This is a genomic window from Streptosporangiales bacterium (assembly GCA_009379955.1).
In the GTDB taxonomy this organism is placed as follows: Bacteria; Actinomycetota; Actinomycetes; order Streptosporangiales; family WHST01; genus WHST01.
On record WHST01000040.1, the window covers coordinates 1 to 45916 of the forward strand.

44 protein-coding genes are annotated in these 45916 nt (G+C 71.8%); 26 read left to right on the forward strand and 18 right to left on the reverse strand.

The genetic code is table 11. The annotated features are described in order from the left end of the window. Nucleotides 1-192: 192 nt before the first annotated feature. Complete coding sequence (locus GEV10_13915) at nt 193-873, reverse strand: cyclic nucleotide-binding domain-containing protein (GenBank protein ID MQA79550.1); 681 nt, start codon at nt 871-873, stop codon at nt 193-195. An 80-nt stretch (nt 874-953) separates the two neighbouring features. Between GEV10_13915 and nth the strand changes: the two genes are divergently transcribed. Genes nth through GEV10_13935 form a run of 4 tightly spaced genes read left to right on the forward strand, consistent with a single transcriptional unit; the run spans nt 954 to nt 4243 of the window. Next, entirely contained in the window at nt 954-1706 is a 753-nt protein-coding gene (gene nth, locus GEV10_13920) for an endonuclease III (GenBank protein MQA79551.1), read from the forward strand. After that, nucleotides 1703-2335 carry a redoxin family protein gene (locus GEV10_13925; GenBank protein ID MQA79552.1) on the forward strand — a complete coding sequence of 211 codons (633 nt, stop codon included), beginning with the start codon at nt 1703-1705 and terminating at the stop codon, nt 2333-2335. Before nth ends, GEV10_13925 begins: the two co-directional genes overlap by 4 nt. After that, a complete protein-coding gene (locus GEV10_13930; GenBank protein MQA79553.1) occupies nt 2332-3006 on the forward strand; it encodes an NUDIX domain-containing protein in 675 nt (224 codons plus the stop codon). The genes GEV10_13925 and GEV10_13930 overlap by 4 nt, the downstream gene beginning before the upstream one ends. 49 nt (nt 3007-3055) lie before the next feature. After that, nucleotides 3056-4243: a MarP family serine protease gene (locus GEV10_13935; GenBank protein MQA79554.1), complete on the forward strand. Its 1188-nt coding sequence runs from the start codon at nt 3056-3058 to the stop codon at nt 4241-4243. A 4-nt stretch (nt 4244-4247) separates the two neighbouring features. Here GEV10_13935 and GEV10_13940 read toward each other — a convergent pair whose 3' ends face one another. From GEV10_13940 to nhaA, 3 genes are read right to left on the reverse strand one after another with little or no spacing between them, the layout of a single operon-like run. Then, nucleotides 4248-5174 (reverse strand): alpha/beta fold hydrolase, encoded by a 927-nt coding sequence (locus GEV10_13940; protein ID MQA79555.1) that lies wholly within the window; start codon nt 5172-5174, stop codon nt 4248-4250. Nucleotide 5175: 1 nt separating this feature from the next. Next, nucleotides 5176-5646, reverse strand: coding sequence for a phage holin family protein (locus tag GEV10_13945; protein MQA79556.1), 471 nt, complete (start codon nt 5644-5646; stop codon nt 5176-5178). A 43-nt stretch (nt 5647-5689) separates the two neighbouring features. Then, entirely contained in the window at nt 5690-6892 is a 1203-nt protein-coding gene (gene nhaA / locus GEV10_13950) for a Na+/H+ antiporter NhaA (protein MQA79557.1), read from the reverse strand. 131 nt (nt 6893-7023) lie between these two features. On the opposite strand from nhaA, the gene gndA reads away from it, so the two are divergent. Next, on the forward strand, nt 7024-8457 hold the full coding sequence (gndA, locus tag GEV10_13955) for an NADP-dependent phosphogluconate dehydrogenase (protein MQA79558.1): 1434 nt from the start codon (nt 7024-7026) through the stop codon (nt 8455-8457). 14 nt (nt 8458-8471) lie between these two features. On the opposite strand, the gene GEV10_13960 is transcribed toward gndA, so the two are convergent. After that, nucleotides 8472-8948: a transcriptional regulator gene (locus GEV10_13960; GenBank protein MQA79559.1), complete on the reverse strand. Its 477-nt coding sequence runs from the start codon at nt 8946-8948 to the stop codon at nt 8472-8474. A 97-nt stretch (nt 8949-9045) separates the two neighbouring features. On the opposite strand from GEV10_13960, the gene GEV10_13965 reads away from it, so the two are divergent. Continuing rightward, complete coding sequence (locus GEV10_13965; GenBank protein MQA79560.1) at nt 9046-9522, forward strand: Tautomerase enzyme; 477 nt, start codon at nt 9046-9048, stop codon at nt 9520-9522. A gap of 21 nt (nt 9523-9543) precedes the next feature. Here the strand turns inward: GEV10_13965 and GEV10_13970 are convergent, their stop codons facing one another. The 3 genes from GEV10_13970 to GEV10_13980 form a co-directional block, all read right to left on the reverse strand. Continuing rightward, entirely contained in the window at nt 9544-10263 is a 720-nt protein-coding gene (locus tag GEV10_13970) for a TSUP family transporter (protein ID MQA79561.1), read from the reverse strand. Between the two features lie 104 nt (nt 10264-10367). After that, nucleotides 10368-11300 (reverse strand): LLM class flavin-dependent oxidoreductase, encoded by a 933-nt coding sequence (locus GEV10_13975; GenBank protein ID MQA79562.1) that lies wholly within the window; start codon nt 11298-11300, stop codon nt 10368-10370. 226 nt (nt 11301-11526) lie between these two features. Further along, a complete protein-coding gene (locus GEV10_13980) occupies nt 11527-12828 on the reverse strand; it encodes an FAD-binding protein (GenBank protein ID MQA79563.1) in 1302 nt (433 codons plus the stop codon). A gap of 72 nt (nt 12829-12900) precedes the next feature. On the opposite strand from GEV10_13980, the gene GEV10_13985 reads away from it, so the two are divergent. Next, complete coding sequence (locus GEV10_13985; protein ID MQA79564.1) at nt 12901-14127, forward strand: amino acid deaminase/aldolase; 1227 nt, start codon at nt 12901-12903, stop codon at nt 14125-14127. A gap of 118 nt (nt 14128-14245) precedes the next feature. On the opposite strand, the gene GEV10_13990 is transcribed toward GEV10_13985, so the two are convergent. The 5 genes from GEV10_13990 to GEV10_14010 form a co-directional block, all read right to left on the reverse strand. Next, on the reverse strand, nt 14246-14881 hold the full coding sequence (locus GEV10_13990) for an FCD domain-containing protein (GenBank protein MQA79565.1): 636 nt from the start codon (nt 14879-14881) through the stop codon (nt 14246-14248). Nucleotides 14882-14885: 4 nt separating this feature from the next. After that, nucleotides 14886-16493: a thiamine pyrophosphate-binding protein gene (locus GEV10_13995; GenBank protein MQA79566.1), complete on the reverse strand. Its 1608-nt coding sequence runs from the start codon at nt 16491-16493 to the stop codon at nt 14886-14888. Between the two features lie 271 nt (nt 16494-16764). Further along, the gene (locus GEV10_14000; protein ID MQA79567.1) at nt 16765-17199 is read right to left on the reverse strand and encodes a hypothetical protein; all 435 of its coding nucleotides are present in this window, start codon (nt 17197-17199) and stop codon (nt 16765-16767) included. A gap of 117 nt (nt 17200-17316) precedes the next feature. Then, entirely contained in the window at nt 17317-17577 is a 261-nt protein-coding gene (locus GEV10_14005) for a hypothetical protein (GenBank protein ID MQA79568.1), read from the reverse strand. Between the two features lie 384 nt (nt 17578-17961). Then, entirely contained in the window at nt 17962-18180 is a 219-nt protein-coding gene (locus GEV10_14010; protein MQA79569.1) for a hypothetical protein, read from the reverse strand. A 126-nt stretch (nt 18181-18306) separates the two neighbouring features. Between GEV10_14010 and GEV10_14015 the strand changes: the two genes are divergently transcribed. The 5 genes from GEV10_14015 to GEV10_14035 all read left to right on the forward strand — a co-directional run bounded on the left by GEV10_14015 (nt 18307) and on the right by GEV10_14035 (nt 22910). Next, entirely contained in the window at nt 18307-19527 is a 1221-nt protein-coding gene (locus GEV10_14015) for a hypothetical protein (GenBank protein MQA79570.1), read from the forward strand. Continuing rightward, entirely contained in the window at nt 19524-20030 is a 507-nt protein-coding gene (locus tag GEV10_14020; protein MQA79571.1) for an NUDIX domain-containing protein, read from the forward strand. The genes GEV10_14015 and GEV10_14020 overlap by 4 nt, the downstream gene beginning before the upstream one ends. A gap of 172 nt (nt 20031-20202) precedes the next feature. Beyond that, nucleotides 20203-21003: an MFS transporter gene (locus GEV10_14025; GenBank protein ID MQA79572.1), complete on the forward strand. Its 801-nt coding sequence runs from the start codon at nt 20203-20205 to the stop codon at nt 21001-21003. Nucleotides 21004-21021: 18 nt separating this feature from the next. Then, nucleotides 21022-21753, forward strand: a complete 732-nt coding sequence (locus tag GEV10_14030) for an aspartate/glutamate racemase family protein (GenBank protein MQA79573.1) — start codon at nt 21022-21024, stop codon at nt 21751-21753. Beyond that, nucleotides 21753-22910 (forward strand): FAD-dependent oxidoreductase, encoded by a 1158-nt coding sequence (locus GEV10_14035; protein ID MQA79574.1) that lies wholly within the window; start codon nt 21753-21755, stop codon nt 22908-22910. The genes GEV10_14030 and GEV10_14035 overlap by 1 nt, the downstream gene beginning before the upstream one ends. Before the next feature lie 13 nt (nt 22911-22923). On the opposite strand, the gene GEV10_14040 is transcribed toward GEV10_14035, so the two are convergent. After that, complete coding sequence (locus GEV10_14040) at nt 22924-23862, reverse strand: LysR family transcriptional regulator (protein MQA79575.1); 939 nt, start codon at nt 23860-23862, stop codon at nt 22924-22926. Nucleotides 23863-24010: 148 nt separating this feature from the next. On the opposite strand from GEV10_14040, the gene GEV10_14045 reads away from it, so the two are divergent. From GEV10_14045 to GEV10_14075, 7 genes are all read left to right on the forward strand, one after another. After that, a complete protein-coding gene (locus GEV10_14045; protein MQA79576.1) occupies nt 24011-24898 on the forward strand; it encodes a xanthine dehydrogenase family protein subunit M in 888 nt (295 codons plus the stop codon). Nucleotide 24899: 1 nt separating this feature from the next. Further along, nucleotides 24900-25400, forward strand: coding sequence for a 2Fe-2S iron-sulfur cluster binding domain-containing protein (locus tag GEV10_14050; protein ID MQA79577.1), 501 nt, complete (start codon nt 24900-24902; stop codon nt 25398-25400). Further along, nucleotides 25400-27775 carry a carbon-monoxide dehydrogenase large subunit gene (locus GEV10_14055; protein MQA79578.1) on the forward strand — a complete coding sequence of 792 codons (2376 nt, stop codon included), beginning with the start codon at nt 25400-25402 and terminating at the stop codon, nt 27773-27775. Before GEV10_14050 ends, GEV10_14055 begins: the two co-directional genes overlap by 1 nt. Before the next feature lie 16 nt (nt 27776-27791). Further along, complete coding sequence (locus GEV10_14060) at nt 27792-28724, forward strand: YHS domain-containing protein (protein ID MQA79579.1); 933 nt, start codon at nt 27792-27794, stop codon at nt 28722-28724. Between the two features lie 106 nt (nt 28725-28830). Further along, nucleotides 28831-29736, forward strand: a complete 906-nt coding sequence (locus GEV10_14065; GenBank protein ID MQA79580.1) for an AAA domain-containing protein — start codon at nt 28831-28833, stop codon at nt 29734-29736. Continuing rightward, on the forward strand, nt 29733-30941 hold the full coding sequence (locus GEV10_14070; protein MQA79581.1) for a VWA domain-containing protein: 1209 nt from the start codon (nt 29733-29735) through the stop codon (nt 30939-30941). The genes GEV10_14065 and GEV10_14070 overlap by 4 nt, the downstream gene beginning before the upstream one ends. 1 nt (nt 30942) lies before the next feature. Continuing rightward, nucleotides 30943-31533, forward strand: a complete 591-nt coding sequence (locus GEV10_14075; protein MQA79582.1) for a hypothetical protein — start codon at nt 30943-30945, stop codon at nt 31531-31533. Between the two features lie 67 nt (nt 31534-31600). Here the strand turns inward: GEV10_14075 and acs are convergent, their stop codons facing one another. From acs to GEV10_14090, 3 genes are all read right to left on the reverse strand, one after another. Continuing rightward, the gene (acs, locus tag GEV10_14080) at nt 31601-33607 is read right to left on the reverse strand and encodes an acetate--CoA ligase (GenBank protein MQA79583.1); all 2007 of its coding nucleotides are present in this window, start codon (nt 33605-33607) and stop codon (nt 31601-31603) included. A gap of 68 nt (nt 33608-33675) precedes the next feature. Next, nucleotides 33676-34845: a hypothetical protein gene (locus tag GEV10_14085; GenBank protein ID MQA79584.1), complete on the reverse strand. Its 1170-nt coding sequence runs from the start codon at nt 34843-34845 to the stop codon at nt 33676-33678. A 192-nt stretch (nt 34846-35037) separates the two neighbouring features. Next, a complete protein-coding gene (locus GEV10_14090; protein ID MQA79585.1) occupies nt 35038-36438 on the reverse strand; it encodes an MFS transporter in 1401 nt (466 codons plus the stop codon). On the opposite strand from GEV10_14090, the gene GEV10_14095 reads away from it, so the two are divergent. Both GEV10_14095 and actP read left to right on the forward strand, forming a co-directional pair. Further along, the gene (locus GEV10_14095) at nt 36437-37444 is read left to right on the forward strand and encodes a helix-turn-helix domain-containing protein (protein ID MQA79586.1); all 1008 of its coding nucleotides are present in this window, start codon (nt 36437-36439) and stop codon (nt 37442-37444) included. The genes GEV10_14090 and GEV10_14095 overlap by 2 nt on opposite strands. A 149-nt stretch (nt 37445-37593) precedes the next feature. Further along, nucleotides 37594-39609, forward strand: a complete 2016-nt coding sequence (gene actP, locus GEV10_14100) for a cation/acetate symporter ActP (GenBank protein MQA79587.1) — start codon at nt 37594-37596, stop codon at nt 39607-39609. A gap of 73 nt (nt 39610-39682) precedes the next feature. Here actP and GEV10_14105 read toward each other — a convergent pair whose 3' ends face one another. Further along, nucleotides 39683-41092: a hypothetical protein gene (locus tag GEV10_14105; protein MQA79588.1), complete on the reverse strand. Its 1410-nt coding sequence runs from the start codon at nt 41090-41092 to the stop codon at nt 39683-39685. 240 nt (nt 41093-41332) lie between these two features. Here GEV10_14105 and GEV10_14110 point away from each other — a divergent pair, with 240 nt between their 5' ends. The 5 genes from GEV10_14110 to GEV10_14130 all read left to right on the forward strand — a co-directional run. Further along, the gene (locus GEV10_14110) at nt 41333-42520 is read left to right on the forward strand and encodes a sensor histidine kinase (GenBank protein MQA79589.1); all 1188 of its coding nucleotides are present in this window, start codon (nt 41333-41335) and stop codon (nt 42518-42520) included. A 25-nt stretch (nt 42521-42545) separates the two neighbouring features. Next, on the forward strand, nt 42546-43310 hold the full coding sequence (locus GEV10_14115; protein ID MQA79590.1) for a response regulator: 765 nt from the start codon (nt 42546-42548) through the stop codon (nt 43308-43310). Further along, nucleotides 43307-43687 (forward strand): hypothetical protein, encoded by a 381-nt coding sequence (locus GEV10_14120; protein ID MQA79591.1) that lies wholly within the window; start codon nt 43307-43309, stop codon nt 43685-43687. Before GEV10_14115 ends, GEV10_14120 begins: the two co-directional genes overlap by 4 nt. Before the next feature lie 82 nt (nt 43688-43769). Then, on the forward strand, nt 43770-45434 hold the full coding sequence (locus GEV10_14125) for a cation acetate symporter (GenBank protein ID MQA79592.1): 1665 nt from the start codon (nt 43770-43772) through the stop codon (nt 45432-45434). Continuing rightward, nucleotides 45431-45916: oxidoreductase (locus tag GEV10_14130; protein MQA79593.1), on the forward strand; the 486-nt coding region annotated here is incomplete at its 3' end. The genes GEV10_14125 and GEV10_14130, both read left to right, overlap by 4 nt.

Consider the following 45916-nt stretch of genomic DNA (forward strand, 5'->3'; position numbering starts at 1 on the left):
ACGGGTGCGCTGCGAGGGTCGTCGGTGGAGCTTCACCTCACCGACGTGGACTTCACCTCGTCCCGGCACGAGGTGAAGTCCACGTTGATCACGTGCACGTGATCAAACGGTGCGGGCGGCGAGCCTATTGACGATTCAGTGCCAGGCGTGGCTATGACGACGCCTGCCACTGACAAGTCGAGAAGGACCGGCTCAGATGCGGGCGCGGCGGCCCAGACGGTCGTCGTCGAGGAGGACGACGGCACGGGGCTCGATGCGCAGCCAGCCGCGGTTGGCGAAGTCGGCGAGCGCCTTGTTCACGGTCTCGCGGGACGCCCCGACGAGCTGGGCGAGCTCCTCCTGGGTGAGGTCGTGCTCGACGTGGATGCCCTCGGCGGAGGTGCGGCCGAACTTCCGCGACAGCACGAGCAGCTGCCGGGCGACGCGGCCGGGGACGTCGGTGAACACGAGGTCGGCCATCAGCTCATTGGTGCGGCGCAGGCGCTGGGCGAGCGCGCGCAGTAGTTGCATGGCGACGTCGGGGTGGGCGCTGATCCAGGGCCGGAGCTCCTTGTGGGCCAGCGCGGCGAGCTCGCTGTCGGAGACGGCGACGGCCGAGGACGTGCGGGGGATGGGGTCGAAGAGCGACAGCTCGCCGAACATCTCGCCGGGTCCGATGACGGCCAGCAGGTTCTCGCGGCCGTCGGCGGAGGCCTTGACGAGCTTCATCTTGCCGGTGAGGACGACGTAGACCTTGTCGCCCTCGGTACCCTCGCGAAACAGGGTTTCCCCGCGATGAACACGCACCGAGCTGAGCTTGTCCTGCAGCTCAGCTGCGCTCTCCTCGCCCAGACCGGCGAAAAGCGGAGCGCGACGCAGCGTCTCGATGTCCACCCTGACTCCTCACCTCGGCCCGATTACGACTCCACAGTGTCCCACCTCGGGTCGTCGGTGCAGAAACGTAGGGTGTCGGTGTGCCCACGACGTCCACTCCCCGTGCCCGGCGCGCGCGGTTCGAGCGCGAGACCAGGCTGGGTCTCGTCCGCCGCGCCCGCCGCATCAACCGCGAGCTCGCCGAGACCTACCCCGATGCGCACTGCGAGCTCGACTTCGAGTCGCCGCTGCAGCTGCTCGTCGCCACCGTCCTGTCGGCGCAGACCACCGACAAGAAGGTCAACGAGGTCACGCCGGTGCTGTTCGCGCGCTACCACACGGCCGACGACTACGCCGCGGCCGACCCGGCCGAGATGGAAGTGATCATCAAGCAGACCGGGTTCTTCCGGGCGAAGACGAAGTCGGTGATGGGCCTCGGCGCCGCGCTGGTCGAGCGGCACGGCGGGGAGGTGCCGCGCACCATGGACGAGCTCGTGAAGCTGCCGGGCGTCGGCCGCAAGACCGCCAACGTCGTCCTCGGCAACGCGTTCGACGTCCCTGGGCTCACCGTCGACACCCACTTCTCCCGGCTGACCCGCCGCTTCGGCTGGACCACCGAGACCGACCCGGTGAAGATCGAGTACGAGGTCGCCGAGCTCATCCCCCGCAAGGAGTGGACGATGCTGTCGCACCGGCTCATCTGGCACGGGCGTCGCGCCTGCCACTCCCGCCGTCCCGCGTGCGGTGCCTGCGTCCTCGCCGCCCTGTGCCCCTCGTACGGTGAGGGCGAGCTCGACCCGGAGAAGGCCCGCCTGATGCTCAAGTCGCCGAGCCAGGTGGTGGCCACGCCGTGAGACCGGCGGCGGGCAGGCGGACGGGTGCGGCAGCAGCGGCGCTCGTCCTGCTGGCCGGCTGCGGTCCGGTGTCCGGTGGCGGCGCAGCCCCGACGACGTCCGCGTCGTCACGACCGGTCGCCTCGTCCGCGTCCGCCTCGGTCCGTGCGGCGGCGAAGCTCGAGCGCTGCCCCGCCGTCCGGGCGGCGCCGCCCGGCACGAAGGGGCCGTCGCTGCCCGCGGTACGCCTGCCGTGTCTCGACACCGGCCCCACCGTGCCGCTCGGCGGCCTCCGTGGCCCCCTCGTGGTCAACCTGTGGGCCACCTGGTGCGACCCCTGCCTGGAGGAGATGCCGCTGTTCCAGCGCCTCCACGCGGCGGCGGGGGAGCGGGTCCGTGTGCTCGGTGTCGCGACGAAGGACCGCAGTCCCGACGCCGCCCTGCAGTTCGCCGGCGAGGTCGACCTGCGTTATCCGTCGGTCTACGACCGCGACGGTGCGGTCCTGCGAACGGCAAGGGCGGGCACCGGCCTGCCCGTCACCCTGTTCGTCGACCGGGCGGGCCGGGTCGTCCACCGCAAGATCGGCCCGTACACCGCGTACGACCAGCTGACCACCGACGTCCGCGACCACCTGGGGGTACGTCCATGAGCGCGCCGGACTGGTTGCAGCCGCTCGTCGACGCGTCGCGCGACGTCCTGCCCGAGGAGCTCAGCCGTTACCGCCCGACCGGCGACGGCGGACGCAAGGCCGCGGTGCTGATCCTGTTCGGGGAGGGCCAAGACGGACCCGACGTCCTGCTCGTCCAGCGCAGCGACGGCCTGCGGGCGCACGCGGGTCAGCCCGCGTTCCCCGGCGGCGCCGAGGAGCAGGGCGACGGCGGGCCGGTCGGGGCGGCGTTGCGGGAGGCCCAGGAGGAGACCGGGCTCGACCCGGGAGGTGTCGAGGTCCTCGCCGAGCTGCCGACGCTGGCCCTGCCGGTGAGCGCGTTCGTCGTCACGCCGGTCATCGGGTGGTGGCGCGAGCCGACCGAGGTCCGGGCGGTCGATCATGGCGAGATCGCCGCGGTCGCACGGGTGCCGGTGGCCGAGCTCGTCGACCCGGCCAACCGGTTGCGGATCCGGCATCCCGCGGGTCACATCGGCCCGGCGTTCCGCGTCCGCGACATGCTGGTCTGGGGTTTCACCGGCGGCCTGCTCGACCGCGTGCTCGAGCTCGGCGGCTTCGCGCGGCCGTGGCTCGACGAGGCGCGCGTCGAGGACCTCCCCGAGGACCGGCTCGCGCTGTCGTTGCGCACCGCGCCGCCGGACTACGACCTGTAAGGGCCGGAGCTTTCGCCGTCTTTTCACCTGCCTCGGGTACGGTGCCGAGGTGAGCGGTGACCTCCTCGACCTGGTGCTGGGCTTCCTCGCCGTGGTCTTCGCCGTCTCCGGGTTCCGGCAGGGAGTGGTCGCGGGCTTCCTCAGCCTCCTCGGGTTCTTCGGCGGCGGCGTCCTGGGCGCGCAGGTCTCGCCCGCCGTGTCGTCCGCACTCGCCGAACCAGGCACCGGCCAGTCCATGGTGGCCGTCGCCTGCGTGTTCGTCGCGGCGGCGCTCGGTCAGCTCCTCGCGTCCGCGATCGGCTACGCCCTGCGCGAGCGCATCCGCTGGCAGTCCGCCCGCGCCGTCGACTCCGCCTGCGGTTCGCTGCTCTCGGTGGTCGCGTTGCTGCTCGTGGCCTGGCTGGTCGGCACGGCCGTGGTGCAGGCGCCGTTCCCGACCCTCTCCCACCAGGTCAAGCACTCCGCGATCCTGCGCATGGTCGACGGGATCATCCCCGACGTCGCGCGCAGCTGGTTCAGCGAGTTCCGCCGCGCGGTCGGGCAGTCCGCGTTCCCGCAGGTGTTCGGCGGGCTCGGGCCCGACCGGACGGTCGAGGTGAGCCCGCCCGACCCGGAGGTGGCCGACAACCCGGGCGTGAAGCGCGCGCTCCGCAGCGTCGTCAAGGTCGAGGGCGTGGCGCCGCAGTGCTCGCGCACGATCGACGGCTCTGGGTTCATCTACGCGCCGCAGCATGTGATGACCAACGCGCACGTCGTCGCCGGCGTCCGCGGCGGACCAGAGGTGATGGTCGGCGGCGAGTCGCACCGCGCCAGGGTCGTGCTCTTCGACGAGCGCCGCGACGTCGCCGTCCTGTACGTCCCCGGCCTCCGCCGCGCGTCGCTGCCGTTCGACGGCGAGGCACGCCAGGGTGGCAACGCCGTCGTCGCCGGGCACCCGGGCGGCGGTCCGCTGACCGTCGGCGGCGCGCGCATCAGGTCGAAGGAGAACGCGCGCGGCCCCGACATCTACCAGCACACCGAGACGATCCGCGAGGTGTACTCCATCCGCGCGACCGTCCGGCCCGGCAACTCGGGCGGGCCGCTGCTCACGCCGAGCGGCCAGGTCTACGGCGTGGTGTTCGCGGCCGCCGTCGACGACCCGCAGACCGGCTACGTGCTGACGGCCGACGAGGTGAGCTCGTCCGCCCGCAGGGCCCGCAACGCGACGGAGCCGGTCAGCACCAAGACCTGCGACTGACCGGTCAGCGATCGGGCTCGGCGTCGCCGAGCCAGGTGAGGATCGCGTCGGTCACCGCCTGGGGGCTCTCCTCGTGGGGGAAGTGGCCCGCGCCGTCGATCAGCCGCCAGCGGTACGGCGCCTCGACATGCTGGGCGGACGACGCGGCGGCGCCCGGGTGGACGAGCGGGTCGCGGGCGCCGTGCAGCACCAGGGTCGGGACGCGGACGGGGAGACGTCGCAGGCGCTGTCCGAAGCGCACGCCGTCGGGTCGTACGGTCGAACGGCCGAGCCACCGGTGGTACTCCAGGGCGCTGTGCGCGACGTGCGGCACCCGCATCGCCTCGGCGTAACGCCGCGCGACCTCGGGCTCGGGCCAGTCACCGCTCGACCAGTCGCGCAGGAGCGCCCGGACCAGGCTGCCGTCGTGCGCCGTGAGCCGGCGTTCGCCCAGCCACGGCACCTGGAACTCCAGCTCGTGCCGGACGGCGCGGACGCTGTGTGGCACGCGGCTCACGGCCGCCTTGAACCGCAGCGGGTGCGGCGCGGCGACCGCGACGAGGCGGTTCACCACCTTGGCGTGCAGCGCGGCAGCCGTCCAGGCGCCCAGGCCGCCCCAGCCGTGCCCGACGAACACGGCGTTGGCCTCGCCGAGGGCGCGGACGAGCCCCGACATGTCGTCGGCGAGCGTCGGCAGGTCGTACCCGCGCGGCGGCTTGTCGCTGGCGCCGTAGCCGCGCAGGTCAGGGGCGGCGACCCGGTACCCGGCCGCGGCGAACGCCGGCAGCTGGTGCCGCCAGGTCCACCAGAACTCGGGGAACCCGTGGAGCAGTACGACGAGCGGGCCGTCGCCGGCCTCGGCGAGGTGGAAGCGGGTGCCGTTGGCGCTGACCGTGCGGTGCCTCCACGGACCGGGCACCAGGACGCTCCGCTCGTCCGGCGTGCCCGCCATCTCAGTGGTCGGGCGGGCCCACGGCGGGACGGGTGCTCGCCGGACCCACCTCCTGGCGCCGCGGCGGCGAGCCGATCTCGTCCTTGAGCGCCTTGGCCCAGGTGACGTCGTCCTGCAGCGTCTGCTTGGTGCGTGCGATCTTCGTCATCTTGTCGAGGCGCGACTTGCCGAGCAGGGCGAGGATCGCCGCGCCGAGCAGGTAGACGCCGCCGACGATGAGGAACGACCAGCCGAGCGTGATGCCCAGCGCGTGGATGCCGAATGCGCTCGCGACGGAGAGGAAGATCAGCGCGAAGTAGCCGAGGAACGCGGCACCGCCGAACATCCCGGCGCCGAGACCGGCCTGCTTGGCGTCGTTCTTGAGCTCCGCCTTGGCGAGCTCGATCTCCGCCTTGACGAGGACCTGCACCTGAGCGGTCGCCTCGGCGACGAGCTCGCCGAGACTCTTCTCGCTCTGCCGTGCCTGCGTCATCGGTACCTCCCAGCGTGGAGTCTTGCCCATCGAGACGACGATGTCATGCCGCCGCGCGTCTTTGCCTCCGGGTCAGTACCCGTAGCAGTATCGCCGCCAGCACCGAGGCCGCGAACGAGGCGAGCAGCACCGACGCCTTGACCAGGTCGATCCGCTCCGTCCCGCCGTACGCGAGCTCGCCGATCAGCAGGGACACCGTGAAGCCGATTCCCGCCAGCAGCGAGACCGCGGCGAGGTGCCCCCAGTTCAGGTCGGCGCCGAGCCGGGCGAGGCCGAGGCGTACCGACAGCCAGGCACCGCCGAGCACGCCGACGATCTTGCCCACGAGGAGACCGGCGACCACCCCCAGCGCCACCCGGTCGGCGGCGAGGTCGGCGAACATCCCCGCCGAGAGCGGCACCCCGGCCGCCAGGAGCGCGAACGCGGGGACGGCGAACCCGGCGGAGACCGGCCGGAGCCGGTGCTCGAGCCGGTCCGCGGGCGATTCCGCCTCACCAGGGTCGACACGCACCCGGGTCAGCAGGCCGACGGCGACGCCGGCCACCGTCGCGTGGACGCCGCTCTCGTGGACGAGCGCCCACGCCACGACGGCGATCGGCACGTACACGAACCACGCCGTCACCCGGTACCGCTGCAGCAGGCCGTACGCCGCGAGCAGGACGGCGGCGCCGAGCAGCGGCACGAGGTTCAGCTGCTCGGTGTAGAAGACCGCGATGACGGCGATCGCGCCGAGGTCGTCCACCACCGCGAGGGTGAGCAGGAAGACCCGCAGGGCGACGGGGAGACGACTGCCGGTCACGGCGAGCACCGCCAGCGCGAACGCGATGTCGGTGGCCATCGGGATCGCCCACCCCTCGCCGGCACCCGGCGTGCCCGCGCTCACCGCGAGGAAGACGAGCGCGGGCACCGCCATGCCCGCGACGGCCGAGATGACCGGCAGGGCAGCGGACGCCGGATGCCGGAGCTCGCCGACGACCAGCTCACGCTTCACCTCGAGCCCCGCGACCGCGAAGAAGATCGCCAGCAGGCCGTCGGCCGCCCACTGGTGCAGGGTGAGGTCGAGGTGGACCGCGCTCGGGCCTACCGTCGCCGACGTGAGCGCGGCGTACGACGCGGCCCACGGGGAGTTCGCCCAGACCAGCGCCGTGACCGTCGCGACGAGCATGATGGTGCCGCCCACGGTCTCGGTGCGGAGCGCCTCGGCGAGATGGCGCGCCGCCGTGGCCGACTGGCGGGCGGGGAACATCGCTACGGCACGCTTGCGCACGGTCTCCTCTGTCGGTGGACGTCACGTCGTCGTTGCCGACCAGGCTTCCCGGCGCTCCAGTTCTAGCCTATCGATAGGGTCCCGAGAGACAGCACACGAGGAGGCCTGGAATGGCAGAGCAAGCGGTCGTCGGCGTGACCGGCCTGGCGGTCATGGGTCGCAACCTCGCCAGGAACCTCGCGAGGAACGGCTTCTCGGTCGCGGTGCACAACCGCACGTCGTCACGCACGACGGAGCTCGTCGAGCGGTTCGGGCACGAGGGCACGTTCGTGCCATCCGCCACGATCGAGGAGTTCGTCACCTCGCTGGAACGGCCGCGCAAGGTCCTCGTCATGGTCAAGGCGGGCGCGCCGACCGATGCGGTCATCGACGAGCTCGTCCCGCTGCTCGACGCGGGCGACATCGTCATCGACGGCGGCAACGCGTGGTTCGAGGACACCCGCAGGCGCGAGAGTGCCCTGCGCGCGCACGGCCTCCACTTCGTCGGCGCGGGCGTGTCGGGCGGTGAGGAGGGCGCGCTCAACGGCCCGAGCATCATGCCGGGCGGCTCGGCCGAGTCGTACGAGTCACTCGGGCCGCTGTTCGAGAAGATCGCCGCGCAGGTCGACGGCACGCCGTGCTGCACGCACGTCGGCGCCGACGGCGCCGGGCACTTCGTCAAGATGGTGCACAACGGCATCGAGTACGCCGACATGCAGCTCATCGCCGAGGCCTACGATCTGCTCCGCTCCGGCCTCGGCATGGCACCCGACGAGCTCGCCGGGGTGTTCCGCGACTGGAACGAGGGCGACCTCGAGTCGTTCCTCATCGAGATCACCGCTGAGGTGCTCGGCCACGTCGACGCCGCGACCGGGTCGCCGTTCGTCGACGTCGTCGTCGACCAGGCGGAGGAGAAGGGCACCGGACGCTGGACTGTGCAGAACGCGCTCGAGCTCGGCGTGCCCGTCACGGGAATCGCCGAAGCGGTGTTCGCGCGGTCGCTGTCAGGTCACCCGGAGCAGCGCGAGGCCGCGCGCGGCGTGCTGCCCGGTCCGAAGACGGAGACGTTGGTCGACCGCAACGGGTTCGTCGACGACGTGCGCAAGGCCCTGTACGCGTCGAAGGTCGTGGCGTACGCGCAGGGGTTCGACCAGATCCAGGCTGGGTCCGACGCGTTCGGCTGGACGGTCGACCGCGGGGCGATGGCGACGATCTGGCGCGGCGGCTGCATCATCAGGGCGCGCTTCCTCGACCGCATCCGCGAGGCGTACGACGAGAACGGCGCGCTGTCGTCGCTGCTCGTGGCGCCGTACTTCCGCGACGCCCTCGCCGAGGGTCAGGAAGCGTGGCGCCGGGTCGTCGCCGACGCCGCCAGGCTGGGTGTTCCCGTGCCCGGGTTCTCGTCAGCGCTGAGCTACTACGACGCGCTGCGCCGCGACCGGCTGCCCGCGTCGCTGCTCCAGGGCCTGCGCGACTTCTTCGGGGCGCACACGTACCGCCGCGTCGACCGCGCGGGCACGTTCCACACCGACTGGCCCAACGACCGTGCGGAGTCGGAGCAGTAGCGGAGTCTCGTGGGTCAGACCACGTCTTCCAGCACCGCGCCGGGTCCTGGGCGGGGCTCGGTGTCCCGTGCGCTCAGGCCGCCGTGTCCCGCCTCGCAGGTCAGCTCGGCGCTCACGACCGCACCGCAGTCCTGGTGCGTGACGACGACGGCGGGCCCGCTGTCGTCGGCCAGGTATCGGTCGCCCCACTGCATCAGCGCGACCAGCGCAGGGAACAGGTCGCGCCCCTTCTCGGTGAGCCGGTACTCGAAGCGCTCGCGGTGCCCTGTCTTCCGGTACGGGTGCCGCACGAGTAGGTCATGCTCGACCAGGGTCTGCAGCCGGACCGCGAGGACGTTGCGGGCCACGCCGAGGTTGCGCTGCAGGTCCTCGAAACGCCGGACGCCGTAGAACGCCTCCCGCAGGATGAGCAGCGTCCAGCGTTCACCGACGACGGTCAGGGTGCGCCCGATGGAGCAGTTGTCGCTGCGGTAGCGAGATCTCTGATGCATGGGCTCACCGGATGGTCTGGGTTGACAGTCGAGACTCAGCCTACCTACGGTACAGCTGAGTTGCATTCAGCAACTCAGTGCGACCAGGAGGCCCGGCATGCCGATGCTCGACGCGTACATCCCCGAGGGCGCACTCTCCGCCGAAGCGGAACGGAATCTGCTCACCGAGCTCACGACGATCCTGTTGACCTGGGAAGGCGCCGATCCGCGGAACGCGGCGGCGCGGTCGATCGCATGGGTCTTCCTGCACCGGCCCACGGCGGTCCTCGTCGGCGGCGAGGCGACCGGCGAACCGCGGTACAAGATCGTCGCCACGGTGCCGGAAGGACAACTCGACGACGAGCGGCGAGGGGGCATGGTCGCGGCCGTCACCGACGCGGTCCTGAAGGCCGAGGGTGCCACGCGGAAGCGCGACGCCCTGCGCGTCTGGGTCTTCACCCAGGAGGTCCCGGACGGCAGCTGGGGCGCCGGCGGTCGGATCCAACGGCTTGCCGACATCGCGGGTTTCGTCCTGGGCGACGAAGCGGCCGGCGAGGCACACGCCAGGGCGCAGCTGAGCGCCGCGCGCTCCTGACGGGGCACACCGCGCCGGGCCTCAGCCGAGGATCGCGCGGACGAGCAGGGCGACGCTCGCCAGGCCCGAGATCACGAGCACGGCGACGCGGGTGCGTCGCGGGTCGAGCACCCGGACGGCCCAGCGCGACGCGAGGGCGCCGACCGCGATGCCGGGGAGCAGCAGCGCGGCGGTACGCACCTCGGCGGTGCCGATCTGCCCGGTCACGGCGAGCCCGGCCACCGAGAGCGCTGTGCCGGCGAAGAAGAACGTGGAGAGGTTCGCGCGCAGCCCTTCGCCGTGCCACGACTGCATGAGCCATGCCACCGGCGCCGCGCCCGTCGAGACGGCGGTGCCCATCACGCCGGAGACCGCGCCGGCCCCGATCAGCGTGGGACGGGAGATCACCGGGCGCAGGCCGAGCACTGACAGCAGGACGGCGACGAGCACGGTGACGCCGAAGAACGCCTCCAGGCCGCGGGTCGGCAGGACGATCAGGATGGTGACGCCGAGCACCGTGCCGGGTACCCGGCTGACCATCGCCCAGCCGAGCTCGCGGAACTCCAGCGACCGGCGGCCGGCGAACGCGAGCACGCTCGTCAGCACGACGGCGATGAGGAGCAGCGGGCCGGGGACGAGGTCGGGGTCGAGCAGCGCCAGCAGGGGGGCGCAGAGCAGGCCGAGTCCGAAGCCGAGGCTGCACTGCAGGCAGGAGCCGGCGGCGAGGGCGAGGGAGGCGAGGAGGTAAGGCGTCAGCTCCATCTACTGCCGGCCCGACGCCACGTAAGAACCTCCTACGCAGACATGCTAGGTCGGCGGTTCGCGGGCCGCCGTAAGACGTGGCGAACCGCACAGGGGGCGTACGGTCAGCGATGCGCGAGCCGGATGACGTCGTCGAGGTCGTCGCGGGCCGCCGCCGGATCGGGTCCTGGCCACAGGCCGACGCTGTGCACGCCCGCCTCCTCGAGCGCCGCGATGTGCGCCACGGCGTCGTCGAGCGTGCCGATCGGCCCGATCTCCTGCCACCAGTCGGACGGGATCGCGGCGAGGACGTCCTTGCCGCGGTCGGCGTACAACGCGGCGAGGTCGTCGTAGAACGGCAGTGCCCGCAGCTCGGTGTTGGGGTCGTCGAGCAGCATGGCCAGCCACGGGACCATGTCGCGGTACGCGTCGGCGCGGTCGTGCTTGACGCACATCGCGGAGAACGCCGCGACGTGGAAGCCGTCCGGGTGTCCGGCCTGCTCCAGTGCCCTGCGTACGTGGGTCGGGCTGGCCGGCTCGGCGAGCACGACCCCGCCGGCGACCCGGCCGGCGAGCGCGAGCGACTTCGGGCCGCGCACCCCGGCGAGCAGCGGGGGCACGGTCGTCGGTGGTCGTTCGAGTCGTACCTGGTCGAGCGTGACGTACCGGCCGTCGACGGTCACCGTCTCCCCGGCGAGCAGCCGGCGGACGGCCGTCATCACCTCGTCGAGCGCGGTCAGCGGCGACGCCGGACGCGCGCCCATCTGGCCCATCCACGCCTGCACGCCGTGCCCGATGCCGGGGAGCACACGACCCGGCGCCAGCTCGCACAGGGTGGCGATCTCCATCGCCGTGACGGCGGCGTTGCGCGACACCGCGGGCAGGACACCGATCCCGACGGTGAGCCGTTCGGACACCGCGAGCGCCGCCGCCGCGAGGCTCACGCCCGCGGTGTAGAAGACGTCCTCGATGACCCACAGCTCGTCGGCGCCGCCGTCGTCGAGCAGTCGTGCGAAGTCGTGCACGAGCGCGGGCGGGAAGGTGCGGGGGAAGCACATCCCCACCGCGGCACGGTTGTCGGTCATCGGATACCCCGTCTCGTCGGCCCGGCAGGACACACCGAGCATGCCACCAGCCGCCGACACGTGCCGATTTCCCCGTCTCCGCTTGGGGTCCCCGGTCGTGGTGCTGGCACCTGCTGGGGTCCCCGGTGGTGGTGCTGGCACCTGCCGGGGTCCCCAGCGGTGGTGTCGGCACCTGCGCAGGGTGCGGCCGCGGTCGACCTCAGACGTCGAGGACCGTGCGGAGGTACGGGTTGTCGAAGGAGCGACCGGGGTCGAGCTCGTCACGCAGCGCCGTGAAGTCGCCGAAGCGCGGATAGAGGTCGCGCAGCCGTGCTGCGTCGAGGCCGTGCAGCTTTCCCCAGTGCGGCCGTCCGTCGACGGCGGCGACGATGTCCTCGACGGCGGCGAAGTAGCGCTCGTGCGGAAGTCGCGGGTACTGGTGCACTGCGATGTACGCGGTGTCGCGTCCGTACGCCGTCGACAGCCAGACGTCGTCGGCGGCCGCGAACCGCACCTCGACGGGGAACGGGATCCGTTCACCGCTCGTGTCGATCCACTGCCTGATCCCGAGGAGGACGTCGGTGATCGCGGCGCGAGGGACGGCGTACTCCATCTCGAGGAAGCGCACGCGCCTCGGTGAGGTGAACACCCGGTACGACGTGTCGGCGTACTCCCGCGCGGACAAAGCACGTGCGCTGACGGTGTTGATCGCGGGCGTCAGGCGCGGGGCGGCGGCGCAGAGCCGGTTGACGAGGCCGAAGACCGTGTTGGAGAGCAGCTCGTCGTCGAGCCAGCCGCGGAACGCGGGCACCGGACGGCGTGGCGCGTCGCCCGGGAGTCGGGTGTTGCGCTTGGTCAGCGCCACGCCGGTATGCGGGAACCAGTAGAACTCGAAGTGGTCGGTGCCCTCGACCAGCGCGTCGAGGTCCGCGAGCACACGGTCGAAGGACATCGGCGCCTCGACGGCGCTCAGGACGAAGGCCGGCTCGCACCCGAGCGTGACGGTGGTGATCACGCCGAGCGCGCCGAGGCCGATGCGGGCGGCGGCGAACAGGTCGGGACGCTCGTCCGCCGAGCAACGCACGACCGAGCCGTCGGCGAGGACGAGCTCGAGCCCTCGCAGCTGCGTCGCGAGGCCGCCGTACGCGCGGCCGGTGCCGTGCGTCCCGGTCGACACCGCTCCGGAGATCGTCTGACTGTCGATGTCGCCGAGGTTGGTCATCGCGAGGCCCATCTCCCCGAGCAGCGGACCGAGCCGGTGCAACGGCATGCCCGCCTGCACGGTCACCTCGCCGGTGGCGGCGTCGGCGCGGACGAGCCGGTCGAGCCGGTCCATCCGCAGCAGGCATCCGTCGGTGACCGCGATGCCGGTGAACGAGTGGCCCGAGCCCACCGCCTTCACCGTGAGCCCGTCGCGTACGGCGGCGGTGACGGCGTCCGCGACGCTGCCGGTATCCGCGGGCGTGACGACCCGCGCGGGACGCGCCGACTGGTTGCCCGCCCAGTTGCGCCAGCCCTCCACCCGCACCTCCTCCGTCGCCCGCGCCGCGCCGGGCAAACCGAAGCGTCGCACCGGCCGGGCACGGCTGCAAGGATGTCCGCCATGCCGAACAGCTGGGCCCCGGCCGACCAGCGGTACGCGCGGCTGCCGACGCTCGAACGGGCGACCTCGGAGCTCGACCCGCCGTTCGCCGTGGTCGATCTCGCGGCCCTGCGCGCGAACGCCGGCGACCTCGTCCGCCGCTCGGCCGGCACGACGCTGCGGCTCGCGACCAAGTCCGTGCGGTGCCGCGACGTGACGAGGCGGGTGCTCGCGGAGCCCGGCTGGTCGGGCGTGCTCGCCTACACGCTGCCCGAGGCGCTCTGGCTCGCGGGCGAGCTCGACGACGTGGTGGTCGGCTACCCGACCGTCGACCGCGGCGCGCTCCGCACGCTCGCCGCCGACGAGCGGCTCGCCGCGCGGGTGACGCTGATGGTCGACTCCGTCGAGCAGCTCGACGTCGTCGACTCGATCCTCGGCCGCCGGCGTCCCGAGCTGCGGGTGTGCCTGGAGGTCGACGCGTCGTTGCGGATGCTCGGCGGACGCGTGCACGTCGGCGCGCGCCGGTCACCCGTGCACGCGCCGGCCGAGGCCGGGGCCACGGCGCGCGCGATCGCGCTGCGGCCGGGGTTCCGGCTGGTGGGCGTGATGGCATACGAGGGTCAGATCGCGGGCGTCGGCGACGACGCGCCCGGCTCGCCGGTGCGCCGCGCGCTCGTCCGAGCCATGCAGCGCCGCTCGGCCGCCGAGCTCGCCGACCGCCGCGCCGCGGCCGTCGCCGCCGTACGCGCGGTGGCGCCGCTGGAGTTCGTGAACGGCGGCGGCACCGGCAGCGTCGACCGTACCGCCGCGGAGGCCGCGGTCACCGAGGTCGCAGCCGGGTCCGGCCTGTACGGGCCGACGCTGTTCGACGCCTACCGCGCCTTCCGTCCCCGCCCGGCCGCGTACTTCGTGCTGCCCGTCGTGCGCCGGCCGTCGCCGGCGATCGCCACCGTGCTCGGTGGCGGCTGGATCGCGTCGGGGCCGCCCGGCGCGGACCGCCAGCCGCGCGCGGCGTGGCCGCCGGGCATGCGGCTGCTTCCCGCGGAGGGCGCCGGCGAGGTGCAGACCCCGTTGCGCGGCGGTGCCGCCGCGCGGCTGCGCCCGGGGGACCGGGTGTGGTTCCGCCACGCCAAGGCCGGCGAGCTGTGCGAACACGTCAACGTCCTGCACCTCGTCGACGGCGACCGCGTCGTCGCGACCGTCCCGACCTACCGCGGCGAGGGCATGGCCTTCCTCTGACGGCCGCCCCGGCCCACCGCCGCCCGCCCAACCCGTGAGGGGCACCCCCACCGGACCCTGGCACGGTGAGGGTGCCCCTCACGGGTCGGCTGCTGGACGTAACGGCGGGGGTGAGGGGTCAGTAGAGCTTGCGGAGGATCAGGGTGAGTGCGTCGGTCACATGGGCGCGCACGATCTGTTCGGCGCGGTCGCTGTCGCGGGCGGTCACGGCATCGATGAGGTCGAGGTGCTGGCGCGACGACGTCGCGAGGTCGTCGGCGCTGTAGAGCGCCGCGAGCCGCTGGTTGAAGTGGTACAGCCGGGTGCGCTCGATCAGCTCGCTGAGCCGCCGGTTTCCCGCGGCGTCGTTGACGAGCGCGTGGAACGCATCGTTGTTCGCCACGCGTTCCGCGGGCTCGGTGATCGCGGTGGCGAGCTCCTTCGCGCCGGCGATCGCGGCGACCTGCTCGTCGGTCGCGCGGTCGCAGGCGAGCCGCGCGGCGTAGCCTTCGTGGCAGGCACGCACCTCGTACAGCTCGCGCACCTCGTCGGCCGTGTGCTCGTAGACCTGCCACCGGCGGCGATGCAGGACGATGAGGCCGTCGGCCGCGAGACGTTGCAGGCTCTCGCGTACGGGAGTGCGGCTGACCTCGAGTCGCGCGGCGAGCTCGGCCTCGAAGAGCACCTCGTTGGGGCGGAGCACGCCGTGCACGATGCCCCAGCGCAGCTGGTCGTAGACCCTGCCGGCCCGGTTGACCTTCGCGTCGTCTGCCACGCCGTCAGTACACCGGTCTCGTGGTGTCGCCGTCGAGCGCGCGGTGCCACGAAGGGACAGGTGGGACGTCGTCGATCAGGTGCGGCACCTCGACGTCGACGTACGTCGGGCGCCCGGTCGCGAACGCCTCGCGTACGGTGCCGCGCAGCTCGTCGAGGTCGGTGACGCGGACGGCCGCGAGGCCGCACGCCCTGGCGACGCCGACCGCGTCGATCGGCCCGGGGTCGACGCCGAAGTAGCGGCGGTCCGTGTAGAGGTGCTGCAGCATCTTGATCCAGCCGAGACTGTGGTTGGTGAACTGGACGAAGACGATCGGCAGCTCGAACCTGGCGACGGTCTCGAGCTCGCCGCAGGCCATGGCGAAGCTGCCGTCGGCGGTGAAGGCGAGCACCGGACGGCCGGGCCTGGCGAACGCCGCCCCGACGGCGCCCGGGATCGCGTACCCCATCGGTCCGTGCCCGCGCGGCACCACCGTCGTACGCCCCGGCTGCCGCACCGTCCAGTGACTCGCGAGGTTCGGGGTAGGAGTGCCGGGGTCGGCGACCACCACGGTGTCGTCGCCTGCGACGTCGCGCAGAGCGAGGACGACGTCCCTGGCGAGCAGCTGCCCCGCCGCGGGGGTGACTCCAGGGTCGGTGCGCCGGTCGTCGCGTGCGTGCGCGATCGCCGCGACCCGCCGCTCGCGTTCGTCGGAGCCGATCGCGGAGAGGACGCCGGCGAGCGCTCCGAGCACGGTCGCGGCGTCGCCCACCAGCCGGTGCGCGCCGGGGTAGTTGCGCCCGGCGCGGTCGGGGTCGATGTCGATCGCGATGACGGTCGCCGTGCGCGGGGGCGAGGCGAAGCTGTCGGTGTCGGTGGCGTTGGCACGCGTGCCGACCAGCAGGACGACGTCGGCGCCGGCGAGGAACGCGTTGACGCCCCGGCCGCCGCCGTTGTTGCCCGCGATGCCGAGCGCACACGGATGCGTCTCGGCGATCGCGCCCTTGCCGTGGATCGTCGTGGCGACGCCGGCGCCGAGCGCCTCGGCCACGTCGGCGAGCTGCCGGTACGCGGCGGACGTGTGCACCCCGCCGCCGGCGAGGATCGCGGGACCGCGCGCGCCCACGAGGATCTCGCCCGCACGGCGAACGGCGTCATCGTCCGCCGCGGGTCGGTGCGACGGCACCGCGGTGGTGTCGTCGTGTACGTCCGCGGGCAGGTCGGCCGCGGACTCGACCACGTACTGCGCCTTGGTGGCGGCGCTGAACAGTGCCCGCTGGTCGATCTCGGTCAACGCCCCGGTGCCGCGAGAGTCGCGGTGGATGTCGGTGACCAGCACGAGCAGCGGCACGCTCGAGGCGTACGCCTCGCCGAGTCCGCCGACCACGTACGTCGTGCCGCCTCCGGACGACACCTCGACGACGCCCACCCGGTTGGTGAGCCGCGCGTACGCGTCCGCCATCGCCGCGGCGTGCCGCTCGTCGCGGGCGAGCACGTGCCTGAGGTCGCCGGTGCGGTCGTACCGGGCGTCGTACAGCACCACGCCGGTGTCGCCCGGCACGCGTCCGTCGGGCAGGCAGAGGTAGACCGCATGACGTGACGGCAGGCGATGCTCGACGAACGATGTCGGCACCGGCCATGGGCGCGACGATGACGGCTGTCCCGAGGCGCCACATCATCCGCCATCGATCGGCCATACGTTCGATCAGGAGATGACGCAATGCGCGGGGGCTACCTAGCTGCGGCGGTCGTCGACCGGGCGATGCTCGGGCGCGTACTCACCCTTGGGCGGCTTGCCGTCAGCCGGTATCTCGACGGCGCGGTGCTTGGTGTGCTCGACACCGGCACGACAGTCGGGGCAGTACTTGCCCGTGTGCCGGAACTCGACGGGAAAGTTCATCGACCTACTCATCGGGCACGACCTCGCATCGCAGTATCCATCGATCGTCTTCACGGTACACGCGCTGCACGAGGTAGCTCGTACCACGCGCGAGCAGGATCTCTCGCTCGGCGGCGAACTCCGAGCCGAACGAATCGAGGCGAGCCGCCCGCGTACCGGTGGGCAGGTGCATCCGCAACACGATCGGCTTGCTCCTGAATCCACCACGCGGCTCGGCGTGGGCCGACGTTGACATGAACCCGAGGTCATCGAGGATGTCCGTCTCGAGGGCCGTCAGGTCGTTATCGGTGACGAAGGGGAACGCGTCATAGTCGACGGCACGAACGACGTCTACCGGCTCTGACAGACGTTCACTGGTGAGCTGATCGAGCGGTCCGATCACTGTGTCCCACATCGGATCATCACCCTCCAAGGTGCCTTGGCGCAGCGCGCAGTTCATCACCGGTCCCGAGATGCTGTAGTCACCTACAGCCTCCGCGACCTCATCTGGCGTGTATCGAGTAGACGCGCCTGGTGTGATTGATGGAGTTGCTGGCGGTCCTGCGGGGCGCGGCAGTCACCCGCCGCCCTGCAGGGCGACCGCGCGCTGCAGCAGCCCGTCGAGCGCGTCCTTAGCAGCGGCGAGCGCTCCCGCCTGCTCGTCGACATCGCTGCGCAGCGCGTCGACCTCGGCGACGTCCTGCTCGCGGCCGAACGCGGTCGCCGCCTGCACTGCCTCGCCGGCCGCGCTCGCCGCCTGCGCGACATCGTTCTGCGTCGACTCCGCGGCGGTCACCGCAGCCTGCAGGGCTTGCACAAGATCATCGAGTGCGGACATCTGCTCCCCCGTCGTGTCAGTGGATCGGATGGTGCTCGGTCCTGTCTTGCGTGGTCAAGAGGGGCGGCGACCCGGTCGGGCAGCGCCGGGTCGCCGGCGCTATCTCGACGGCGCACCGAGGGGTCCTGGATGCGCCCCGGTGGGTGGGTTGACGTGAACTACCCGCGCCGCCGAGAACACGGAAGCGGCGAGACGCGCTCGCTCGGGGTTCGAGCGTCGTCTCGCCGCCGGTCTCCTAGGGAACGTCGTCCCAAATGATGTCGACCATGCTCCGTGTGCGTCCTTTCCTTGGAGGGATAAGGCGTGACGGTCGGCCGCCGGGGCTTAATCCGAAGCCGGCCAACCGCCACGCTGTATCCGCCGACAGCGAACTGCCGCCGGAGCTCAATCGCCCGCCGCACGTCGTCCCGCGAGGGTGATCCGCTTCAACGCACCCGGCACGTGCCCGTCACGGATCATCTGCTCAATGACGGCCGCTTCGTCCTCGATAACCTTCGCGGCGCGAACGGCGTTTGCGAGCCGATCCATCGCGGTTACCTGCCGGGCAGTCAGGTCGTCGACCTTGTGCCACGGCATCCCCGGCGGCTTATCGGGCAAGTTCATGGCTCTACGGTCAGTCACCGCACCCGCGGTCGAGAACCGTGATTCGCCGATCACGTACCCCGTGATTAGCCCCGTGATTTGACGGTGATACGACCAAACGGTGTGCCTGGCGTACCCTTTACACCGATGGCACAGCAGGGCCGGCACCCTAACGAGCTGCTGCGTCGAGCTCGGGGCACGAGGTCGCAAGCGACGCTTGCCGACCTCGCGAACGCCGAAATCGAGCGACGCACCGGCCGGCCCGGCGCGCTCACCGACAAGGCCATCTCGGAGCTAGAGCGCGGTCGGTACACGTGGCCCGCTCGACCGACCCGCGACGCTCTCTGCGCCGTGCTCGGCGTGAGCGACCCTGCCGAGCTCGGCTTCGTGTCACGCCGCAGTGCGCACGCAGCCTCGCTACCGCCATGGGCGCCGCCCCTGATCGACGACGGACGACCGGCCGACCTGCCCGCCATCCGCGCCGTATCAGCGTCCCTGCAGGCCGCTGACCGACAGCTCGGCGGCGGGCACCTGTACCCGTCGGTGGTCGCCTACCTGCGCACAGAGATCGCGCCACAGCTCGCCGAGCCCGGCGGCACTGACCTATTCGCGGCGGCCGCGTCGTTTTCCGAGATCGCCGGATGGATGTCTCACGACGGAGGGCTCGACGAGCGCGCCGAGCGTCACTTCGGGCAGGCGCGCCGGCTCGCTCGCGCGTCCGAGGACAGGGGCGTCACCGGGAACGTGCAAGCGAGCATGAGCCACCTCGCGTCTCATCTCGCCCGACACGACACCGCCGTGCAGCTCGCCGACGACGGCATTCGGATCGCCGACGGAGCGCGCACGCACAGGCTGCTGCTCGCTCGACTGCACGCCATGCGTGCGCGCGGCTTCGCCGGCCGAGGCGACGCATCGCAGTGCCGCGCCGCCCTGACCGCCGCCGAGCGTGCCCTCGACCGGGGGCAGAACCTCGCCGCTGACGGGTGGGTGAGTCACTTCGACGCGGCATCGCTCGCAAGTGAGATCACGTGGTGCTTGCACCGGCTCGACGACTATCCTGCCGCGCAGCGCTACGCGCAGGCCGCGATCGACCTGCGCCCCGGTGACCGGGTCCGAAGCCGCACGTTCGCGCAGCTCGCGCTCGCCCGTGTCCTGATCGCCGGTCGCGAGGTCGACCGGGCAGCGATGCTCGGCGACACGGTGCGCGCGACCGCGTACGCGCTCACGTCAGCGCGAGTACGGACGCAGCTCGTCGACCTCGCGAGCGACCTCGTGCCGCACCGCGGCAATGCTGCCGTCGCGCGCTTCCTCGCCTCGATGGGGAACGTCCCCGCCGGACCGACGCTCATAGAAGAGTCGGCGACGTGACCGACGATGCCCGCCGACGCTATCTCGCCGAAGGGAACGCACGGCAGGCTCGCAAACGTGTCGCCGCTGACGCCGTCATCCGCGACGAGCAGGGACGCGTGCTACTCGTCGACCCCGGCTACAAGCCGGATTGGGACCTGCCCGGCGGCATGGCCGAAGCCAACGAGCCTCCCATCGACACCGTGCGGCGTGAGCTGCGCGAAGAGCTCGGGCTAGAGCTGACCGTCGGGCCGCTGCTGCATCTCGTGTGGGTGCCCCCGCGTGACCCGTGGGACGATCAGCTCGTCTTCCTCTTCGACGGCGGGACGCTGACCGACGCGCAGACGAGCGAACTCCGGCTCGTCGACGGCGAGCTGCGCGCGTGGGACTTCGTCACCGTCGACGACGCCAAGAGCCGGCTTCGACCGTACGTCTACGAGCGGCTGCTCGCCGCGCTCGACAGCCTCGCAGCCGGCAGAGCGAGCTCGTATCGCGAAGCCCGACGGCAGGCTCCCCGACAGTAGGCGAGTCTCTGTCAGCGGACTGCCACCGTGCGTCCGTGCTTCGCAAACACCCGGCGACGGCCGCTCGCGGTGCTTACTCTGACGGCCCGGCGTTCCCCAAACGATGAAGGATGAGCGATGCCCGACGAGACCACCGAGGCTGTAAAGATCCTCGACACTGCCTACGGCACGGATGGCTACTTCCGCTCGCTCGCCGACATCATGGAGTCGGACACGAGCGAGGACCTGTACCCCGAGCTCGAAAATCTCTTCAAGAGCCTCGACGTGCACCCTGGTGAGGACGGCGCGACGTTCACATGCCTCGCCTGCGGCGACGAGGTCCCGATCGCGTTCCGCGCTTGGTATGGCGTGTGGAATGAGGAACACGAGAGCCCCGATCAGCTCTCGTCGCTCTGCGAGGGCTGCAAGAGTCGATGGCAGGCCGACGACTAGGCGCAGTCCCCGCGGGTTGTCACCGGAGCGACCATGGCGGGCTACCGTCGAGTACCTCGACCTGCCGCGGTCGTGGGCGCTGACCGGCGTGCTCGCCGGCGCCGGCATCGAGATCCTCACCCAGCCGTTCTTCGCGTGGCTGTCCGACCGGGTCGGGCGCAGGCCGGTCTACGCGTTCGGCACCGCGTTCCTCGTGCTCTACGCGTTCCCGTTCTTCTGGCTGCTCGACTCGGGCAACAGGGTCCTCGTGATGGCGGCGGTGGTGATCGGTCTCGCGATCGGGCACTCGGCGACCGGGGCGCTGCACGGCCCGCTGTACTCCGAGCAGTACCCGACCAGGCTGCGTTACTCGGGCTCGTCGCTCGCGTACCAGATGTCGAGCGTCGTGGCGGGCGCGCCTGCGGCCTTCGTCGCGACCTGGTTGGTGCAGACGACGGACAGCGGCAAGGCCGTGTCGATCTACGTGATCGTCGCGGGCCTGATCTCGTTGCTGTGCGTGTGGCTGATGAAGGAAGGCCGCGACATCGACATGAGCAAGTAACGAGAGGGTGAGACGCGGGTGACACGACCGGTGCGTGCGGGCAGGCGGTTCTACGGTGTCGACGTCGGCATCGTGCTGCTCGACAACGACCTGCCGAGGCCGCTGGGCGACGTCGGCAACGCGCGGACGTTCGACTACCCGGTCGCGTACGCCACCGGGCACGGCGCCGACACCGTGCGGGTCGTGGAGAACGGCGCGACCGGCTTGTACGAGAGCATCGCCGACGCCGCGGACGCGCTGGTCGCGTCGGGCGTGCGCGCGGTGACCACGTGCTGCGGGTTCCTCGCGGTCTTCCAGCGTGAGCTCGCCGGACGTACCGGTGTCCCCACCGCCACGTCGAGCCTGCTGCAGGTGCCGGTCGTCCTGCGGCTGCTCGCACCCGACCGTACGGTGTGCGTCCTGAGCGTCAACGCGAGCACGCTGTCGGACGCCCACCTCGCCGCCGTCGGCGTCGACGAGACCGACCGCAAGCGCGTGCATCTCGTCGGGCTCGAGGACACCGAGCACTTCTACCGGGTCATCGTCACCGGCGAGCACCGCGAGCTCGACGTCGACCGGGCCGGCACCGAGGTCGTCGCAGCCGCTCGCGCGGCGGTCGCCGACGCACCCGACATCGGTGCGTTCGTCTTCGAGTGCACCAACCTGCCGCCGTACGCGCCGGCCGTCAGGCAGGCGACGGGACTGCCGGTCTGGGACGCGGTCACACTGATCGACTGGCTGCGCGCCGGCGTGGCCGAGGACGCCACCTGATGCGCCCGGTGCTGAACGGCGGCCGCGTCGTCGTGGTCGGCGGTGGCGTCGTCGGCGTCTCGCTCGCGTACCACCTCGCCGCGTTCGGCTACCGCGACGTCGTGGTCGTCGAGCGCGGTCTGCTCGGCGAGGGGTCGACCGCGAAGGCGACCGGTGGGATCAGGACACAGTTCTCCAGCCCGCTCAATGCACGACTCGCCCACGCAGCCGTCGACTACTTCGCCCACTTCGAGGAGCGCGTCGGCGAGCCGCTGGAGTTCCGCCAGCACGGCTACCTGTTCGTCCTCGACGACGAGAGGCAGCTCGCCGTCTTCCGTGCGAGTGCGGAGATGCAGCGGTCACTTGGCGTCGAGGTCGAGCTGCTCGAGCCCGACGCGATCCCCTCGCTCGTGCCCGGCATCGTCACCGGTGACGTGGTCGGCGCCGCGTACACGCCGAACGACGGCTCGGCCTCACCGGCCGACGTCGTGCAGGCGTTCGCACGGCAGGCCCGCCGCGGGGGTGTGACCTTCCGGCAGGAGACCGAGGTCGTCGGCTTCGTCCGCGACGGCGCGGGCGCGGTGACCGGCGTCGAGACGACCGGGGGGCGTCTCGACGCCGAGCTGGTCGTCGTCGCGGCGGGACCGTGGGCGGCCGACGTCGGTCGGCTGGCGGGCGTCACGCTGCCGGTCGAGCCGCACTCGCGGCAGGCGTTCGGCATCGACGCGCTCCCCGAGCTGACCGCCGACATGCCGCTCACGGTCGACCTCGGCAGCGGCGCGTACGTCCATCCCGAGCGCAGCGGCGGCATCATCGGCGGCAACGACCGTGACACCCCGATCGCGCTCGAGCCCCGCGTCGACTGGGACCTCACCGGCCAGCTCATCGAGTCGCTCGTCCGCCGCGTGCCCTGGCTCGTGGGTGCGCGGATCACGTCCGGTTGGGCGGGGTTGCGCGAGATGAGCCCCGACGACCACGGCATCGTCGGGGCCGTCCCCGAGGTGCCCGGCCTGTGGGTGGCGGTGGGGTTCTCGGGGCACGGCTTCATGCAGGCGCCGATCGTCGGCACCGAGCTCGCCCGCACCCTGCTCGGCCTGGAGACGACGATCGACCTCACGCCGCTGCGCCCCACCAGGTTCGCCGAAGGCGCCCTCGTCGAGGAGTCCGCGGTGTTCTAGGGGTGCGGGGCGGTCAGCTCCAGATCGTCACGTAGACCGGGGGGCGGAATCTCGACGGGGGGACGCCGGAGCCGGGGAAGCGCATGAGCTGCATGGCCTCCGGGGTGCCGAGGAAGCGCCGCAGCGAGCTGGCGGCGATGCTGCGGCGGTCGCGGGACAGGGTGGTGGCGTACCAGCTGGTCTCCAGCGGCGTCGCCGGCGTCTCGACCACGACGAGCTCGCCCCTGGCGACCTGCCGGGCGACGAGGTGGGCGTACGCGGGGGCGATGCCGTCGCCGTTGGCGACCGCGGCCCAGGCGGCGGTCTGGTTGGGGTACACCTGGACCCGCGACTCCGCGATGCCGAGCCGGCGGGTCAGCCGGCCGACGTCGCCGCCGGTCTCCGCGCCCGCCGGGTCGACGAGCCAGGGTGGCGGGCCGTGCCGCTTCCGCGCCTTGGCCGACGCGACCACGACGAGCTGGCCGCGGAAGATCGGGTCGCTCTCCAGCCCGAGCTCCACGTCGCCGCTCGGCGGGCCGAGGGCGATGTCGGCGAGCCGGTTCGCGATCAGCACCGGGATCTCGTCGCCACTGGCGAGCCCGGACGACACGTCGACCGCCTGGCCCGCCCGGCGGGCGAACGCGTCGGCGAGCGGTGCGGCCACGAACTCGGCGATCGTGCTGGTCGCGACGACCCTGAGCAGCTCCGGTGCCCCCTGACCTGCGCGGACGGCCGCCTCGGCGTCGGCGCCCGCGGCGACCATCTGCGCGGCGATCGGCAGCAGGCGCTTCCCGCCCGGGGTCAGCGCCATGCCCTGGGTGCCGCGGACGACGAGCGGGTCGTCGAAGTGCTTGCGCAGTGCCGCGAGTGCCTGCGACACCGCGGGCTCGCTGACGTCCAGCGCGATGGCGGCGGACTTCACCGAGCCGAGCCGCGAGACGAGGACGAACGCGCTGAGCTGCGTCAGCGTCATGGTGCGTCGCCCCCTTCCCACGCCGACCGGAGTCCGCGCTCAGCTAAGCCCCTAAGCAATCACTTATCAAGAGTTTGTCGGCGAGGTCCCGCGGGGACATCATCACCTCAGACGTCCACGACGACGTGCGTCGAGTCCTGGAGGACCCATGCAGGTTCCCGCGCAGTTCGAGTACGACAGGGCCACCACCGTCGACGAGGCGGTCACCTTGCTGTCGCGGGCGGGACCCGACGCCCGGGTGGTCGCCGGCGGGCACAGCCTGATCCCGATGATGAAGCTCAGGCTCGCGCAGCCGGAACGCCTCATCGACATCAACGACGTCACCGAGCTCGCGGGCATCTCCCTCGAGGGCGACGAGCTGCGCATCGGCGCCCTGGCCAGGCACGCCGAGCTGCTCGAGTCGCCGGTCGCCGCCGAGCACTTCCCGATCATGCGCGACGCCGAGCGGGTCATCGCCGACCCGATCGTCCGCAACCGCGGCACGATCGGCGGCTCGGTGTGCCAGGCCGACCCCTCCGAGGACTTGTCCGCCGTCTTCTCCGCCATCCGCGCGACGGGCGTGATCCGCGGGCCCGGTGGCGAGCGCACCGTCGCGATGCGCGAGTTCCACGTCGGTCCTTACGAGACCGTCGTCGCCGACGGCGAGCTGCTCACCGAGCTGCGCGTGCCGATCCGTCCCGGCGGGGGGAGCGCGTACGAGAAGGTCGAGCGGCGCGTGGGCGACTGGGCCGTCGCCGCCGCCGGGGCGATCATCTGGCTCGACGGTTCCGGCGACGACGTCACCGTGGCCGACGTCGGCATCGGTCTCACCGCGGTCGGCGCCGACCACTTCGTCTCCGCCGAGGCGGAGGACTTCCTGCGCGGCAGGCCGGCCACCGAGGAGAACCTCAGGCAGGCCGGCCAGGTGGCGGCGGAGCACTGCAACCCGATCGTCGACCAGCGCGGACCTGCCGACTACAAGCGGCACCTCGCGGCCGAGCTCACCACGCGAGCGTTGCGCCGGGCGATGGCCAGGGCGACCGGGCAGGAGGCCTGACATGCAGATCAACGTGACGGTCAACGACGAGACGTACACCGAGGAGATCGAGCCGCGGCTGCTGCTCGTCCACTTCCTGCGCGACCAGCTGAGCCTCACCGGCACCCACTGGGGGTGCGACACCTCCAACTGCGGCGCCTGCGTCGTCTGGCTCGACGGCACACCGGTGAAGTCGTGCACCGTGCTCGCCGTCATGGCGCACGGCAAGGAGGTCCGCACGGTCGAAGGGCTGGCGACGGCCGACGGGCTCGACCCGGTGCAGGAGGGCTTCCGGCAGTGCCACGGCCTGCAGTGCGGCTTCTGCACCCCCGGCATGTTGATGACCTCGCGGTGGCTGCTCGACCATGAGCCCGACCCGTCCGAGGGGGAGATCCGCGAGGCGATCTCCGGCCAGATCTGCCGGTGCACCGGCTACGAGAACATCGTCCGCTCCGTGCGCTGGGCCGCGGAGCACGCCGCGTCGTCCACCGACGACACGTCCACCGAGGAGGCGACGGTCTGATGACGACCATCGAGGAGGCCCCGCCGATCGGTTACGGAAGGGTCCACCGCAAGGAGGACGCGAAGTTCGTCCGCGGCCGCGGCACGTATCTCGACGACATCCAGCTGAAGGGCATGTTGCACGGCGCGATCCTGCGCAGCCCGTACGCCCACGCCACGGTCGTGTCGGTCGACACGAGCGCCGCCGAGGCGCACCCGCGGGTACGCGCGGTCATCACTGGCGAGACCCTCGCCGGCCTGGGGCTCGCGTGGATGCCCACGCTCTCCCACGACGTCCAGTCGGTGCTCGCGACCGACAAGGTCCGCTTCCAGGGACAGGAGGTCGCGTTCGTCGTCGCCGACGACAGGTACGCCGCGCGCGACGCGCTCGAGCTCATCGACGTCGAGTACGAGCCGCTGCCCGCGGTCGCCGACGCCAAGCGCGCACTCGAGCCCGGTGCCCCGGTCATCCGCGACGACATCGAGGGCAAGACCGACAACCACATCTTCGACTGGGAGTCGGGCGACCGCGAGGCGACGGCCGCGGTCTTCGACAGCTCCGAGGTCGTGGTGATCGAGGACATCCTCTACCCGCGCGTGCACCCGGCGCCGCTCGAGAACTGCGGCACGATCGCCGACATGGACGCGGTCACCGGCCAGCTGAACGTCTGGACGACGACCCAGGCGCCGCACGCGCACCGTACGGTCTACGCGCTCGTCGCCGGGCTGCCCGAGCACAAGATCCGCATCCGCTGCCCCGACATCGGCGGCGGCTTCGGCAACAAGGTCGGCATCTACCCGGGCTACGTCTGCGCCGTCGTCGGCTCCATCGTCACCGGCCGGCCGGTGAAGTGGGTGGAGGACCGCTCGGAGAACCTCATGAGCACGTCGTTCGCCCGCGACTACCACATGCGCGGCGAGATCGCGGCCACCAAGGACGGCAAGATCCGCGCCGTCCGGGTCAAGGTGCTCGCCGACCACGGCGCGTTCAACGGCACGGCGCAGCCGACGAAGTTCCCCGCCGGGTTCTTCCACGTCTTCACCGGCTCGTACGACCTGGAGGCCGCGCACTGCGACGTCACCGGCGTCTACACCAACAAGGCGCCTGGCGGTGTCGCGTACGCCTGCTCGTTCCGCATCACCGAGGCCGTCTACCTCGTCGAACGCATGGTCGACGTGCTCGCCTACGAGCTGAAGATGGACCCCGCCGAGCTGCGGATGAAGAACCTCTTGCGTCCCGAGCAGTTCCCCTACACCTGCCCCACCGGGTGGGAGTACGACTCAGGCGACTACCCGCGCACGCTGAGCCTGGCGCTGGAGATGGCCGGGTACGACGAGCTGCGCCGCGAGCAGGCGGAGAAGCGCGACCGGGGCGAGCTGATGGGCATCGGGGTCTCGTTCTTCACCGAGGCGGTGGGTGCGGGACCGCGCAAGCACATGGACATCCTCGGCCTCGGCATGGCCGACGGCGCGGAGCTCCGCGTCCACCCGACCGGCAAGGCCGTGCTCCGGCTGTCGTGCCAGTCGCAGGGGCAGGGGCACGCGACGACGTTCGCGCAGATCGTCGCCGAGGAGCTCGGCATCCCGCAGGACGACATCGACGTCGTGCAGGGCGACACCGACCAGACGCCGTTCGGTCTCGGCACGTACGGCTCGCGCTCGACCCCGGTGTCCGGCGCCGCGGCGGCCGTGGTCGCGCGCAAGGTACGGGAACGCGCGCGCATCGTCGCGTCGGCGATGCTCGAGGTCTCGCCCGACGACCTGGAGTGGGAGAAGGGACGCTTCTACGTCCGCGGCGACGAGGAGCAGTCGAAGACGATGGTCGAGATCGCGATGGCCGCGCACTCGAGTCTCGAGCTGCCCGAGGGCGTCGAGGGCCACCTCGACGCCACATGCGTCTACAACCCGCCCAACCTCACGTTTCCGTTCGGCGCGTACATCTGCGTGGTCGACGTGGACCCCGGCACCGGTCGGGTCAAGGTGCGCCGCTTCATCGCGGTCGACGACTGTGGCATCAGGATCAACCCGATGATCGTCGAGGGCCAGGTGCACGGCGGGCTCGCCGACGGCGTGGGCATGGCGCTGATGGAGGGCATCGCGTTCGACGAGGACGGCAACTGCCTCGGCGGGTCGTTCATGGACTACCTGCTGCCGACGTCCATGGAGTGCCCGTCCTGGGAGCTCGGCGAGACGGTCACGCCGTCGCCGCACCACCCGATCGGCGCGAAGGGCGTGGGCGAGTCGGCGACGGTCGGCTCTCCCGCGGCGATCGTCAACGCGGTGCTCGACGCGCTGAAGCCGTACGGGGTGAGGCATGCCGACATGCCGCTCACCCCTGCCCACGTGTGGCGGGCGATGCAGGGACGTCCGCTGCGCACCGACATGGCGATCAGCTGACTTCGGAGGACGGCTCATGACGTCCCTGGATCTGGCGCACCGCACCGAGGACCTGCGTGCCCGGCGTACGCCGTTCGTGCTGGCGACCGTCGTCCGCGTCGAGGCGCCGACCAGTGCCAAGCCGGGTGACTCCGCGGTGGTGCTGCCCGACGGCACCCTCGAGGGTTTCGTCGGCGGGACCTGTGCGGAGTCGACGGTACGGCTCCTCGGCCTGCGGTCGCTGCGGTCGGGGGAGTCCACGCTGCTGCGCATCATGCCGGGTCCTGACGAGGTCGAGTCCGGCACTGCGACAGCCAGCGACACAGCCGGCCTCGTGACGGTGGCCAATCCGTGCCTGTCCGGCGGCACGATGGACATCTTCCTCGAGGTCAACGCGCCGCCGACGCTGCTATACGTCTTCGGCGACGCGCCGGTCGCCAGGGCACTCGTCCGGCTCGGCGAGCAGCTGGGCTACGCCGTGACGGCGACGACCGACCGCGACATCGCGATGGCACCCGACACCTCCGCTGTCGTGGTCGCCTCGCACGGTCGTGACGAGGAACCCGTCCTCGTCGCGGCTCTCCGGGCCGGCGTCCCGTACGTCGGGCTGGTGGCGAGCAGGAAGCGAGGCGCGGCCGTGGTCGCGTCGCTCGACGTCGACGCGTCGGAGCGGGCGCGCGTCCACACGCCCGCCGGGCTCGACATCGGCGCGCGCACGCCGGGGGAGATCGCGCTGTCCGTCCTCGCCCAGGTGGTCGAGGGTCGTCCCAGGGTCGACCCGCCGGTCGAGGCCGAGTCCGCGCCGGCGGACCAGGCGACCGAGGCGGTCGACCCGATCTGCGGCATGACCGTGGCGGTGGTGCCCGGCGCCCTGAAGTACGACGAGGACGGCAGCACGTGGTACTTCTGCGGACCTGGCTGCCGCCAGGCGTTCGCCGATCAGCGAGAGCGTCGGGTGGCCGGCTCGTGACGGCGTCTCCCGCCGCCCTCCTCCGTTCCGCTCCTCGCTCAGTGACGGTCCGCGAGGAGCCGCACGGAGGCGTTCTCGCTGCGATGCTCGCTTTGGAGGCCGGCTCGTGACGGAACCCGCCGTAGAGAGCCTCGACACTGTCGTGCCCGACGTCGGCGCCGTCGCGGACGGGCTCGACGCCGCCGACTACCTCGCCGACGAGCAGCTCGCCACCTCGCTGTTCCTCGCCGTCCGGATGGGCCAGCCGATCCTGCTCGAGGGTGAGCCCGGCGTCGGCAAAACCGAGGCCGGCAAGGCGTTGGCGCGTGCGCTCGACACGCGGCTGATCCGGCTGCAGTGCTACGAGGGACTGACCGTCTCCGAGGCGCTGTACGAATGGAACTACCCGCGCCAACTGCTCGGCATCAGGCTGGCCGAGGCGCGGGGCGACACGTTGCGCGACGAGGACCTGTTCGGCGCCGACTACCTGCTCGCCAGGCCGCTGCTCGCCGCGCTCGACCACCCGGGTCCGCGGCCCGCCGTGCTCCTGATCGACGAGATCGACCGCGCGGACGACGAGTTCGAGGCGTTCCTCTTCGAGCTGCTCGCCGAGCAGGCGGTGACGATCCCCGAGCTCGGCACGCGACGTGCCGCCGTCCCGCCGGTCGTGGTGCTCACGTCCAACCGCACGCGCGACCTGCACGACGCGCTGAAGCGCCGATGCCTCTACCACTGGATCACCTACCCGCCGCCCGACCGCGTCGCGGCGATCCTGCGCCGCCGCGTGCCGGGTGCGACCTCGCCGCTCGTCGAGCAGGTCGCGGACACGGTCGCGGCGTTCCGCGATCTCGACCTCACCAAGCCGCCGGGCGTCGCGGAGGCGATCAGCTGGGCGCATGCCCTGCAGGTGCTCGGCGTCAGCCGGCTCGACACGGGCGTCGCGCGGCGGACGATGGCCGCGGTGCTCAAGTACCCGGAGGACGAGGAGGTCGTCAGGCGCGCCGGCCTGGACGGCCTGCTCCGGGTGACATGACGGCGGCGCCCGACAGCCACACCGCGCCCGGTGACCTCGCCACCGTGGCGTCGCGGTTCGGCTCCGTGCTGCACGCCGCCGGCCTCCCCGTCGGGCCCGACCGCGTCGAGCGGTTCGTCCGCGCGGTCGGCGTGGCACGCCCGGCGACGACCGCGTCGCTGCGCCGCTGCGCGCTGGCCACCCTCGTCTCCGGGCCCGAGCAGGTCGACGCGTTCGACCGGGTCTTCGCCGCGGTCTTCGGCCACGCGTTCGACGACGTCGCCGACCGCGGCGACCCGAACGCTCCCCCGGTACCAGGGGCCGACCTGCGTCGGTTGCCGTCGCCAGGGTCCGCGGGTGGTGGGCCGCCCGACGCCGACGACGACCGGCGGGCACCCGGCGCGGAGGAGGGCCGCGCCACGTTCCGCGCGCTCGCCAGCGGGCTCGAGCGGCTCGGGTCGCGTGACTTCGGCGAGCTCTCCGGCGACGAGCTGCGGCTGCTCGCCGACGTCATGCGGGCGCTGCGCCTCGCGACACCCCCTCGGCGGTCGCGCCGCACCAGGCCGAACAGGCACGGCAGGCACGTCGACCTGCGTGCCACGCTGCGCCGGGCCAGGCGCACCGGTGGCGACCCCGTCCGGGTCGCCCGGCTGTCCCGCCGGAACCGGCCGCGGCGGCTCGTGGTCCTCTGCGACATCTCCGGTTCGATGGAGCCGTACGCACGGGCGATGCTCCAGCTGCTGTACTGCGCCGCCGGCGGTCGCCGGGCGGAGGTCTTCACCTTCGCGACCCGGTTGACGCGGCTGACGCCGCTGCTCCGGCGGACGCGGCCCGACCAGGCGCTCGAACGAGCGGGTCGGGCCGCGCCCGACTGGTCCGGTGGCACCCGCATCGGCGAGGCGCTCGCCGCGTTCAACGAGCGGTACGGGCGCCGCGGCATGGCACGCGGCGCGGTCGTGCTCGTCATCTCCGACGGCTGGGACACCGGCGACCCCGCGGTCGTCGGCAGGGAGATGGCGAGGCTGCGCCGGGTGGCGTACCGGATCGTGTGGGCCAACCCCCGCACCCAGAGCGCCACGTACCGCCCGCTCGTCGGCGGCATGGCCGCGGCCTGGCCGTACTGCGACGCGGTGGTCAGCGCGCACAGCCTTGACGCTCTCCACGACCTCGTCGACGCCCTCGGTCGCCCCAGGTCGTCCGCGTACTCCAGCAGAGAGGAACGGTGACATGCAGCTGGTCAACGAGTTCGTCGTGCCACGTCCCGTCGACGAGGCATGGGCGGTGCTGACCGACGTCGAGCGGATCGCGCCGTGCATGCCGGGCGCCCAGCTCACCGAGGTCGAGGGGGACGTCTACCGGGGGACCGTCAGGGTGAAGGTCGGTCCCGTGGTGGCGAGGTTCTCCGGTCAGGCGGAGTTCCGCGAGCGCGACGACGACGAGCACCGTGCGGTGCTCGAGGCGCGGGGCAAGGAGGCGACGGGCAAGGGCATCGCGTCGGCGACCGTGACGATGTTGCTGACCCCTGACGGCGACAAGACGACGGTCGGCGTCACGACGGACCTGTCGATCTCCGGCCGGCTCGCCCAGTTCGGTCAGGGCACGGTCTCGGACATCAGCGCACGGATGCTCGGCCAGTTCCTCACCTGCCTGGAGGAGCGCGTCCTCACCGACGACACCGCGACACAGGCCGCCCCGGCGGACGCCGAGCCCGTCGACCTGCTGCGGTCGGCCGGAGCGCCGGTGGCGCGGCGGCTCGTCCCGTTCGCCCTGGTGCTCGTGGTCGTCGCCATCGTGCTGCTCGTCGTCCTGCTCAACTGACCCGGGCAGCGGAAAGGCGCCGGATGTGCAGGGGCGTGGCCCACCCGGCGCCTCTCGAGCGGGACGGTCAGTCCTCGCTCTTCGCGTTCGGCAGCATCTCCGAGATCTGGCTCATGACGCTGCCGTCCTGCAGCGTCGTCACGTCACCCATCTCCCGGTTCTCGGCTACGTCACGCAGCAGCCTCCGCATGATCTTGCCGCTCCGGGTCTTCGGGAGCTCGGGAACGACGAGGATCTGCCGAGGCTTGGCGATCGGACCGATCGACGTCGCCACGTGGTTCCGCAGCTCCTTGACGAAATCGTCCCCGGTGCTCTCCGCGGCGGAGGCGCCGCGCGGGATGACGAACGCGACGATGGCCTGACCGGTCGTCGGGTCGGACGCGCCGACCACCGCGGCCTCGGCGACCTTGTCGTTCGACACGAGTGCCGACTCGATCTCGGTGGTCGACAGTCGGTGTCCCGAGATGTTCATGACGTCGTCGACCCGGCCGAGCAGCCACAGGTCGCCGTCCTCGTCCTTCTTCGCGCCGTCGCCCGCGAAGTAGCGGCCGGGGTAGCGGGACCAGTACGTGTCGACGTACCGGTCGTCGTCGCCCCAGATCGTGCGCAGCATGCCGGGCCACGGCTCGGTGAGCACGAGGTAGCCGCCGTGCCCGTCGGGGACGGAGTTGCCCTCCTCGTCGACCACGTCGGCGCCGATGCCGGGCAACGGACGCATGGCGGCGCCCGGCTTGCCGTGCGTGACGCCGGGGAGCGGACTGATCATCTGCGCGCCGGTCTCGGTCTGCCACCAGGTGTCCATGACCGGGCACCTGTCGTGCCCGATGTTGGTGCGGTACCAGATGTAGGCCTCGGGGTTGATCGGCTCGCCCACGCTGCCGAGCAGGCGCAGCGACGACAGGTCGTAGCCCGCGGGCACCTCGGTGCCCCACTTCATGAACGTGCGGATGGTCGTCGGTGCGGTGTAGAGGATGGTGACCTGGTACTTGTCGACGAGCTCCCACCAGCGTCCCTGGTGCGGGGTGTCGGGCGTGCCCTCGTACATCACGGACGTGGCGCCGTTGGCGAGCGGGCCGTACACGATGTAGCTGTGGCCGGTGACCCACCCGATGTCGGCCGCCGTCCAGAACACGTCGGTCTCGGGCTTGAGGTCGAAGACCGCCCAGTGGCTCCAGGCGCACTGGGTGAGGTAGCCGCCGGTCGTGTGCAGGATGCCCTTGGGCTTGCCCGTCGTGCCGCTGGTGTACATGACGTAGAGCGGGTGCTCGGCGTCGAAGCCCTGCGCCTCGTGCGTCTCGCTCTCCCCACCGACCGCCTCGTGCCACCACAGGTCACGGCCCTCGGCCCAGTCGACGTCCTGTCCCGTACGCCGGACGACGAGGACGTTGCGGACGTCGGGGCAGCTCTCCAGGGCCTTGTCGACGTTGGGCTTGAGCGCGCTCGGCGCGCCGCGGCGGTAGCCGCCGTCGGCGGTGACGACGACCCGCGCGTCGCAGTCGAGGATGCGGCTCGAGAGCGCCTCGGCCGAGAACCCGCCGAACACGACGGTGTGCGGCGCCCCGATCCGTGCGCACGCGAGCATGGCGACGATGGCCTCGGGGATCATCGGCAGGTAGATCGCGATCCGGTCGCCCGCCCCGACCCCGAGCGAGGTGAGGGCGTTCGCGGCCTGGCACACCTCGCGCTGCAGGTCGGCGTACGTGATCGTGCGGGTGTCGCCGGGCTCGCCCTCCCAGTGGAACGCGACCCTGTCGCCGTTGCCGGCCTCGACGTGGCGGTCGACGCAGTTGTACGCGGCGTTCAGCCGGCCGCCGACGAACCACTTCGCGAACGGGGCGTTCCACTCCAGCACCTTGTCCCACGGACGCTCCCAATGCAGGCGCGTCGCCTGCTCGGCCCACCACGCCTCGCGGTCCTCCGCCGACCTGGCGTAGGCGTCGTCGGTGACGTTCGCGTGCTCCGCGAGCTCGGCGGGCGGCGGGAACCGTCGCTCCTCGTGCATGAGGTTGGAAAGTGCATCAGAGCTCACCGGCGTGCTCCCTCGCCTCGTCGTAGCGTCGGACGGTTCAGGCATACCTCATCAGCATGCCCCACCGCGATTCAACCCGGAGAGCCTGCGTCGCGTGACGGTACCCCGGTCCGTCACCCAGCGGGTCGCAGCCGGTGGCCGTTGTGGATCACGCGCACGAGCGGCTCCAGCGGCGTCTTGGCGCAGGCGTGGAGATAGCAGGTACGCGCGGCGACGGTGAGCAGCCTCACATGCGTCTCCTCGGGCGCCTCGCCGTTGAGGAAGAGATGCGTGTCGATCGGCTCGGCGGTCGCATGGGCGCCGGCGACGAAGGGGTTGTGCTGCACCAGCCGCACGCCGCTGATCTGCATCTTCATGCTCTCGATGTAGCGCAGGAGCTGCGTCATATAGCAGAACGCGACGCCTGCCGAGAGCAGCGCGAGGCCGGACGGTGCGGCACCGGTCGTGCCGCCGTCGCTGACGAGGCGGAAGTGGCTCGCACCGGGAATGCCGAGCCAGGTGTCGACGTCGTAGAGCCCGTCCCCGCCGAGCGGCGTGCCGTCGCCGAAGACGTCGCGGACGAGCTTGCCCTGCACCGTCGCCGGGGCGAGTGTGTGCGTGCCGTCCTCCTCCCGACCGGTCTTCTCGACCAGGTCACGCCGCGCATCGGCGTCTAGCGGGCGGGGCGCGGCGGTGTAGGTGCGGTAGGGATCGGACGCGTCCCGCGCGGACGAGCTCGCCACGCCCTCGACCGGCCGGCGGATGCCGTTGATGTAGAGCGCGAACGTGTTGTCGGTGAGCGGCGCACGCAACAGCGCGAAGGCCGGCGAGGCCTCGATCGCGGCGGACACCAGCGCGTCGACCGCATCGGCGGTGGCGCCACTGTCCACCTCGACCTCGAGATCGGGCGGCTCCGCGTGACCCTCCCCGGTGCCGTGGACGAACGACCCCGTCAGCCAGTAGTGGTGCACCAACCTGACGCGGAGGCCGTCGAGGGTGACGCCGTGCCGCGGGGCCAGCTCGCGCATCGAGCGAGAGAGGTCGGCCTGCATGCCGGCGTTGAAGTAGCCGAGGGGGAACGGCGCGAGGTCGGTGCCCGTCAGCTGCGGACCCTCGTCGGACGCGAGGCGCCAGGCGCTGCCCGTCGCGCCCTCCGTCACGATCGCCTCCTTCTGATGGTGCGCCAGATGGCGTGCCTCGACCGTGAACACGGCGCGACCGCCGGCCGACAGGGGAGAGGGATCCGTACCCCGACGGAACTCGAACGCGAGTGGGTCGCCGTGACGATCGATCGTGTCGGCCATGCCAGCTCCTCGACTGCCGCCCTGCAGCACGTGGATACGAGTCGTATCCAGCGATCCTAATGCGCTTCGTCCGAGATAGCGGTGCCTGTCACGAACCCGTCAGGGGCACCCTCACCGCGTCATAGCACGGTGAGGGTGCCCCTCACGGGTTTCGTGACGGTGCCCGGAAGTGGTCCGACGATCGCCCCGTCGTCAGGTGGTGGCCGGGACGGGGTCGCGCTTGCGGCGACGGATGACCAGCGACATCACGGCCGCCACCGTGCAGAGGATGCCGGCGGCGTGGAACGCGTGGTCGTACGCGCCGAGGTGGTCGCGGACGAGTCCGGCGCCGAGCGCGATCATGCCGGCGCCGACCTGGTGCGAGGCGAGTACCCAGCCGAACACGATCGGGCCGTCGGCGCCGAAGTGCTCCCGGCACAGGGCGACCGTCGGCGGTACCGTCGCCACCCAGTCGAGGCCGTAGAAGACGATGAAGAACAGCATCGGCGGTTGCACGGTGTCGGCGAGCAGGATCGGCAGGAAGAGCAGTGAGATGCCGCGCAGCGCGTAGTAGATGCCCAGCAGCTTGCGCGAGTCCAACCGGTCGGTGAACCAGCCGGACGCGATCGTGCCGACGAGGTCGAAGATGCCGATCACCGCGAGCAGGCTCGCGGCCATGGTGACGGGCATGCCGTGGTCGTGGGCGGCGGGCACGAAATGCGTGCCGATCAGGCCGTTGGTGCTCGCGCCGCAGATGGCGAACGTGCCGGCGAGCAGCCAGAACGTCCGGGTGCGCGCGGCAGAGGAGAGCGCGCCGAGCGCGCGGCCCGCTGCACCGCCCCGCCGGCGCACCTGGGTGACCGGCGGCAACGCGGCGCCGGCGGGCTCCTTCGCTCCGTACTTCGTGGTGCCGACGTCCTCCGGCCGGTCGCGCATCAGCCACACGACGAGCGGGACGACGGCGAGGGCCGTGCACGACACGGTCATGGCCGCGGTCTGCCAGCCGTACCGCTCGACGAGGACGGCGACGAGGGGGAGGAAGACGAGCTGCCCGGTCGCGCTGCCGGCCGTGAGGACGCCCGTGACCAGCCCGCGGCGTTCGACGAACCACCGGTCGACGACGGTGGCGACGAACGCCAGCGCCATCGACCCCGTGCCGAGGCCGACCAGGACGCCCCAGCACAGGACGAGCTGCCAGCTGGCGTTCATGAACAGGGTGAGGCCGCTGCCGGCCGAGACCAGGGTGAGGGCGCCGGCGACGACCCGGCGCATGCCGAAGCGTTCCATCAGGGCCGCGGCGAACGGCGCCGTCAGCCCGTACAGCGCGAGGTTGACCGAGATGGCCACGGAGATCATGCCGTACGACCAGCCGAACTGCTCGTTGAGCGGGTCGATCAGGACGCCGGGGGTCGCCCGGAACCCGGCCGCGCCGACGAGCGCGAGGAAGGAGATCCCGGCGATGATCCAGGCGCGGTGCACGCGCGGGCGTCGCGGACGCGGCGGCGGGAGGGCGGAGGCGCGCGGAGGGGAGGCCTGGGTCACCCGTCGATCCTCCCCGAGTTCCTCGTTGGTGGCGAGTGGCCCGAAGGTCGAGATGTGCAAGAATCGGGCCATGTCGCGAGACCGCCGGAGGCAGCAGGCACTGTCGTCACGCCGCCACCGCGTCGTCGTGCTCGCGCTCGACGGCGTCATCCCGTTCGAGCTGGGCATCCCGTCGCGAATCTTCGGCGCCCGCCTCGGCGAGAGCCAGGAGACGCTGTACGACGTCGTCACCTGCGCGGCCGTACCCGGTCGCGTCGACACCGACATCGACGTCCCGCTCGTCGTGGAGCGTGGGCCCGAGGAGCTCGCCACCGCTGACACGGTCGTCGTCCCCGCGACGCACCGGCAGCTGCCCGAGCTGACCGAGGGCGTGCTCTCCGACACCGTGGCCGAGACGTTCGCCCACCTCCGTCCCGGCACGCGGGTCATCTCGATCTGCACCGCGTCGTTCATCGTCGCCGCGACGGGGATGCTCGACGGCCGACGCGCGACCACGCACTGGATGCACGCCGCGCGGTTCCAGCGGCTGTACCCGAAGGTTCGCGTCGACCCCGACGTGCTGTTCGTCGACGAGGGCGACGTGCTGACGTCCGCCGGCGTCGCGGCCGGGCTCGATCTCTGCCTGCACGTCGTCCGCCGCGACCACGGCGTCACCGTGGCCAACCGCATCGCGCGGCAGTGCGTCGTGCCGCCGTGGCGCGACGGTGGACAGGCGCAGTACGTCGAGCATCTCGTCCGCGAACCCGCCGCGCCGACGACGGCGGCCGCGCGCGCGTGGGCGCTGGAACGGCTGGGCGACTCCCTGTCCCTCGCCGATCTGGCGGAGCACGCCGGCATGAGCGTCCGGTCGTTCACCCGGCGGTTCAGGGCGGAGATGGGCACGAGCCCGGGTCAGTGGCTGACGTCGCAGCGCGTCGAGCTCGCCCGTCAGCTGCTCGAGGGCACCGACCTGCCGGTCGACTCGATCGCGCGACGGGCGGGCTTCGGCACGGCCGCGTCGTTGCGGCAGCACCTGGGCGCGACGCTCGGCGTCGCACCGGCGACGTACCGGCGCACGTTCCGTCCCGTCGTGCGGTAAACGGGGTCTCTGCGGCGCTGGGCGCGGCCCGCGCACCCGCGAGGGAGCGTCGCGGCACGACGAACGGTCGTCCTCGTACGGCGAGCGGCGCCGCGTCGCTCACCGCCGGTGTGTCGTCCGCGGGCGAGCCGTGACTTCCCGGGCGCCGTATGTCATCTTTCTGCCCGAGCGACGACAATGCCGTCCTGCCCGGGAGCTGCCATGGCCACACGAGAACCGCCCGTGCCCTTCGACGACTCGGACGAGAGGGCAGTGCACGAGGTGTACGTGCGCCTGCACGCGAGCGAGGACTTCGTGCGGCTGCGCAGGGTCTTCCGCGCGTTCGTCTTCCCGGTGACGCTGGCGTTCCTCGTCTGGTACATGCTCTACGTCCTCCTGGCGAACTACGCCCACGACTTCATGTCGATCCGCCTCGGCGGCAGTCACATCAACATCGCGCTGATCTTCGGGCTGCTGCAGTTCGTGTCGACGTTCGTCATCGCCTGGATGTACTCGCGCAAGGCGAATCGCGACTTCGACCCGCTCGCCGAGAAGCTCAAGAAGCGGTACGACGACGAGCTCGCCGAGATCCAGGAGGAGGAGAAGTCGTGAGCAGTCAGGCCATCACCTTCGTCCTCTTCGCCGCTGTCGTCCTCGCGACCCTGATCATCACCGCGGTCGCGGGCAGCCGTACCCACGGGGCACTCGACTTCTACGCCGGTGGCCGCCAGTTCTCCGGCTTCCAGAACGGGCTGGCGATCTCCGGCGACTACATGTCCGCGGCGTCGTTCCTCGGCATCTCGGGCGCGATCGCGCTCTCCGGCTACGACGGCTTCCTGTACTCCGTCGGGTTCCTCGTCGCCTGGCTGGTCGCCCTGCTGCTCGTCGCCGAGCTGCTGCGCAACACCGGGCGCTACACGATGGGCGACGTGCTGTCGTTCCGGATGCGCCAGCGTCCGGTGCGCACGGCCGCGGGCGTGTCGACCATCGTCGTCTCGATCTTCTACCTGCTCGCGCAGATGACCGGCGCGGGCGCGCTCGTCGGTCTCCTCATCGGTGCGAGCACGCCGCTGGCGAAGAACACGACGATCATCGTGGTCGGCATCCTGATGATCCTCTACGTGACCATCGGTGGCATGAAGGGCACCACCTGGGTGCAGATCGTCAAGGCCGTGCTGCTGATGGCCGGCACGCTGCTGATCGCGATCCTCGTGCTCGCCCACTTCAAGTTCAACCTGTCCACCCTGCTCGGCACCGCGGCGGAACAGAGCGGCAAGGGCAGCGCGTTCATCGAACCGGGGTTGAAGTACGGCGTGTCGTTCACGTCGAAGATCGACTTCATCAGCCTGGGCCTCGCGCTCGTCCTCGGCACCGCGGGCCTGCCGCACATCCTGATGCGCTTCTACACGGTGCCGACGGCGAAGGCGGCACGCAAGTCCGTGGTCTGGGCGATCGGCTTGATCGGCGCGTTCTACCTGATGACGCTCGCCCTCGGGTTCGGTGCCGCGGCCCTCGTCAACGCCGACGACATGGACGAGGCGGGCAACCTCGCGTCGCCGCTGCTCGCCGAGGTCGTCGGCGGCGGTGAAGGGTCGTTCGGCGGCTCGCTGCTGCTGGCGTTCATCTCCTCGGTGGCGTTCGCGACGATCCTCGCGGTGGTCGCGGGACTGACGCTCACCTCGTCGTCGTCGTTCGCGCACGACCTGTGGGCCAACGTCATCCGTCGCGGCCGCACCAGCGAGCGGCAGGAGGTCATCGTCGCCCGGGTGTCCGCGCTCGTCATCGGCGCGATCGCCATCGTCCTGGCGCTGTTCACGCAGACGCTGAACGTCGCGTTCCTCGTGGCGCTCGCCTTCTGCGTCGCTGCGTCGGGCAACCTGCCGTGCATCCTCTACAGCCTGTTCTGGAAGCGGTTCAACACCCGCGGGGCGACGTGGAGCATCTACGGTGGTCTCCTCGTCTGCGTGCTGCTCGTGGTGTTCTCGCCGACGGTGTCGGGCGACCCGAAGGCGATGTTCCCCGACGCGAGCTTCGCCTGGTTCCCGCTGCCCAACCCCGGCATCGTGTCGATCCCCGCCGGCTTCCTGTTCGGCTGGCTCGGCACGATCACGTCGAGTGAGCCGAAGGCCGAGGCGAAGCACGTCGAGCTCGAGGTCAGGTCGCTCACCGGTTCCGGCGCGCACTGACCGACAGCCGTGCCCCGACGGCAGGGGCCACCGAGATCCGCACGGACCGAGGTGGCCCTTGTCGCGTCGGTGCTCAGCCGGTGCCGAGGCGGTACAGCGTCGCCGACCCGGCCGGCAGGTTGGCGGTGACGGGCGCCCGCGCGGGCACGTAGCTCGCGATGTCGGGCCGGAACCGCTCGACCTTGGTGACGGTCTCGCCGAAGCTGACCCGCGCGGTCGCCGTGTCGGCGTCGGACCGGTTGGCCACGAGCAGCCAGCGCCTGCCGTTGTCGGTGGCCGCGCGGAACTGGCCGAGCACCACCGCGGAGCCCTCGACGCCCGCGACGTAGGCGTCCGGCGCGAACGCGTCGGTGCCCGGGGGCAGCGGGTCGTCGTTCGCGTGGGTCGCTGACACCGACACCAGCGGCTTGAGCTCACGGCCGACCGGCTCCAGCCAGTCGCGGTTGACCGCCTTGGCGGAACGGTACAGCGGCGTCAGTCGACCGTCCGTGGTCACGAGCGCGGACTCGAAGCCCTCGCCGCGCGCGGGTTCCGGCGTCCAGTAGGTGAAGTACATGATGCCCTTGGCGCCGTACGCCAGGCTGATGTTGATCTGCCACCGCAGCTGGGCGGCGTTCGGCAGCAGCCGTCCGTTGTACTTGACCGACTGGATGTAGACCCACGTCGGGATGCCCGCCTCCAGGCCCGCACGGCGGATGATCGCCCAGTTGTCGAAGTAGTTGATGTCGAGGCCGCCGGTGAGGATCGGGTAGCGGTCGAACGACAGCACCGGCGGGTTGACGGCGGCGATGAAGTCCTTGACGAACGAGGTGTAGCCCGCGCCGTTGCCCGGCACCAGGTTGGAGTACGGCAGCAGGTCGGGCGCCAGCTCGCGTACCAGTGCCGTGGCCGCCCCCACCGTGGCGAACTTCGGCCGCTGCGGCTCGTCGAAGACGTCGAAGCCGGCGAAGGACTCGTACTGCCGGTACTCGTCGAGCATCACCTGGACCAGCCGCCGCGCGTCCGCGGTGCTGATCCGCAGCTGGGCCTGCGGGTCGTCGGTGATCGACAGCGTGTGGGTGAGGGCGGAGAGCCGCGGCTCGGGGGAGTTGACCAACACCTTGAGCCCGACCTCGTCCGCGAAGCCCAGGGCCCGGCGGTTGATGTACTGGTCGAACATGTAGTTGCCCGTGATGAGGAAGTTCATCCCCGCCGCCGCGATCTCCTGGTATCGCGTCAGTGTGGTCTCGTACGGTGGAGGCGGCCAGAAGATCCCGATCGGGAACTCGGGCCCGCCGACCAGGGGCATGTCGTCGATCGGCCACGGTGCGGTGTTCCGCACACTGCGGGGCGGCGCTGCCCTCGCCTCACCCGCGCCGAGCGCGCTCGTCGCCGCCAGGGCGCCGAGCCCGGCGCCCGCGCCCAGCAGGAGATCTCTGCGCCGTAGCGGTCCTGCTGCAGCCGCGTCGTCGCCGGATCCGATGTTCCCCGCGCCCTTGCTCATGTGACCGCTCCTCCTCGTGCCGCCCGCCCGGGGACAGTGTGGCGTTGAAAGGATTCAATCGTCCAGCTGGACGACGCTGCGTACGCCTCCGACCGGTCTCGGTCCGGCAACCCGGTGAGGGGCACCTTCACCGTGCCCTGATCCGGTGAGGGTGCCCCTCGCGGGTCGGATGCGGAGCGGCGGCGGCCACCGTGGCCGTGCCCGCCTGCGTCACCGGTCGACCGGGAGTACGGTCTGCTGATGCGGCAGATCGCGGCGTTGGCGGTGCTCGCCGTCCTGATCCTCGTCGCGCTCGGCGTCGCCTGGTGGCTCGCCAGGCGACGCCGTCGCGACCTGGGCACGCCGGCGGAGCGCGCGGCGTACGAGACGCTGCACCAGGCGTCGCTCGCCGCGCCGCCACTGCGCGGCGGGCTCACGCCGACCGGCTCTGCGAAGTCTGTCCGCCACCTCCGGTCGCTGCTCGGCGCCGCTGCCGTGGCGATCGCCGATGACCGGCAGGTGCTCGCGTGGGACGGCGGCGGCGACCGGCACGCCGCCGACGTCGTCGGTCACGTACGGCCGGTACTCGACGACGGCGCGCCCGTCGTCCTCGGACCCGACCAGGTGGCGTGCGCCGACTCGACCTGCCCGGTGCGGTACGCGGTTCTCGCGCCGCTGACGACGGACGACCGCGTCGTCGGCGTGCTCGCGGCGTTCGGTCAGGAGGCGTCGGCAGGTCTCGTCCGCGCCGTCTCCGAGGTCGCGCGGTGGGTGAGCACGCAGCTCGACCTGGCCGAGCTCGACGGGTCGCGCATGCGCCTCGCCGAGGCCGAGGTGCGGGCGCTGCGCGCGCAGATCTCACCGCACTTCATCTACAACTCCCTCAACGTGATCGCGTCGTTCGTCAGGACCGACCCGGAGCGCGCTCGCGAGCTGCTGCTGGAGTTCGCGGACTTCACGCGCTACTCGTTCCGCACCCACGGCGACTTCACCACGCTCGCCGAGGAGCTGCGGTCGGTGGAGCGCTACCTGCTGCTCGAACGCGCGCGGTTCGGCGACCGGCTGCAGGTCACGTTGCGCATCGCGCCCGAGGTGCTGCCGGTCGCCGTGCCGTTCCTCTGCCTGCAGCCACTCGTCGAGAACGCCGTACGTCACGGACTGCAGGCGAAGCCGGGGGGCGGGCACATCACGATCCTCGGCGACGACAAGGGCACCGAGTGCCTCATCAGCATCGAGGACGACGGGGTGGGGATGGACCCCGACCACGTACGCCGCGCCCTCACCGGCGACTCGACCGGCGACTCGACCGGTCTCGCGAACGTCGACGAACGCCTGCGCCAGGTGTACGGCGACGAGTACGGCCTGACCGTCGAGACCGCGCAGCAGGCGGGGACCAAGGTCAGCGTTCGGCTGCCCAAGTACCACCCGGGAGTCCACGCCGGCCTGTGATCGTCGGACCCGGACACCGCGACACATGGCCATTTCCGCACCGGCGTCGTACGCTCGCGGAATGCTCGACGTGTTGGTGGTCGACGACGAACCCCCCGCCCTCGCCGAGCTCAGCTATCTGCTGGAGCGCGAGCCCGGCATCGGGGTGGTACGCACCGCCGGATCGGCCGACGAGGCACTGCGGCAGCTCGACCGCTCTCCCGTCGACGTCCTGTTCCTCGACATCCACCTGCCGGGTCTCAGCGGCCTGGAGCTCGCCCGCATCCTCGGCAGGTTCCGCACCCCGCCGGCCATCGTGTTCGTCACGGCGTACGAGGAGCACGCCGTCGACGCGTTCGAGCTGAACGCCGTCGACTACCTGCTGAAGCCGATCCGGGGTGAACGCCTCACCGAGGCCGTCCGGCGCGCGACGTCCGCCGGCAACAGCCACGAGGGGCACGCCGACGCGGAGGAGACCGTCCCCGTCGAGCTTGCCGGGGTCACGAGGTTCGTCTCCGTCGGCGAGGTGCGCTACGTCGAGGCGCACGGCGACTACGCGCGCCTCCACACGACGCACGGCAGCCCGCTGATCCGCGTCCCGCTGGCGACGCTGGAGGAGCGGTGGCGGCGTGCGGGCTTCGTCCGCATCCACCGCAGCATCCTCGTGGCCGTCGCGCACATCGACGAGATCAGGTTCGACGCCGGTCGCGCCGTCGTCGTGGTCGCGGGCACGCCGCTCCAGGTCAGCAGGAGGCACACCCGGGAGCTGCGCGAGCTGCTCAGGCGTCGCGCCGCGGGGACGACGCGATGACCCAGGAGCCGCCGCGCAAGCGCGTGACGGTGACCAATCCGCGCACCGCGGCGCCGCGGTCGCGCGGCTTTGTGGTCGCGCAGGAGATCGACTCGCAGACCCGGCTCGGTGAGGTCTACGTCCGTTCGCTCGTCCGTACCCAGCTGCGGCTCGCCATGCTCGTCTGCACGGTGGTCGGCGTCGTGCTCGGCGCGCTGCCGTTGCTCTTCCTGTTCCTGCCGCAGATCAACGCCGTCCGCGTGCTCGGTCTGCCGCTGCCGTGGCTGCTGCTGGGCTTTCTCGTGTACCCGCTGCTGATCGGGGTCGCCGCCTACTACGTGCGTCACGCGGAACGCAACGAGCGCGACTTCTCCGACCTCGTCGGTCGGGGCGAGTAGGCGGCCGCCACCAGTGACGACCAACCCGGTCTACGGCATCGTCGCGGTCGCGTTCGTGGCCGTCGCGACCGTGTGCGTCGGCATGATCGGCGTGCGCGTCGCCCGTACGACGAGCGACTTCTTCGTGGCGTCGCGCAAGGTGTCGCCGATGTGGAACGCCTCGGCGATCGGCGGCGAGTACCTCTCCGCCGCCTCGTTCCTCGGCATCGCGGGCCTGATCCTCGCGTACGGCGTCGACATGCTGTGGTACCCCGTCGGCTACACGGCGGGCTATCTCGTCCTGCTGGTACTCATCGCGGCGCCGCTCCGGCGCTCCGGCGCGTACACACTGCCGGACTTCGCCGAGACCAGGCTCGCGTCCGTCGCCGTACGGCGGTGCACCACCGTGTTCGTCGTGCTCATCGGGTGGCTGTACCTGATTCCCCAGCTGCAGGGTGCCAGCCTGACGTTGCGCACCATCACGGGCGCGCCGCCCTGGGTGGGCGGCCTCGTGGTGTGTGCGGTCGTGCTCCTCGCCGCGCTGTCGGGCGGCATGCGGTCGGTAACGTTCGTCCAGGCGTTCCAGTTCTGGCTCAAGCTCTGCGCGCTGCTCATCCCGGCACTGTTCCTCGTGGCGCTGGCTCGCGACGCGGGGACGCCTGTGGTCGGCGACGATCCCCCACGTGTCCGCGAGACGACGAGCGTCACGGTGCGCGGCGACGCCGTCGTGCGGCTGCGGGGCACGCAGACGTATGACATCCGCGGTGTCGTCGACGGCCGGCGGGTCGCGGGTCCGACCGAGCTGACACGCGGTCGGCACGTCCTCGGGTCGGGGACCGAGGTGACGCTCGCCGCGGGTGCCGAGGTGCCCGTGCGCGCGGACCTGCCGTCGACCACCGACGGAGAGTGGGCGATGCCGCTCGGGTCGCACGACGAGCATCCGCTGTACGCGACGTACTCGCTCATCCTCGCGACGTTCCTCGGCACGATGGGGCTGCCGCACGTGCTCGTGCGCTTCTACACCAACCCCGACGGCCGCGACACCCGTCGCACGACGTTGGCGGTGATCTGCCTGCTCGCGGCGTTCTACCTGCTGCCGACGATCTACGGTGTGCTCGGTCGACGCCACGCGCCCGACCTGCTGCTCGGCGGGACGACCGACTCGGCGGTCCTCGTCCTGCCCGAGCGGCTCGTGGGCGGGGTCGGTGGCGCGCTGCTGGGGAGCCTGGTGATCGCCGGGGCGTTCGCCGCGTTCCTGTCCACGTCGTCGGGACTCGCGATCTCGGTGGCTGGCGCCCTCACCCAGGACGTCCTGCGCCCCAGGCGCCGCCACGTGGCGGCGTTCCGGGTCGGCACGCTGTTGGCGGTCGTGGTGCCGTACGTGCTGTCGCTGTTCTCCGAGGGACTCGGCGTGGCCTCGGTCGTGGGCCTCGCGTTCGCGGTCGCGGCGTCGAGCTTCTGCCCGCTGCTGGTGCTCGGCGTCTGGTGGCGCGGGCTGACGGCGGTGGGCGCCGTGACGGGGCTGCTCGTCGGCGGCGGGGTGGCGACGGGCGCGGTGCTGACGACCGTCTTCGCCGGACCGCAGACGGGGTGGCTCGGCGCCCTGCTCGGGCAGCCGGCGGCGTGGACGGTGCCGCTCGCGTTCGGCGTCATGATCGCGGTCTCCCTGCTGACCCGCCGTCGGGTGCCCGCGGGGGTGGCGAGGACGATGGTGCGGTTGCACCTGCCGGAGTCCCACCACGTCGCCAGGGGAGAGAACGTCACGTGACGGCCGACGCACCCGGGGCGGACCCGTTCGCCGGGATTATGGCGCAGCCCGGGGTGTCCGACGCCGTCGCGGAGGCGCGGGAGGTGGTCGACCGGCTGGCCGGTCACCGCGCCCTGCGCAGGCACGCGCCCGCGGTCACCGCCGAGAGCGCGCTGCGCGGTGCCCGTGCGTCCGCGGCGCTCGCGGGAGTGGACGTCACGCTCAGCGAGCTGCGGGAGGGTCCGCCGGGGACCGGCGTGGTGCAGGGTGCGCTGCGGGTGACGGGCGAGACCGGGGCGCTGCTGAACGCCTGGCGCCAGGCGCCGATGCAGGCCCTCGCCCGGCTGCACTCCCTTGCGGCCGCCGACCTGGTGCCGGCGCAGGAGCGCGGACGTCCGGCGTCGCCGATCGCCGCGGCGCGGATGCAGGCGCTCGCCGCCGCGCTCGGCGCGCAGACCGCGGCGCCGGCGGTCGCCGTCGCCGCGCTCGTGCACGGCGAGGTG

What these genes read in the sequence shown, in the direction of transcription:
- GEV10_14045 (MQA79576.1), top strand. Translation starts at nt 24,011, where the DNA reads ATGCAGGTTCCCGCGCAGTTCGAGTACGACAGGGCCACCACCGTCGAC.
- nhaA (MQA79557.1), bottom strand. Translation starts at nt 6,892, where the DNA reads ATGTTCCCCGCCCGCCAGTCGGCCACGGCGGCGCGCCATCTCGCCGAG.
- GEV10_14050 (MQA79577.1), top strand. Translation starts at nt 24,900, where the DNA reads ATGCAGATCAACGTGACGGTCAACGACGAGACGTACACCGAGGAGATC.
- GEV10_14120 (MQA79591.1), top strand. Translation starts at nt 43,307, where the DNA reads ATGACCCAGGAGCCGCCGCGCAAGCGCGTGACGGTGACCAATCCGCGC.
- GEV10_14070 (MQA79581.1), top strand. Translation starts at nt 29,733, where the DNA reads ATGACGGCGGCGCCCGACAGCCACACCGCGCCCGGTGACCTCGCCACC.
- GEV10_14010 (MQA79569.1), bottom strand. Translation starts at nt 18,180, where the DNA reads ATGAACTTGCCCGATAAGCCGCCGGGGATGCCGTGGCACAAGGTCGAC.
- GEV10_14085 (MQA79584.1), bottom strand. Translation starts at nt 34,845, where the DNA reads ATGGCCGACACGATCGATCGTCACGGCGACCCACTCGCGTTCGAGTTC.
- GEV10_14040 (MQA79575.1), bottom strand. Translation starts at nt 23,862, where the DNA reads ATGACGCTGACGCAGCTCAGCGCGTTCGTCCTCGTCTCGCGGCTCGGC.
- GEV10_14075 (MQA79582.1), top strand. Translation starts at nt 30,943, where the DNA reads ATGCAGCTGGTCAACGAGTTCGTCGTGCCACGTCCCGTCGACGAGGCA.
- GEV10_14090 (MQA79585.1), bottom strand. Translation starts at nt 36,438, where the DNA reads ATGGCCCGATTCTTGCACATCTCGACCTTCGGGCCACTCGCCACCAAC.
- GEV10_14115 (MQA79590.1), top strand. Translation starts at nt 42,546, where the DNA reads ATGGCCATTTCCGCACCGGCGTCGTACGCTCGCGGAATGCTCGACGTG.
- GEV10_13930 (MQA79553.1), top strand. Translation starts at nt 2,332, where the DNA reads ATGAGCGCGCCGGACTGGTTGCAGCCGCTCGTCGACGCGTCGCGCGAC.
- GEV10_14025 (MQA79572.1), top strand. Translation starts at nt 20,203, where the DNA reads ATGGCTACTTCCGCTCGCTCGCCGACATCATGGAGTCGGACACGAGCG.
- GEV10_14035 (MQA79574.1), top strand. Translation starts at nt 21,753, where the DNA reads ATGCGCCCGGTGCTGAACGGCGGCCGCGTCGTCGTGGTCGGCGGTGGC.
- GEV10_14110 (MQA79589.1), top strand. Translation starts at nt 41,333, where the DNA reads ATGCGGCAGATCGCGGCGTTGGCGGTGCTCGCCGTCCTGATCCTCGTC.
- GEV10_14055 (MQA79578.1), top strand. Translation starts at nt 25,400, where the DNA reads ATGACGACCATCGAGGAGGCCCCGCCGATCGGTTACGGAAGGGTCCAC.
- GEV10_13970 (MQA79561.1), bottom strand. Translation starts at nt 10,263, where the DNA reads ATGGAGCTGACGCCTTACCTCCTCGCCTCCCTCGCCCTCGCCGCCGGC.
- GEV10_13940 (MQA79555.1), bottom strand. Translation starts at nt 5,174, where the DNA reads ATGGCGGGCACGCCGGACGAGCGGAGCGTCCTGGTGCCCGGTCCGTGG.
- GEV10_13975 (MQA79562.1), bottom strand. Translation starts at nt 11,300, where the DNA reads ATGTGCTTCCCCCGCACCTTCCCGCCCGCGCTCGTGCACGACTTCGCA.
- GEV10_14015 (MQA79570.1), top strand. Translation starts at nt 18,307, where the DNA reads ATGGCACAGCAGGGCCGGCACCCTAACGAGCTGCTGCGTCGAGCTCGG.
- GEV10_14105 (MQA79588.1), bottom strand. Translation starts at nt 41,092, where the DNA reads ATGAGCAAGGGCGCGGGGAACATCGGATCCGGCGACGACGCGGCTGCA.
- GEV10_13985 (MQA79564.1), top strand. Translation starts at nt 12,901, where the DNA reads ATGTCCGCCATGCCGAACAGCTGGGCCCCGGCCGACCAGCGGTACGCG.
- gndA (MQA79558.1), top strand. Translation starts at nt 7,024, where the DNA reads ATGGCAGAGCAAGCGGTCGTCGGCGTGACCGGCCTGGCGGTCATGGGT.
- GEV10_13945 (MQA79556.1), bottom strand. Translation starts at nt 5,646, where the DNA reads ATGACGCAGGCACGGCAGAGCGAGAAGAGTCTCGGCGAGCTCGTCGCC.
- acs (MQA79583.1), bottom strand. Translation starts at nt 33,607, where the DNA reads ATGCCTGAACCGTCCGACGCTACGACGAGGCGAGGGAGCACGCCGGTG.
- GEV10_13965 (MQA79560.1), top strand. Translation starts at nt 9,046, where the DNA reads ATGCCGATGCTCGACGCGTACATCCCCGAGGGCGCACTCTCCGCCGAA.
- GEV10_13960 (MQA79559.1), bottom strand. Translation starts at nt 8,948, where the DNA reads ATGCATCAGAGATCTCGCTACCGCAGCGACAACTGCTCCATCGGGCGC.
- GEV10_14095 (MQA79586.1), top strand. Translation starts at nt 36,437, where the DNA reads ATGTCGCGAGACCGCCGGAGGCAGCAGGCACTGTCGTCACGCCGCCAC.
- GEV10_14125 (MQA79592.1), top strand. Translation starts at nt 43,770, where the DNA reads ATGATCGGCGTGCGCGTCGCCCGTACGACGAGCGACTTCTTCGTGGCG.
- GEV10_14060 (MQA79579.1), top strand. Translation starts at nt 27,792, where the DNA reads ATGACGTCCCTGGATCTGGCGCACCGCACCGAGGACCTGCGTGCCCGG.
- GEV10_14000 (MQA79567.1), bottom strand. Translation starts at nt 17,199, where the DNA reads ATGAACTGCGCGCTGCGCCAAGGCACCTTGGAGGGTGATGATCCGATG.
- GEV10_14005 (MQA79568.1), bottom strand. Translation starts at nt 17,577, where the DNA reads ATGTCCGCACTCGATGATCTTGTGCAAGCCCTGCAGGCTGCGGTGACC.
- actP (MQA79587.1), top strand. Translation starts at nt 37,594, where the DNA reads ATGTCATCTTTCTGCCCGAGCGACGACAATGCCGTCCTGCCCGGGAGC.